Origin of the sequence: Candidatus Poriferisodalis sp. (genome assembly GCF_965208895.1) — a bacterium.
Taxonomy (GTDB): domain Bacteria; phylum Actinomycetota; class Acidimicrobiia; order Acidimicrobiales; family Poriferisodalaceae; genus Poriferisodalis.
In genome coordinates this window covers 2518813-2575902 of sequence record NZ_OZ242363.1, presented here as the reverse complement: position 1 = coordinate 2575902, position 57090 = coordinate 2518813, and the positions used below count along the sequence as shown (strand labels likewise).

The 57090-nt window shown below is 66.0% G+C and carries 47 protein-coding genes and 4 tRNA genes (2 of these 51 cut by a window edge); 19 read left to right on the top strand and 32 right to left on the bottom strand.

Annotated features, from left to right (window positions below):
- Together ACOGJB_RS11600 and ACOGJB_RS11595 are read right to left on the bottom strand one after the other, a co-directional pair.
- On the bottom strand, positions 1-652 hold the 5' portion of the coding sequence (locus tag ACOGJB_RS11600) for a hypothetical protein (RefSeq protein WP_419837290.1). It extends 32 nt beyond the left edge of the window; the window shows 652 of its 684 coding nt (coding positions 1-652); its start codon is at positions 650-652; the stop codon falls past the left edge of the window.
- Positions 649-1074: a RusA family crossover junction endodeoxyribonuclease gene (locus ACOGJB_RS11595; protein ID WP_419837289.1), complete on the bottom strand. Its 426-nt coding sequence runs from the start codon at positions 1072-1074 to the stop codon at positions 649-651. The genes ACOGJB_RS11600 and ACOGJB_RS11595 overlap by 4 nt, the downstream gene beginning before the upstream one ends.
- Before the next feature lie 98 nt (positions 1075-1172).
- On the opposite strand from ACOGJB_RS11595, the gene ACOGJB_RS11590 reads away from it, so the two are divergent.
- The 3 genes from ACOGJB_RS11590 to ACOGJB_RS11580 all read left to right on the top strand — a co-directional run bounded on the left by ACOGJB_RS11590 (position 1173) and on the right by ACOGJB_RS11580 (position 1901).
- Positions 1173-1249, top strand: a tRNA-Ala gene (locus ACOGJB_RS11590).
- A 47-nt stretch (positions 1250-1296) separates the two neighbouring features.
- Positions 1297-1458, top strand: a complete 162-nt coding sequence (locus ACOGJB_RS11585) for a hypothetical protein (RefSeq protein WP_419837288.1) — start codon at positions 1297-1299, stop codon at positions 1456-1458.
- Positions 1459-1484: 26 nt separating this feature from the next.
- Positions 1485-1901, top strand: a complete 417-nt coding sequence (locus ACOGJB_RS11580) for a DUF1801 domain-containing protein (RefSeq protein WP_419837287.1) — start codon at positions 1485-1487, stop codon at positions 1899-1901.
- A 32-nt stretch (positions 1902-1933) separates the two neighbouring features.
- Here ACOGJB_RS11580 and ACOGJB_RS11575 read toward each other — a convergent pair whose 3' ends face one another.
- The 3 genes from ACOGJB_RS11575 to ACOGJB_RS11565 all read right to left on the bottom strand — a co-directional run bounded on the left by ACOGJB_RS11575 (position 1934) and on the right by ACOGJB_RS11565 (position 4700).
- Positions 1934-2692: a hypothetical protein gene (locus tag ACOGJB_RS11575; protein ID WP_419837286.1), complete on the bottom strand. Its 759-nt coding sequence runs from the start codon at positions 2690-2692 to the stop codon at positions 1934-1936.
- Positions 2631-3629 carry a WD40/YVTN/BNR-like repeat-containing protein gene (locus tag ACOGJB_RS11570; RefSeq protein ID WP_419837285.1) on the bottom strand — a complete coding sequence of 333 codons (999 nt, stop codon included), beginning with the start codon at positions 3627-3629 and terminating at the stop codon, positions 2631-2633. The genes ACOGJB_RS11575 and ACOGJB_RS11570 overlap by 62 nt, the downstream gene beginning before the upstream one ends.
- 75 nt (positions 3630-3704) lie before the next feature.
- The gene (locus ACOGJB_RS11565) at positions 3705-4700 is read right to left on the bottom strand and encodes a homocysteine S-methyltransferase family protein (RefSeq protein WP_419837284.1); all 996 of its coding nucleotides are present in this window, start codon (positions 4698-4700) and stop codon (positions 3705-3707) included.
- Positions 4701-4847: 147 nt separating this feature from the next.
- Here ACOGJB_RS11565 and ACOGJB_RS11560 point away from each other — a divergent pair, with 147 nt between their 5' ends.
- Positions 4848-5600 (top strand): enoyl-CoA hydratase/isomerase family protein, encoded by a 753-nt coding sequence (locus ACOGJB_RS11560; RefSeq protein ID WP_419837283.1) that lies wholly within the window; start codon positions 4848-4850, stop codon positions 5598-5600.
- Between the two features lie 97 nt (positions 5601-5697).
- Positions 5698-8250 carry a CoA transferase gene (locus ACOGJB_RS11555; RefSeq protein WP_419837282.1) on the top strand — a complete coding sequence of 851 codons (2553 nt, stop codon included), beginning with the start codon at positions 5698-5700 and terminating at the stop codon, positions 8248-8250.
- 712 nt (positions 8251-8962) lie between these two features.
- Here ACOGJB_RS11555 and ACOGJB_RS11550 read toward each other — a convergent pair.
- The 3 genes from ACOGJB_RS11550 to ACOGJB_RS11540 all read right to left on the bottom strand — a co-directional run bounded on the left by ACOGJB_RS11550 (position 8963) and on the right by ACOGJB_RS11540 (position 12503).
- Positions 8963-10447, bottom strand: a complete 1485-nt coding sequence (locus ACOGJB_RS11550) for a trypsin-like serine protease (RefSeq protein ID WP_419837281.1) — start codon at positions 10445-10447, stop codon at positions 8963-8965.
- Between the two features lie 119 nt (positions 10448-10566).
- Complete coding sequence (locus tag ACOGJB_RS11545) at positions 10567-11337, bottom strand: SDR family NAD(P)-dependent oxidoreductase (protein ID WP_419837280.1); 771 nt, start codon at positions 11335-11337, stop codon at positions 10567-10569.
- Positions 11338-11411: 74 nt separating this feature from the next.
- Complete coding sequence (locus ACOGJB_RS11540) at positions 11412-12503, bottom strand: TIGR03617 family F420-dependent LLM class oxidoreductase (protein ID WP_419837279.1); 1092 nt, start codon at positions 12501-12503, stop codon at positions 11412-11414.
- A 143-nt stretch (positions 12504-12646) separates the two neighbouring features.
- Here ACOGJB_RS11540 and ACOGJB_RS11535 point away from each other — a divergent pair, with 143 nt between their 5' ends.
- Positions 12647-12916: a hypothetical protein gene (locus ACOGJB_RS11535; protein WP_419837278.1), complete on the top strand. Its 270-nt coding sequence runs from the start codon at positions 12647-12649 to the stop codon at positions 12914-12916.
- Between the two features lie 26 nt (positions 12917-12942).
- Positions 12943-14574, top strand: coding sequence for a class I adenylate-forming enzyme family protein (locus ACOGJB_RS11530; RefSeq protein WP_419837277.1), 1632 nt, complete (start codon positions 12943-12945; stop codon positions 14572-14574).
- A 98-nt stretch (positions 14575-14672) separates the two neighbouring features.
- Here the strand turns inward: ACOGJB_RS11530 and ACOGJB_RS11525 are convergent, their stop codons facing one another.
- A complete protein-coding gene (locus ACOGJB_RS11525) occupies positions 14673-18161 on the bottom strand; it encodes a hypothetical protein (protein WP_419837276.1) in 3489 nt (1162 codons plus the stop codon).
- 191 nt (positions 18162-18352) lie between these two features.
- Positions 18353-19657 carry an acyl-CoA dehydrogenase family protein gene (locus ACOGJB_RS11520; RefSeq protein ID WP_419837275.1) on the bottom strand — a complete coding sequence of 435 codons (1305 nt, stop codon included), beginning with the start codon at positions 19655-19657 and terminating at the stop codon, positions 18353-18355.
- A gap of 164 nt (positions 19658-19821) precedes the next feature.
- Here ACOGJB_RS11520 and ACOGJB_RS11515 point away from each other — a divergent pair, with 164 nt between their 5' ends.
- Positions 19822-20208: a DUF3499 family protein gene (locus tag ACOGJB_RS11515; RefSeq protein WP_419837274.1), complete on the top strand. Its 387-nt coding sequence runs from the start codon at positions 19822-19824 to the stop codon at positions 20206-20208.
- On the opposite strand, the gene ACOGJB_RS11510 is transcribed toward ACOGJB_RS11515, so the two are convergent.
- Positions 20205-20468, bottom strand: a complete 264-nt coding sequence (locus tag ACOGJB_RS11510) for a hypothetical protein (protein WP_419837273.1) — start codon at positions 20466-20468, stop codon at positions 20205-20207. The two genes, ACOGJB_RS11515 and ACOGJB_RS11510, sit on opposite strands and share 4 nt — an antisense overlap.
- Before the next feature lie 65 nt (positions 20469-20533).
- Between ACOGJB_RS11510 and ACOGJB_RS11505 the strand changes: the two genes are divergently transcribed.
- On the top strand, positions 20534-20791 hold the full coding sequence (locus ACOGJB_RS11505; RefSeq protein ID WP_419837272.1) for a hypothetical protein: 258 nt from the start codon (positions 20534-20536) through the stop codon (positions 20789-20791).
- A gap of 80 nt (positions 20792-20871) precedes the next feature.
- Here ACOGJB_RS11505 and ACOGJB_RS11500 read toward each other — a convergent pair whose 3' ends face one another.
- The 9 genes from ACOGJB_RS11500 to ACOGJB_RS11460 form a co-directional block, all read right to left on the bottom strand.
- Complete coding sequence (locus tag ACOGJB_RS11500; protein WP_419837271.1) at positions 20872-21300, bottom strand: hypothetical protein; 429 nt, start codon at positions 21298-21300, stop codon at positions 20872-20874.
- A 533-nt stretch (positions 21301-21833) separates the two neighbouring features.
- Complete coding sequence (locus tag ACOGJB_RS11495; protein ID WP_419837270.1) at positions 21834-25484, bottom strand: Calx-beta domain-containing protein; 3651 nt, start codon at positions 25482-25484, stop codon at positions 21834-21836.
- Between the two features lie 162 nt (positions 25485-25646).
- A complete protein-coding gene (locus ACOGJB_RS11490) occupies positions 25647-25913 on the bottom strand; it encodes a cell division protein CrgA (RefSeq protein WP_419837269.1) in 267 nt (88 codons plus the stop codon).
- Between the two features lie 28 nt (positions 25914-25941).
- Complete coding sequence (gene pknB / locus ACOGJB_RS11485; protein WP_419837268.1) at positions 25942-28251, bottom strand: Stk1 family PASTA domain-containing Ser/Thr kinase; 2310 nt, start codon at positions 28249-28251, stop codon at positions 25942-25944.
- Positions 28252-28307: 56 nt separating this feature from the next.
- Positions 28308-29573 carry a penicillin-binding transpeptidase domain-containing protein gene (locus tag ACOGJB_RS11480; protein WP_419837267.1) on the bottom strand — a complete coding sequence of 422 codons (1266 nt, stop codon included), beginning with the start codon at positions 29571-29573 and terminating at the stop codon, positions 28308-28310.
- Positions 29570-31009, bottom strand: coding sequence for an FtsW/RodA/SpoVE family cell cycle protein (locus tag ACOGJB_RS11475; protein WP_419837266.1), 1440 nt, complete (start codon positions 31007-31009; stop codon positions 29570-29572). The genes ACOGJB_RS11480 and ACOGJB_RS11475 overlap by 4 nt, the downstream gene beginning before the upstream one ends.
- Positions 31010-31056: 47 nt before the next feature.
- Positions 31057-31896, bottom strand: coding sequence for a PP2C family protein-serine/threonine phosphatase (locus ACOGJB_RS11470; protein WP_419837265.1), 840 nt, complete (start codon positions 31894-31896; stop codon positions 31057-31059).
- A 97-nt stretch (positions 31897-31993) separates the two neighbouring features.
- Positions 31994-32461 carry an FHA domain-containing protein gene (locus tag ACOGJB_RS11465; protein WP_419837264.1) on the bottom strand — a complete coding sequence of 156 codons (468 nt, stop codon included), beginning with the start codon at positions 32459-32461 and terminating at the stop codon, positions 31994-31996.
- Positions 32461-32739, bottom strand: coding sequence for an FHA domain-containing protein (locus ACOGJB_RS11460; protein WP_419837263.1), 279 nt, complete (start codon positions 32737-32739; stop codon positions 32461-32463). The genes ACOGJB_RS11465 and ACOGJB_RS11460 overlap by 1 nt, the downstream gene beginning before the upstream one ends.
- Before the next feature lie 50 nt (positions 32740-32789).
- Here ACOGJB_RS11460 and ACOGJB_RS11455 point away from each other — a divergent pair.
- Positions 32790-32873 (top strand) — tRNA-Leu (locus ACOGJB_RS11455).
- A gap of 49 nt (positions 32874-32922) precedes the next feature.
- On the opposite strand, the gene ACOGJB_RS11450 is transcribed toward ACOGJB_RS11455, so the two are convergent.
- The 4 genes from ACOGJB_RS11450 to ACOGJB_RS11435 all read right to left on the bottom strand — a co-directional run bounded on the left by ACOGJB_RS11450 (position 32923) and on the right by ACOGJB_RS11435 (position 38210).
- Entirely contained in the window at positions 32923-33453 is a 531-nt protein-coding gene (locus ACOGJB_RS11450; protein WP_419837262.1) for a methylated-DNA--[protein]-cysteine S-methyltransferase, read from the bottom strand.
- A gap of 27 nt (positions 33454-33480) precedes the next feature.
- Positions 33481-35025, bottom strand: coding sequence for an AlkA N-terminal domain-containing protein (locus ACOGJB_RS11445; RefSeq protein WP_419837261.1), 1545 nt, complete (start codon positions 35023-35025; stop codon positions 33481-33483).
- A 135-nt stretch (positions 35026-35160) separates the two neighbouring features.
- Positions 35161-36561: a DUF4349 domain-containing protein gene (locus tag ACOGJB_RS11440; RefSeq protein ID WP_419837260.1), complete on the bottom strand. Its 1401-nt coding sequence runs from the start codon at positions 36559-36561 to the stop codon at positions 35161-35163.
- A 476-nt stretch (positions 36562-37037) separates the two neighbouring features.
- Entirely contained in the window at positions 37038-38210 is a 1173-nt protein-coding gene (locus tag ACOGJB_RS11435; RefSeq protein WP_419837259.1) for an acyl-CoA dehydrogenase family protein, read from the bottom strand.
- 90 nt (positions 38211-38300) lie between these two features.
- On the opposite strand from ACOGJB_RS11435, the gene ACOGJB_RS11430 reads away from it, so the two are divergent.
- Positions 38301-39050: an MBL fold metallo-hydrolase gene (locus ACOGJB_RS11430; RefSeq protein ID WP_419837258.1), complete on the top strand. Its 750-nt coding sequence runs from the start codon at positions 38301-38303 to the stop codon at positions 39048-39050.
- Between the two features lie 37 nt (positions 39051-39087).
- Positions 39088-39945, top strand: coding sequence for a sulfurtransferase (locus ACOGJB_RS11425; RefSeq protein WP_419837257.1), 858 nt, complete (start codon positions 39088-39090; stop codon positions 39943-39945).
- Positions 39946-40415: 470 nt separating this feature from the next.
- On the opposite strand, the gene ACOGJB_RS11420 is transcribed toward ACOGJB_RS11425, so the two are convergent.
- From ACOGJB_RS11420 to ACOGJB_RS11405, 4 genes are all read right to left on the bottom strand, one after another.
- Positions 40416-40931: a hypothetical protein gene (locus ACOGJB_RS11420; protein ID WP_419837256.1), complete on the bottom strand. Its 516-nt coding sequence runs from the start codon at positions 40929-40931 to the stop codon at positions 40416-40418.
- Positions 40932-40962: 31 nt separating this feature from the next.
- The gene (locus tag ACOGJB_RS11415) at positions 40963-41883 is read right to left on the bottom strand and encodes a DNA-methyltransferase (RefSeq protein ID WP_419837255.1); all 921 of its coding nucleotides are present in this window, start codon (positions 41881-41883) and stop codon (positions 40963-40965) included.
- Between the two features lie 104 nt (positions 41884-41987).
- Positions 41988-42749, bottom strand: a complete 762-nt coding sequence (locus ACOGJB_RS11410; protein WP_419837254.1) for a nitroreductase family protein — start codon at positions 42747-42749, stop codon at positions 41988-41990.
- A 29-nt stretch (positions 42750-42778) separates the two neighbouring features.
- Complete coding sequence (locus tag ACOGJB_RS11405) at positions 42779-44467, bottom strand: chloride channel protein (RefSeq protein ID WP_419837253.1); 1689 nt, start codon at positions 44465-44467, stop codon at positions 42779-42781.
- Positions 44468-44612: 145 nt separating this feature from the next.
- Here ACOGJB_RS11405 and ACOGJB_RS11400 point away from each other — a divergent pair, with 145 nt between their 5' ends.
- Positions 44613-45716, top strand: a complete 1104-nt coding sequence (locus ACOGJB_RS11400; protein ID WP_419837252.1) for an LLM class flavin-dependent oxidoreductase — start codon at positions 44613-44615, stop codon at positions 45714-45716.
- Positions 45717-46078: 362 nt separating this feature from the next.
- The gene (locus ACOGJB_RS11395; protein ID WP_419837251.1) at positions 46079-49570 is read left to right on the top strand and encodes a hypothetical protein; all 3492 of its coding nucleotides are present in this window, start codon (positions 46079-46081) and stop codon (positions 49568-49570) included.
- A gap of 50 nt (positions 49571-49620) precedes the next feature.
- On the opposite strand, the gene ACOGJB_RS11390 is transcribed toward ACOGJB_RS11395, so the two are convergent.
- Positions 49621-49711, bottom strand: a tRNA-Ser gene (locus tag ACOGJB_RS11390).
- 116 nt (positions 49712-49827) lie between these two features.
- Between ACOGJB_RS11390 and ACOGJB_RS11385 the strand changes: the two genes are divergently transcribed.
- From ACOGJB_RS11385 to ACOGJB_RS11370, 4 genes are all read left to right on the top strand, one after another.
- Positions 49828-49912: transfer RNA gene (locus ACOGJB_RS11385), tRNA-Ser, on the top strand.
- A 412-nt stretch (positions 49913-50324) separates the two neighbouring features.
- Positions 50325-50726 (top strand): hypothetical protein, encoded by a 402-nt coding sequence (locus ACOGJB_RS11380; RefSeq protein WP_419837250.1) that lies wholly within the window; start codon positions 50325-50327, stop codon positions 50724-50726.
- 83 nt (positions 50727-50809) lie between these two features.
- Positions 50810-51646, top strand: a complete 837-nt coding sequence (locus ACOGJB_RS11375; RefSeq protein ID WP_419837249.1) for a hypothetical protein — start codon at positions 50810-50812, stop codon at positions 51644-51646.
- Between the two features lie 167 nt (positions 51647-51813).
- Complete coding sequence (locus ACOGJB_RS11370) at positions 51814-53292, top strand: NAD(P)/FAD-dependent oxidoreductase (RefSeq protein ID WP_419837248.1); 1479 nt, start codon at positions 51814-51816, stop codon at positions 53290-53292.
- 352 nt (positions 53293-53644) lie between these two features.
- On the opposite strand, the gene pheA is transcribed toward ACOGJB_RS11370, so the two are convergent.
- The 3 genes from pheA to ACOGJB_RS11355 are packed head-to-tail and all read right to left on the bottom strand — an operon-like array spanning position 53645 to position 56255.
- A complete protein-coding gene (pheA, locus tag ACOGJB_RS11365) occupies positions 53645-54622 on the bottom strand; it encodes a prephenate dehydratase (RefSeq protein ID WP_419837247.1) in 978 nt (325 codons plus the stop codon).
- A 29-nt stretch (positions 54623-54651) separates the two neighbouring features.
- Complete coding sequence (locus ACOGJB_RS11360; protein ID WP_419837246.1) at positions 54652-55443, bottom strand: nucleotidyl transferase AbiEii/AbiGii toxin family protein; 792 nt, start codon at positions 55441-55443, stop codon at positions 54652-54654.
- The gene (locus ACOGJB_RS11355; RefSeq protein ID WP_419837245.1) at positions 55440-56255 is read right to left on the bottom strand and encodes a type IV toxin-antitoxin system AbiEi family antitoxin domain-containing protein; all 816 of its coding nucleotides are present in this window, start codon (positions 56253-56255) and stop codon (positions 55440-55442) included. The genes ACOGJB_RS11360 and ACOGJB_RS11355 overlap by 4 nt, the downstream gene beginning before the upstream one ends.
- 142 nt (positions 56256-56397) lie before the next feature.
- Here ACOGJB_RS11355 and larB point away from each other — a divergent pair, with 142 nt between their 5' ends.
- Positions 56398-57090, top strand: partial view of a nickel pincer cofactor biosynthesis protein LarB gene (gene larB / locus ACOGJB_RS11350; RefSeq protein ID WP_419837244.1) — the 5' portion only. Its footprint extends 126 nt past the window's final position; only the first 693 of its 819 coding nucleotides appear in the window; its start codon is at positions 56398-56400; the stop codon falls past the right edge of the window.

The following is a 57090-nucleotide window of genomic DNA, read 5'->3' as shown; positions in this document are numbered from 1 at the left end:
CATCAACGACATGATGGACGAACTCAAAGAGTCCGAGGACGGCAGTGTCTTGGACGTCGGCGTGACTCATTCCGTGTGCCACGGCGTTCCGAAGCGGCAGCAGCTGCTTGAGGTAATCGCCGTCGTCGTGAGAAATCACGCCGTGCATCGTCGCCGAGTCGATCAGCAGGCTGGAGGGGGGCACTTCAGCCCGACGGCCCGTCTCCTCCTGCAACAGGGTGCGGATCACTGCCTCACAGGCTGACCATGCGATGAGGAGCGATGACTCCAGATTTCCTGCTTCTCGGAGGTGCTGGGCGTGGCTCAAGCGATGCAGGGCTTCACTGATGCCCAGCGGCTGTGAATCGTCCGGAGCAGCGAGTTGGTGCGCCTCTGGGATCAAGACGAGATCGAGTTGCCACCCAGGCTCCGACTCGACGACGCGGGCCAGTTCGGCGATCGCTGCGTCCTTCTGCAGCGTCATCCTCCGCTTCACTTCGATCACCCGGTTGTCGTCGCCCTTGGTCGCCACGATGTCAGGTCGGAAGCCGGGCAGAAACTTGAGCCGGGTCCCCAGACTGACGTCGAAGCCCCGTTCGCGGTATTCCTTCGCCGTCTTTTCCAGCCAATACGTCTCGAGGCCCGCACTCGGAACGTCCTGCTTCGCAGTCATCGCGCAAACAGCTCTCTCGCGTCAGCAGCCGCCACCAGTACGTGCAGGAACGGGGTAGTCCTGGTCACGTGGGGGTGCAAGACAGCCGTCGCGCCGTCCCACCGGAGATCGTCATGCAGGTTGCGTCGGTGGCACTCAACATCGATCACCTGCTTGTCGTCGATGTACACAAGTCCTTTGAGCGCGTCCAGAATCGGCTTCGGCACGTTGTCGACATCGAGCGACTCTCGCCGGTCGGCCCATGGATCTGAGCAAAAGTAGTTGATCGTGACCGCAACATCGCCCGCGATGGCGCTCGGAGAGCTCCATGGCGCCGAGGCCGCCTGGCTGACCCGTGCCTGCCAAGCGCGACGACGCGATGCCTTCTTCGCCTGCTGGCTCACGGGCGACCCGTCGACGATGAACTCCAATGGAAGGGACACTGCTTCGAAGCTAACCGACTGGAATCGAGCGGTCGCCTGAATTTCAGGCTCAGTTGTCTGGCACACCGAGCGGTACCCTCACAGCGCTTCGACTCGTTGGGGCTGTAGCTCAGATGGCAAGAGCACCTGCTTTGCAAGCAGGGGGTCACGGGTTCGAGTCCCGTCAGCTCCACCAAGTTTCTGCGGTCCCACCAGTTCGCTGCTCGATGGAAGGAGCACGACGTGCGCGTAGATAGAGGCCTCGGTCTCGGCGTCGCCATTGGAGCTGGAGGTGGAGTAGGCCTCGGCGCGCTCATCGGCAACATGGGCATTGGCGTAGCGGCAGGCATTGCCGTGGGCATTGCTGTCGCTGCCGATTTGGGCCGCCGGCGTCGCGACGGCTGACGCTCAGCCGGCCGCTCTCGTCCACCATGGTTTCTTCGGAATCGCCGAAGCTGCTTGCCGGCGGCAATCCGCAGATCCCCAACGGCGACGGCGATGCCCCGGTGCAGGCGTACATCGCGGCGATGCCGAATTGGAAGGGCGTCATTGCTCGCCAGCTGGATGACCTGATCGAGCGTGTTGTGCCCGACGTGCGCAAGGCGGTGCGGTGGAATTCGCCCTTCTATGGCGTTTCCGGGCGCGGCTGGTTTGCGAGCTGCCATGCGTTCACCCGCTACGTCAAGGTGACGTTTCTGAACGGCGCACTGCTGTCTCCCGAACCGCCTGGCTCGGGCAAGGACCCTGATGCGCGTTGGGTCGACATAGCCGAGGGCCAGTTTGACGCCGCGCAGATGGAACTGTGGATCCGGCAGGCGTCAGCCCAGGACGGCTGGCACGGGTTCTGATCGCCGACGGGGTGCGATCTCGCGGCTGCCGGTCAGCACAGTTCGAAACCGGCCACCGGGCGTGTGGGGCGGCGATCGACCACGCGTGCGCAGAAGGCCCGAGCCTCGTCGATGCGCCCGCTGCGGACGTAAGCGGCCAGCAGCGTGTTGGTCATCAGGTCGCGCTGGGCTCGGCTGCCGCCGATGCGCACGACTTGAGGGATCAGCGGCTCGAGAACGTCGATGACCGCCGACCACTTCTCGTCGACGAACGCGGCATAGGCCCGCGCCAGCTCTGCTCCGGTCGTACCTGCGGGCAGGCGGCTTGCTTCGCCGAGTTCGGTCAGCAGCGAGATGGTGGTTTGCAGCTGCTCGGTTTCGCCCAGTGCGGCGTAGAGGAGGCCGACATGGGCATCGACGAACACCATCGGCTGGGGGAAGTTCTTCTCGTAGAACTCGCGCACCGACTCCCACGAGTCTCGGTTGCGCGGGTTGCCCGCCAGCTCTGTGCGCCACATGAACGACGAGGAATCGGAGAACACGGTGATCGGCGGGCTGGTCGTCGTGCCGGGCAGGCAATTCTGGCTGAAGGCTTCCCACGCGGCGTCGCAGCGCTGGACCGCGAGCAGCGCCAGCGCGTAGTGCCACCAGATGTGGCAGTGCAGCACGCTCGCCCGGTCGGAGCTGGGCAGCCAGCCATCGAGGAGATCGACGCGTTGCGCCCCCGGCGTTCTGCGTGTCCGCGGCTCGTCAGACCACCGCCAGCGACCAGACGAGAGGTAACCCGGACCCGAGCTCGATCCACTGGGCATCTTCGGACACCTGCCACACCTCGCCGGTGTCGGTGCCGACGAGGACGCCGCCCACGTTGGCCGGGTCGGCGATCAGGCCGTGAAAATTGACGGGCGAGGGCGAATGGGCATCGTCGCAGAGCGACCGCCACGACCGGCCGTGGTCGTCCGACCGGTACAGGGCTGCGTTGGCCCCGCCATCGTCTTTGTAGTGCGAGAACGCGGTGGGGGCGCTGGCGACGGTGACGCTGTAGGGGTCGCGGCGGTCGATGCACAGCGGGCGCGAGTAGCGCGGCACGACGCCCTTCCAGGCGTAGTCCCATGTCTCGCCGTAGTCGTCGGAGCGGAACACGCCGGCGTTGCCTTCAAGTTCTTCGGCGACACCGTCGAAGCGGCCGTAGCCGGTGCTGATGAACAGCACTCCGGGCTCGGCGGGGTGGGCGAACATCATGTGGATGTCGGGATTGCCACCTGGCAGATCGACCGTCCAGCTCTCGCCGCCGTCGGTGGTGCGGGCTATTCCGCCGACCTCGACGCCGATCCAGATGCGGTCGGGATCGTCTTCGTCGATGACCAGGGCTCGGGCGCGACCAGGTTGGGGAGGCTCGATGGGCACACACCACTGCGCCGCCTCAGGAAGGCTGGCGAACGAAGAAATCTCCGCCCACGTCGCCCCCTCGTCGTCGCTGCGGAACAAGGCGGCCGGCTCGGTGCTGGCGTAGAGCCGCCCACCGGGCGCGGCGCGAATCTGCCACACGTCGCAGCCCTCGAGCTGCGGTCCAGACCACGTGCGACCGCCGTCGAGACTGGTGTACAGACCCCCGGCCGCACCAGCGAGCACGCGATCGTCAAGGTTGACGAGGTCGCGGACGTGGCGAGCGTCGAGTGTCTGTGTGGCTCCTGCGTCGTCGATGACGAAGACACCTCGGGTGGTACCCGCGAGCAGCTGACCGTTCATGGGATCACCCTAGATCGCACGTGGAAACCACGAGTTCGGACACGGTCAGCCCGTCACAACTGCATCCGGTCGGCGTCAGCCGCCGCTGCGGCGTCGGCGGGGGCGGCGGCGAACCAGGCGTTCATCGAGGGCTGTCTTCGGGTTGAGGACCACCTCGACGGACGGCGGCGGTTCATCGCCTGCGAGCACCGAGACGATCCGCTCGGTGTGCGCCGGTGAACTGCCGCAGCAGCTGCCGATCACATCGACGCCCGCTATGTGCGCGCGGTGTGCGTGCGCGGCGAGCAACTCGGGTGTGCCGTCGTAGACCAGTCCGTCGCCGTGCCAGTGGGGCACCCCCGCGTTCGGCTTGGATACCGTCAGCGTGCCGCTGCCGACGTTGGCAATGACGATGACAGCCGCCTCGGTGTCGGGCACGTTATTCCCGCAGTTGGCGCCGAGGGCAGCGAGCTCCAGCGCCCCCAGCCGTTCAACGAGTTCCCTGCCGGTGACGCCCATCATCGTGCGGCCGGCAGTGTCGAAGCTCATGGTGGCGGCGATCGGCAGGTCGCACGCCGAGCGTGCCCCTCGAACGGCAGCCTCGACCTCGTCGAGAGCGCTCATCGTCTCGATCCACAGCAGATCGACCCCGCCTGCGGCCAGCGCAGCGGCCTGCTCGGCGAATGCGGTTTCGCACGTATCCGCCTCCATGGTGCCGAGCGGTGCGAGCAGCTCGCCGGTGGGCCCCATGGATCCGGCTACGAGCACTGGCCGCCCTGACCGCTCCGTCTCCGCGTCGGCTTCGAGCCGGCCGATCTGCGCGGCAGCTTGGTTCAGCTCACCTACCCGGTGTTCGAAGCCGTGCAGCGACTGACGGAAGCAGTTGCCGCCGAAGCTGTTGGTCACGATCAGGTCTGCGCCGGCCTGCAGGTAGCCCCGGTGGACGGCGCGTATCTCGTCGGGGTGGCTGAGATTCCATTCCTCCGGCGACCAGCCCGCCGACAGCCCGGCGGCGAACAGCTGCGTGCCCATTGCGCCGTCGGCCACGACGTAGCCCTTGGACATCACCAGGTCGCGCAGCGTCGCTGTCATCAATGGGGCCCTTCATCGGCTGGCACGGCCAACGTACCGCGGCCGCGTTTCAGCGCAGAACGATTTTCTCGGACGTTTGTCGCCCTGCGGCGGCACCCGCGGGCGCATCGTGCAAGCATTCGGCCAACAAGCTGAGAGGGGCTGGCCATGGACGAGGTGACCTACGAAGTCGACGGGCACGTGGCGACGATCACGTTGAACCGGCCGGACAAGCTCAATGCGATGACCGATGAGATGTACCACGGCATCGGAGAATCGCTCGTCGCCTCCGATGCCGACCCCGCGGTGCGGTGCACGATCGTCACCGGCACCGGCCGGGCGTTCACTTCGGGCCACGACCTCGGCGAGTTTGCGGATCGGGAAGCCTGGATGCCGTGGCGTCCAAACCGGTTCGACATCGGGCTGGAAACCGCCAAGCCCACGATCGCGGCCATTCAGGGCTATTGCCTGGCGGGCGGGCTGGAACTGGCGTTGTTCTGCGACATCCGGGTGTGCGATGACACCGCGCAGTTCGGCTGCCCGGAAGTGCGCTGGGCGATCCTGCACGGCTACGGCGCGCTGCGTCTGCCGGGCTTGATCGGCTCGTCGGACGCAATGCGGTTGCTGCTGACCGGTTCGTTCATCGATGCCGCCGAGGCGTTGCGCGTCGGGCTCGTCAGCGAGAAGACCGCGCCCGAAAACCTGCAGGCAACCGCCCGGGGCATCGCCGATCAGATCGCCGCGAACGGCCCCGCCGCCATCCGGATGACCAAGGAACTGGCATTGCGGGGCCGCGAGATGTCACTGGCCGACGGCCTGCGGCTGTACCAGGAGTACACCCGGTCGGCCTTCGCCTCCCCCGACGCCAAGGAGGGCTTGCGGGCATTCGCCGAACGCCGCGACCCCGATTACCGCAGCTAACTCGACGGCGAATCCGTCGCGGCTCACAGCAGAAGCGGGAACCAAGCGGCGTGGGTACGATCCGGGCCCGCTGGGCTGGCGGCGACTCAGGGGTGATGTGCGAGGCGTTCGGGTACTGGATCTGAGCGACGGGCGAGCGGGTGCCTACTGCGCTCGGCTGCTCGCGATGACCGGCGCCGAGGTCGTGGTGGGCGAGCCGCCAGAGGGCTCCCGTCTGCGGCAGTCACGTGTGCTCGACAGCGGCGACGGCCGCGTTTCTGTGGCATGGGAGTACTTGCGCGCCAACATGACGAGCGTTCTGCGAGACCCTGGTGCATCGCTGGCGGAATTGGCTGCGGGCTTCGATGTCTTGGTGCTGGATTGCCAGGGCGATCTGGCTTCGACGCAAGCGGAGGTCACCGGTGCGCGCGAGGCGCACCCCCAGCTCGTGGCAGCCGCCATTACGCCGTACGGGTTCACGGGGCCGAAGTCGGCGTGGCGGGCTGGCCCGCTCGAGCATTGGGCGCTCGGCGGGCATATGAGCCTCAACGGCGAGCCAGACCGGCACCCGCTGCCGGGCGGCGGCCCATGGCTCACACACCTGGTCGGGGCGACTGCGGCGATCGGCATCGGGGCTGCGCTGGTCAACGCCGCGACGACTGGCCGCGGCGACCTCGTGGAGGTGTCCGCACTGGAGGCGCTCGCCAACGCTCACCAATGGAGCTTCAGCCTCTACACCCACAACGGCGTCACCAAGCGGCGGTGGGGAAACCGTTTCGGCGAGCAGCACCATCCGCTGGCGCTCTATGAGTGCATAGACGGCTGGGTTTGCATCGCGGCCGTTTCGGTCCACCAGTGGGAAGGCTTCTGCATCGCCATGGACCAGGTCGAGTTGCTGGCCCGCGACGACCTCTATGTGCCCGCCGTGCGTTTCGACCACGCCGACGAGCTGGACGAGAGCATCTCTGCCTGGGCTGCCACCAAGACCGTCGATGAGGCGGTCACTGCGCTGCAGGACAACCAGGTCCCCTCCGGACCGGTGGCCAGTCTCGACGACATGCTCGTCAGCCCGCAGCTCGCCGCACGCGGCTACTGGGTGAACCTGGATGCCCTGCCGGCCGACGCTGCGCCGGCCGACTCAGCGGCTGGGGCACCGGTGTCGGATGGCTCTTCGTTGAGCGACGAGATGACAGTCGTCACAGCACGACCGCGGGTGCCGGGTCCGCCGGCTCGTATTGACGGCGCGACACCGCAGTTTCGCCGCGCACCAGCGCTCGGCACCGACGCCCTAGTGTCCGCCACCCTGACGGCCGACGCCGCGGTGGGCGATGCCGCGACCACCCGAGGCAGAGAACCGATCTGGCCCGACGGCGCCAAGCCGCTTGCGGGCGTACGAGTCGTGGAGTTCACGATTGCATGGGCAGGTCCGCTGGTATGCCGGATGCTCGGCGATCTCGGCGCCGACGTCGTCAAGATCGAGCACCCCACCGCACGCGGTCTCGCCATGCCGCCCGCCGAGAAGATCGTCGCCGAACGGGGGAGCTGGGAATGGGGGCAGCTGCCCGGCCCTCTGTCGCGCAACGGCATCTTCCTGAACAACGACCCCGGCGACGACTGGTTCAACCGGCTCGGTCACTGGAACAAGATGAACCGCTCGAAGCGGGGCCTCTGCTTGGACCTGAAGGCTCCCGGCGGCCGTGAGGCGCTGAGCCGGCTGGTCGCAACGGCCGACATCGTCGTTAACAACTACAGCCCACGCGGCGTCCGCTCCGCCGGTATCACGCCCGCCGAGCTGCGCGAGATGAACCCCGCCATCGTGACGCTCGACATGTCCGGCTTCGGCGCCACCGGTCCCGACGCCGAACGCATCAGCTGGGGCCCGGTGCTCGACGCCGCTTCGGGCTTGGCCTCCACCACTGGCTACCCCGACTCGGGCCCCTACAAGCAAGGCATCGCCTTCCCCGACGTCGTCGGCGGCCTGCACGGAACGGTTGTCGCCCTGGCAGCCCTGTGGCAGCACTGGCGCACCAGCAATCCGGTTTCGGTCGACCTCTCGCAGCTCGAAACAGCGATCGCCGTAGCAGGCGACCAGTTCGCCGAAGCATCCATGCGCCACCCCGGCGCCCCACCACCGCCACGCCGCGGAGCACGCTCGCCAGACGCAGCCCCGGCGGGCGTCTACCGGTGCCTTGGCGATGACGCCTGGCTGGCACTCACCGTCACCGACGACGAGGCATGGAAGGCACTCGTCGGGGCGCTCGACGACCCAACATGCAAGCCCCACTGGGCAACCGCGGCAGCTCGCCAAGCCGATCACGACACCATCGACACCATGATCGAACGCTGGACGCTGACGCGGGACAAGCACGATGCCGCCGCCGAGTTGCAGGCAGCCGGGATCAGCGCTTCAGCTGTGATGACAGTCGCCGACATCGTCAACGATGACCACAGCATCGCCCGAAACCTGATGGTCGATCACGCCCGCCCTGGCGAACAACCGCAGCTGTTCCCCGGTCTGCCCTTCCGCTTCGAATCAACCCCCGCCGCCGTCAGCCCAGCCCCAAAGCTCGGCCAGCACAACGAAGCGATCCTGACCGAACTCGGCTACACCTTCACCGAGATCACCGCGCTCTACGACACCAACACCATCGCCCAAGCCCCATCAGATTGAGGGCACGCGCCGCCTCCGCAACGGGGCCCTCGTAGTTGATCTCGACGACGCGGTCCCAGAAGTCGTCATCGGTGGTGACGAAGGGACGCAGTTCGTCCCATCAAGTTTATTCGAAAACTCGGTGGCCATTGTTCGATGTAGTCGACGCGCCAAGACCAGTCTGCGTCGCATTCCTCACGATGGTCGTCAACTGACCACCCGGTGATTACTACTTGATCCCCGACCCTCACACGCTCACTGGTGCCGACCCAGAGTGACTGGGAATCCTCGTCATACATTGTTGGCAGCCATGCGATCGCATACTCGGTCCCTCGGATTTCTTCCGCATACTCGGTCCCTCGGATTTCTTCCTCTGCTCGGAGAGACGCAGAAGGCCGAAAGATCGGCTTGAGCCGCGGCAGCAGCAACATGATGCGCTCGCTACTGCCGCCCTCGATCACGAGTACGCACGATCCCTCAACTCTGAGTATTCCGTCACGCAATATGAGACCTTCGATCAGACCGGAGCTGCGGAGCGGGTAATCCCACATGCCCTTGAACTCAGGCGCGAAGGCTGTGTGAGGCCGTTCGGGTATGTCAGGTATGCCGACATGATCACATCCTGCTAGCAGCGTCCCCGCGATGAGCAATGCGAGCGTTGAGCATGCTGCACCCGCCGCCGCCAGTCGAGTCGGACGTTCGCTCGCGCCACGGTGTTCTGCCATTTCACGCCCTACTGAACCGTGACGTTGCCTGCACTCAGGATGTCGATGTTGAGCAGCGATTTGACTTCGTCGATGGCCGAGAAGTACGAGGCGACTACAGGCACATCGCAGCGCTCGTTGTCGGGAGTCTTGTTTAGGTGGGTGCCGCCCTTGTGGATGCCGTAGGCCGTTCCGAGATTGAACCATGGCCCTCCACTGTCTCCTCTACATGTGTAGAGCGACGGTCCTTCGACCTTGACGAAAACACTGCTGCAGGCAATCTTGCGTCCCGTCGCGCTGCCGGATTTGCAGGCCCCGTCGTTGGTCGGGCGGTAGCTGATGTCGGTGACGGTGCCGCAGGTCGTGCCGGTGTTCTTGCCTGTGTGGCAGGCATAGCTTTCATGCATGCTGCTGCGCGTGGTGTCGCCGCTGAGATCGCAAACTCCGTACTGCGAGCCGCTGGTGTTGCAGACGTAGTCGTCCAGGAGTAGATGGTTCGATCCGGTGGGGATCTGATGAATCTGCGCATCTGCTCGACGGCTCTCGTAGCCCTTGACCCAAGGTAGCGACACGCCTCGCATCGATAGTACTTCGGGACAGTGTCCGGCTGTCAAGATGCCGTACACGCGGGTGTCGCGGGTGACTGCGGCGAAGCCTGACGTGCAGCTGCTCATGCCTCGTCCGCCGTCGAATTCCGCATCGTCTTGTGTGCCTCGGCCATCAACGACATCGAATGCGACATCAATGTGGCTATCGAGATCTTGGGTCAGTCGCGCGATAGCGGTGGCAAGCCGTGTATCCGAAGCGCTGTTCTCGTTAGCGCGTCCGATGGGTCCCGGATTCGATGAGTCGTCCGGAACGCCAAGGCCGTCTGACGGTGGCGGTGCGTCGGCGCCGAGAGCGGGGTCGATCCCGATGTAGATGCCGTTGCTGCGAAGACTGATGCCGGTGAAGGTGACGATCGAGGACAGCTCGTCGAGCCAGTCCGAGCCAGAGGGCGCCTGCCCAGTGTTGCCCACTGCGCCCACAGTGGTAATGCCGCTGCCGTCCCCGAATCGATCTTGTGCGGCCAGAAGTGCTGTGTGACTGTGTGCGGCGCCGGTGCGGATCTGCAGGTCGGTGTGGGCATCGGCGATGGCTGCGGCTGCCTCGCTGGGCGGCTGGCCGCCGGTGAGCCACACCCAAGCAGTCATCGGACCCTGGTGGTCGATGCCCCATCCCGCCAATCGAGGCGCTTCGGCTGTACGCAGCGCTGCCATGAGTTCCTGCAGCCGGGGAATGCGTTCGAGACGTCGCTGTGCTTCCGCGGCGGTGACTGAGTAGTCGGACGCGTAAGAGGCCACGACTGGATTGGTCGCGGCCTCTGTGTCAGGCGTGGTCTCAGCGTGAGCGGTTGCCGACAGCAGCACACCGAGCGCCGCTGCGGCAACCAGCACGGCGAGCAATCGCCGTGCGCTCCGACCTCGTGGGTCTCCTCGAGCCGCTTGGGGGTAGTGAGGTTCTTGGTGGCGCATGGTGCTCTCCTTTCGAGCCGCAGGCTCCGGCGAGACGGCCCGCCATGAGCCTTCCGTTGACACTGGCCTACCACATGCTCACAGGACCCAATGACGCGCACTTGGTCGTTCGGGAGCGATCAGGCCATCGTGAGACCGCCGCTGACAGACAAGGTCTGCCCAGTGATGTAGCCAGCCTCCTCGCTGCACAAGAACACAACAGCGGCAGCCACCTCGTGCGGCTGCCCGATGCGCTTCATCGGCACGGCCCGAGCCATCGCCCCGATGATCTTGTCGCTCGTGTCGGTCGCCGCAGCGATCTCTTCCAGCAGCGGAGTGTCGGTCGGTCCAGGACACACCACGTTCGCAGTGATGCCCCGCCGCGCTACCTCGCGGGCGATGGTCTTGGTGAAGGCAATGACGCCGCCCTTGGCGCCGGCGTAAACGGCTTCGCCCGAGGAACCGACCCGGCCGGCGTCGGAGCCGATGTTCACGATGCGCCCGAAGCCGGCCTCAGCCATGGCTCCCAGGCAACCCTGCGTCGTCCGCAGCGGGCCCTTGTAGTTGATCTCGATGACGCGGTCCCAGAAGTCCTCATCGGTGGTCACGAAGGGTCGCAGCTCGTCCCAGCCTGCGCAGTTGACGAGCACTTCGACCGGCCCCAGTTCGTCGACCACCGAACCGAGACCGGCGGCAACGGCATCGGCGTCGGACACATCCATCTCGACGGCGATCGCCGTGCCGCCCGCCGCGTTGATGGCGGCTGCCGTGTCGGTGGCCTCGGGCACTCGCAAGTCGGCTACCGCGACCCGGCGGCCGTCTCGAGCCAGTCCCAGGCAGATCTCGCGGCCGATGCCCCGGCCGCCGCCGGTCACCAAGGCCACCCGGTCTGCGTTGCCGTCATCGCTCACGTCGTCTCCATTCGTCGATTGCTGCGATTGCAAGCTGCGGGGCGCTGCTGCCCAGTGCCCCGGTGCGAGCCTGCTCAGGCGCGGGTGGCTTGGGCCACGTCGCCCCACTTGTGGACCATGTCGGGGTCCTTGCGGATCTGCTCCTCGGCCAGGTACATGACCACCCGGGCGGCGGTGCCCGCGTAACGGTCTTTCAGCCGGTCTGCCATCTCGTCCCATGGCCCGACGACAGCGAAGTGCTCGAGCATGTCGTCGGTGATGGTGTCGGCCATGCCAGCGATGTCGCCGGTGCTCATGAGTTGGCGCAGCTTCTCAGTGACACCCTCGTAGCCCAGATCTGTGAATTGGAACGCATAATTCGGTGTGGTGCCGTAGAACGCGATCTGCGTCTTGGCCCGCCAGATCAACGGCGCCAGCTCGTCGGGTGTGTCGCCGGGTGCGGCGAATACCGGCACGATCAGGTCGATGTCGGCGACGTCACGACCGGCTCGCTCCGCACCCCGGGCCACCTCAGGCAGCAGCCGTTCGCGGATGTAGTGCATCGTGTGCATCGGGTGGACGTGCACGCCGTCGGCAACCTCGCCGGCCACCCCGTTCATGATGGGACCGACAGATGAGATATCGACCTTCACGTCGCCGTGGTCGTGCGCGCGCGGCGCCCATTGTGCCGGCAGCAGGCTCAGGTTGAAGAACTCGCCTTCGTAGCTGAGCTTCTCTTCCCGCCGGAAGGCCCGCAGGCACGCCTGCACCGCCCCGACGTAGTCGCGCATGCGCGCCGCCGGGCGATCGAATTCGACCCCATAGCGCCGCACGATGTGACCCTTCACCTGGCTGCCGAGGCCCAGCCGGAAACGGCCATTGGTCTCGCCGGCGAGTTCCCAGGCGATCTGGGCCGACACCATCGGGCTGCGAGGGAAGGCCACCGCGATGCCGGTCGTGAACGTGAGGCTGGGGGCCGCCATGGCGGCTGCGGCGAGCTGCATCCACGGCACCTGCCCGGTCTCGGTGTAGAGCATCCCCGAGAAGCCGGCGCCCTCGACCTTGCGGGCCAGGTCGGCAGCATCGCTCCAGGTCGACGAGCCGGTCATCAGATCGAATTCCACGATGTGCCTCCGTGAGTCGGTGAGTGCTTCGTCGGCCATCGCGGCCTGCCGGAGACTGCTCAACGTAGCCCCCTTCGGTGCCGAGGCTGCGACGCCGTCGGCTTCCGAGGGTCATCCCCGGCAGCGGTAGAATGGGAGTACGCCATCGGAAGGGCGGCGTGCAGCCCCTTCCTCCAATCGGAATACCCCGAGACGGAGGACATATCATGGGGCCTAACGAGAGCCAGCGCTTGGCGTTGATGAACAGCTTGAACAGCGTGTTGGGGGAGCAGGAGGCAGCGACACTCATGGACTCGCTTCCCCCGTACGAATGGCCTGAGGTTGCAACCAAGGCTGATCTTGGGCAACTCGAGGCATCGCTGCGCGCCGAGATGGCGCTGCTGTTCGCGAAACAGACACGGACCTTGATGCTGGCGATGACGGGCTTTGCGATGAGCACTTGGCTGGCGCTGCTGGTCCCTGTGCTAGTCGCCTGAAGTCACCGCTGACCTACGCTGCGGCGATGGCTGAGGGTGTGAAGTACGACTGGCTGCTGCTGGGCGATGCCGTCGATCGCGCGGCACGCATGTGGGGCGACCGTCCGGCGGTGGTCTTCGGCGACCAGCGCTGGAGCTACAGCGATTTCGCTGCCGAGGTGGACCGCGTCGCCAAGGGGCTGATGGCGCTGGGTGCACAGCGAGGCGATCATGTGGCCGTGTGGATGACGAACCTGCCCGAGTGGCTGTGGTTGCAGTACGCCATCCCGAAGGTGGGCGGCTGCATCGTGCCGCTGAATACCCGGTACCGGACCGACGACGTGGCCTACACCGTGGCGCAGTCGGAGAGCCGGTTCATGATCTCGATCGACCAGTCGGGGCCGATCGACTACCGAGCGATGCTCTGCGAGGCTCATCCCGACATCGTTGCTGCGGGGCACCTCGAGCGGGTCGTGTTCACCGGTGCGGACCGTGACGACGCGCTCGCCGATGCGATGAGCTGGGAAGATCTGCTGGCGGCGGGCCAGCGTGTCACCGACACTGAACTGGCCGAGCGCGCTGCCAGCGTGACGGTCGACGACCGCATGATGCTGGCGTACACGTCGGGCACGACCGGTCACCCCAAGGGCGTTGTGCACACTCACCGCCCGCTGCGCAACAGCCGCGAACGGTCGATGCTGCTGGGGCACACCGCCAACGACATCCACATGAGCTACCTGCCGCTGTTCCACCTGTTCGGCTTCGGCGAGGTGTCGATCCAAGCGGTGCTCACCGGTGGCTGCCAGGTGCTGTTCGACGTCTTCGACCCCGCAGCAGTTCTGGCAGAAGTGGAGTCCCAAGGCGGCACGGTCCTGCACGGTTTCGACTCCCACTGGGGCGACCTGCTGCGCGCCCAGGACGAGCACCCCCGCGACAGGTCCAGCCTGCGCATGGGAACCCTGGCGGCGGGTATGGAGTCGTCTACGCCTATCGCAAGGCGAGCCCAGGAAGTGTTCTGCCCCACCATCTCGGGCTGGGGCATGAGCGAGTCGTGGGCGTTTGTGAGCTGCAGCCACCCCACCCATTCCGTCGAGCAGCGCACCGAAGCCTCCGGCTACCCCATGGACGGCATCGAGTACCAGATCCGAGACCTCGAGACCGGCGCCGAGTGCCTGCCTGACGCCCCGGGAGCACTGTTTGTGCGCGGCTACACCGTGATGGAGGGCTACTGGCGCCGCCCCGAAGCCACCGCCGAAGTGCTCGGCGATGACGGCTGGCTCGACACCGGCGACATAGCAAGGATGCGCCCCGACGGTCACGCCGTCTTCATCGGCCGCCACAAAGACATGCTGAAAGTGGGCGGCGAGAATGTGTCTCCCGCTGAACTAGAGGGCTACCTGCTCGAAGCCGACGGCGTCGAACAGATAGCAGTAGTCGGCTACCCCGACCCGCGCCTCGTAGAAGTCCCGGTCGCCTTCGTCCAGCTCACCCCCTCAGCCCCACCAGACATCACCGAGGATTCGCTCATCGAGCGCTGCCAAGGCCGCATAGCCAGTTTCAAGATCCCCCGAAAAGTGATCTTCGTAGAGGAAATGCCCACCACCCCCTCCGGCAAGATCCGCAAGGTGGAACTCAGAGACTGGGCGCTGAGAGATTTAGGCGACCCCGCCCACGCCTAAGGGCCCATGTCCCTGCTCATCGTTGCCAAATGAATCCACTCGTCTATGAACGCGAGACGCCCGACGACCGGTAGACGCTCTCCCACCCGCACGCTGGCTCAGCCGGTGATGGTGGCTTTGGCTGTGGCTGAGTAGTTGGCGGCGCCGATGGTGTACACGACGTGGAACGTGACCGATGTGTTGACGCCGGCGGTGGGCACGGTGACGGTCGCTTCGGTGTCGCCGCTGGCGATGCCGATAGTGCGGACGGATGTGATGTCTGCGCCGTAGGCGACGAAGTAGTAGACGGTGACAGCGCCCGCAGAGCGGCAGCTGAGGCTGATCACGAACTCCAGGTCGTCGCCTCGCTGTGCTGCGGCGTCGGCGACGGACACCCGCGGTTTGCCCGTGCAGGCCGCCGCGGCGGGTTCGGGGGGCGGGTCGTCGTCGTCGAGGATCTGCGCGGTCTGCGTCGCCTGAGCGCCGATCTCATAGCCGCTGCCTGCTGCGATGGTGGCGGTGATCGTCCCGTCGGGTTCGTCGGTGCTGTCGTCGACGGTGGAGACAGTGAGGGTCGCCGCGGTGGCGCCTTGGGGGATCGTCACCGTCTGTGTGCCTGTCGAGGCACCCCAGTCGCCGGTCGCGCTGACCGCCACGTTCACGTCGAGATCGGCCGCTGCCGGCGCCGAAGCGGTGACGGTGAAGGCTGCGGCGGTTCCTTCGGTGCCGCCCGACGCTGCGGTGATGTCGATCTGCGGCGGCGGTTCGTCGCTGTCGACGATCACCACGGTGGTCGAACCGTCCGCGCGCTCGACGCCGTCGGGACCCCACGAGATGCCCATATTCACGCCGTCGGTGCTGCCGTTCAGCGTCGCCGCCCGGCTGCCGGTGCCATAGGACACGGTGATCTCGTGATCGGCCCAGTCGCTGTCAGCCACAGCAGTCAACGCCAACTCGACGCGTTGGTCGCCCGGGCCGAAGGTCACCTCGAAGTCGTTCGCGAACGCCGCGTCGGGATCGTTGAGGTCGCGCATCGTCCATTGGGCGCCTTCGTCGCCGCCGGTCACGCTCAACGGCACCGTGAGCGTCTCCCACGACCGCAGCGTGCGCGTCAGCCCGATGTTGAGCCCGGCCTGGTTGCCGTAGCCGGCGCCGTTCTCGTCGATCGAGGTCGCGAAGAAGATCATGTACACCGTCAACGGATCCACATCGTCATCAGCCACCCCCACCGCAGCCGAGCCGTGGACAGCGGAGACCGTGTAGCCCGAGTCCGCGCCGGGCGCGTCCAACGTCACCGACACCGAGCCGTCGGCCTCGTCCACGCTGTCATCGACGGTGGGCACCGTCAGCGTCGCTGTCGCGGCGCCAGCGGCGAAGCTGACTGTCTGCGGGCCGGCTGCGGCGCCCCAGTCGCCCTGCGACGACACCGTCACAGACACATCGAGACCAGCGGTCGGCGGCGGATCCGCGGTCAGCGTGAACACCGCGTCGCCTCCCTCGGTCACATCCGGACCGGCGGCGATGCTCACCACCGGCACCGTCACCGGCACAGCATCGCCCTCGTCGGGCACGGGGGCGTCCTGAGGCACCGGAGCGTCCTGGGGCGTGGAACCGTCACCTGGTGAGGGCGCATCGTCCGCTGCCGGCGCCTGCGCGGCTTCGAGCGCTGTCAGCTCGGTTACTACTTCGTCCCATACCGGGCTGCTGTGGGTGTCGGCCATCTGCTGAGCCTGCTCCGCAGTCATCGCGCCCCCGGCGACGCCAGCAGCGTCGAGCGCGCCGAACGCGGCCAGCACCCGCTGCCAGCGATTCACATGCGCCGAGCCGTGATGGGTCTGCGAAGCCAGATACTCCACCTTCGCCACCACAGCAGGATCGACCGCGTAACCCTGCGGCGCCGCATCACTCGCATCCCCATCAGCGTCAGCGACTGGCTCGTCCGCAGCGCCGCCGTCCGCGTCAGTGTCGTCGCTGTCACCATCACCGTCGTCGCTGACGGGCACGACCACGATCGTGATCCCCCCCGACCGCTGCGCCACCGGATCCAGCGGACAGTACGGCTCACCGTCAGCGGTGTCGATCCCCGGCTTGTCCGCGCAGTACTTCAGCACCGGATACTGCGACGACGAACCGAAATCCCACGGATCATCACCCGCACCGCCGAAATCGCCGTCAGCACCCACATCGACGTTCCAGTCCGCGTAGATGCCCGAATAACCCGTCGGCGCCTGCAACTGCGCCGTCGTGTAACCCACTGCGAACTCCGGGCTGCCGGATTGACCAGAAGCCTCCACGTCCCAATAATTCGAACCCTCACCAGGCTGAGCCGGCGAGCTGATGTACATGCCGGCCAGCCCGCCCACCTCGTTCGCCCCCGGCGGCGCGGTGACATTTCCGATTGCGTAGTTGGCGCGCGGCCACGAGTTCAAGACGGGGTTGCTCGTCATCCCGAGCAGGGCACCGACTGCGGTCACATGCACCCCGTCGTGTGTGCAATTTGTTGCAGAGGTTCCCGTCACTGAACCGGTGGCATAGGTCGCCCTGATGTGACCGTCGGGATGGCGACCGGCGAGTCCTCCCCCGTGGCATGACGCCGTCACGTCGCCGGTGGCGTAGCTCGCAGCAGCACCCGAATAGTTGAGGACCCCGAGCAGACCGCCGACCAAGCTCCAGCCCGTCACGTCGCCGGTGGCGAAGCTCTCGATGACGAACGCATGTCTCCAGCTCAACCCGATCAGGCCGCCTACTTTGTGGCCTCCGGCCACATCGACATCGGACCACACGCCGCTGACCCGGGCACGCTCCACCGAGCCTGCCAGCGCCCCCGCCTCGGTCGAGCCGCTCACCCCGCTGTCAGGGTTGGGGGCGCTCAGCCCCACATTGCGCACATGCGCCCCGGGGCCGACATAGCCGAACAGCCCCACAAACCAGCGGCCCGGATCGTCGATGAACAAGTTCGCAATCGTGCGGCCGTTGCCCTCGAACACCGCAGTGAACATCCGAGCACGCGGATTCGGCCGGTCCCCCAAGTAGCTGGTCCCCACCTGGTCATGGAGACGACTACGGGCTTCGAAGCCGTAGACCGCCTCTCCGCCCATCAACGGAACCCAGCCCTTGCCGCCGTTCCAGAAGTCGTCGCCCGCATCAGCCTGGCCGTTGGCGTTGGTGTCGAAGTCCAAGTCGGCGACGAGCTCATAGCCCGAACAGCCATCAGACGTGCAGCCCATTCCCGCCATCGCATCAGGGAACGCCGCCGCATGCTTCGCAGCCCCGTCGGGATCATGGCCGGTGCGGCCGTCACGATCAGGCGGGTACACATCAGCGGCGCCGTCACCGTCGAGATCCCACCGGATCGCGTTCAACTGCGCCAAGCTCGAAACCTCGATCAAACCGTCATCATCGACGTCGTAATCCACCGCCGGAGGAGGATTCTGCGCCCACGCCGGACCCGCCGACACCGGCACCACCAGCCCCGCCGCCAACACCGCAACCACAGCCGCAGCCGCCCAACGCCGCCAAGCCCTCGACCGCCGCGGCACCGCCCGATGACCATCCCCAGCAGAACCCGAACCGCTGCCCCGGCCCCGATCAGTCCCTCCTGCCGCCATGACCACCGTCCTTTGGCGCTGCTGTGTCGCATCGGGCCGGACCGCGCCACGATCCCGTCCCGATCACCGAACACTAGATTAGCAAACACCGGTGTACGCGCCTCACGCGAGCGCGGATCTGCCAGCGCTGTCTCGGCGCATATCTGCCACAATTACGCCGACGGCACAAACACGCCGACCGGCGCCGGCCCTCAGGGGCCAGAGAAGGCCATGGCCGGAGCGACCGGCCCGTCGAGCGTGTGGTCGACAGCAAGCCCCATGGACCGCTCACTCTCGCGAGTCTTGACCTCAGCGCGAGCCACAACATGGTGATGCACCTCATCGGGACCGTCAGCGAGCCGGAGTGTGCGCTGCGCATGCCACATGTCAGCCAGCGGGAACCACTGCGAAACCCCAGCTGCACCGTGCATCTGGATCGCCTCGTTGATGATGTCGCAGCACTTCTCGGGCACCATTGCCTTGACAGCGCTCACCCAGACTCGCGCCTCGGCGTTGCCGAGCGTGTCCATGGCCTGGGCCGCCCGCAGCACCATCAGCCGCATGGCCTCGACCTCGATGCGTGACCGCGACACGACCTCCATGTTCTTGCCCAGGTTGATGAGCTTCTTGCCGAAGCCCTCCCGGCTCAGTCCCCGGTCGACCATCATCTCGATGGCCTTCTCGGCGGCGCCGATCGAGCGCATGCAGTGGTGGATGCGGCCAGGGCCCAGCCGCAGCTGAGAGATCTCGAAGCCGCGGCCTTCGCCGAGCAGGATGTTGTCGCGAGGCACCCGCACATCCTCAAAGGTGATGTGCATGTGGCCGTGCGGGGCGTCGTCGGCGCCGAAGACGTGCATCGGGCCCAAGATGTTCACGCCGGGCGCGTCGATCGGCACGAGGATCTGCGACTGCTGTTTGTAGGTGTCCGCGTCGGGGTTGGTGCGCACCATGGTGATCATGATCTTGCAGCGGGGGTCACCGGCACCGGAGATGTAGAACTTCTCGCCGTTGATCAGCCACTCGTCGCCGTCGAGCTCGGCGTTGGTCTGCACCTGCTTGGCGTCCGAGCTCATCACGGCCGGCTCGGTCATGGCATAAGCAGAGCGGATCTTGCCCTCGAGCAGCGGCTCGAGCCATTGCTGCTTCTGCTCGGGCGTGCCGACGCGCTCGAGCACTTCCATGTTGCCGGTGTCGGGCGCGGAACAGTTCAGGCACTCCGAGGCCAGTCGGTTCTTGCCCAGCTCGTTGGCGATGTAGGCGTAGTCGAGGTTGCTCAGGCCCTCGCCGGTGTCCGCGTCAGGCAGGAAGAAGTTCCACAATCCCTGCTCGCGCGCCTTGTTCTTGGCGCCCTCCAGCAGCTCGAGCTGGCCGGGTGCCCAGCTCCAGCGGTCTTCGCGGTTCTCTCCCATCCGGTGGAATTCCTCGGTGATGGGGTCGACTTCGTCGCGGATGAACGCCTTGACCGCTTCATACAGCGGCTCGACCGCGGCGGACATCCGCAGATCGAAATCGTCCATGCTCGCTGACTTCAATGCTCCGCCAACCACTGCGGCTCCCCTCGTGTGCTCGCCGTCAGCAGGTCTGCTTCTGGCGCAGAGCACCCTACCGAGATCGCCCGTTCGGCACCGGGCCGGCGGCCTATCCCCAACCGGTCCCAAGCGCGCCGGTACCTTCGACTGCCATGTTGCAGTGTGTTCGAGGGATGTGCACCGAGTTGGCCACCGATGGGCTTGGCTATGACGTGCTTCAGACAAGGGCGTGGCTGTACGACCTAGATGCCGCCACGATGGCCGGCACGTCTCGTCAGCGCGACATGATCATGCCGTTGTGCCGGCGCCATGCCGATCGGATCAAGGTGCCGGTCGGGTGGGAGCTCGCGGACCAACGGGTTCACGAGCCGGAACCGGTGACGGCCCCGCCGGCGCCGAGTGCCGAAGCCTCGGAGGGCGTTGAACCGCTGTTCAAGCCCCGGTCCCGTCCCGAGCCAACCGAAATGCCAGAACCCGACCCCGAGCCGGCACCGTCGTCGCTGCTCGAACGGGCCTTCCGCGCCTCGCCCTCGCGTTAGAGCAGGCTGGCTCCCCGAACGGCGGTGAGCACCAGCCGTCCGCGAGGGTTCAGGCTCGCCCGGTAGCGAACCCCATGGGCGTCCACCAACACCAGCTCATTGCCTTCGCTGCCAACCCGGAGCTCCACACCGAGTTCCGCAGACAGCTCGGCTCGGCTGGCCTCCAGCGCAGCCCGCATGGCACTGCGCCGCTGCGCCTCATACAGATCCATGTCGTACTCGACAAAGTCTCCAGGCTCAGTCCCAGTAGGCCGCACCATCAAACAATGTCACAAGCACCCGAGCCCCGACGGCGAGAGGAGCGGGCAGCGTTAGCGTGGTCCATGTGAGCCTGTGGCTGGCCGTGCCGCTCTCGCTGGTCTTCATCTACATCGTGTACCGGCTTGGCCTGCGCATGATGGCCACATTCTCGCGGCCGATCCCCCCGCCGCCCCCGCCAGGAGAACTGCGACGGGTGCGCCTCACCTACCGGTGCAGCCTCTGCGGCACTGAGATGCGCATGACACGCTCGCCGGTGCAGAACCCTGAGCCGCCCCGTTGCTGCAGTGAGGACATGGACCTCGTAGCCAACGCAGACGAGTAGCTGCACCGTTGCTCACAGGTTTTCCACAGCTTGGGGGAAACTACATCTATGACATTTGTGCTTCCAAGAGCGGCGCGGAGTCATTCAGATATCGAATTGCCGGCTTGGGCCACGTGACCGAGCAGGCTGCCGTCTGAAATGCATGTGAACTTGATTCGTGACTTGGGTCCGTACACGACAAAATGGTGTCGATCATTTGTCAGTTCACCGCGGAACACCACGGCGTCGCCTGAACGCACGAAGTCCCCAGACTCCGTCACCAAGATGCCGGACCGAGGCCGGTACCCGACAAAACGGGCGGGAAACCGAATCAGATATCGACGCCCGCCGATGACTGCGTATGCGCAGCGATCTTTGATGTGCAGTACACCGTCATGAAACATCTTGCTGTCAGAAGGCAGTCCACCACGGGAACCGACGAAGTGGTCGTACCCGGAACTCTGCAAATACTCGTCCCTGAGGCTCCAAACCAAGGGGTACGGATAGTCGAGATAAGTGTGATGTGTCATCCGTGTACACGATGGAAATAGGTGCCGCAGCTCAGCGAGAAAGGCCATATGGTCAGCATTGCTGGTCCATAGACGACTGTACGATACGCCAGCACCCTCAATCACATCGCCAGATTGCAGCCACCTCCCCTCAAAGTCAAGAATGCCGGTGTCGGGATCATACGATACGGCTCCACGCGGCAGCCTCCAAAGGTAACGCTCCCCGCCATGTACCAGATAGGGGCACCGACCCTCGATCTCTAAGACCGCCAGCCCAGGAATAAAGTCCACCGTATGCCTCGTATACTTCGGATCGTTAATGGGGGAATACATGCCGACGAATGGATCTGACTGCGTCAAGTAACCGGCACCCATGCCGACAAATGGACCATCAACAGCCGCCGCCGGGACCTCCGAGGCAGACACAGGTACATCCGACACTGGCACGCCAGTGGAGTGTGCTCCTGTGCAGGCGACCACAAGGGCGGCAAGCATCACCGCTGTTGATCCTCGGACCAGGAAGCTCGACGGCATCGTTGCCGCATTTCCGTTCATCACTGAATCTGCTGATCAGCGGTGAGCAGCCGGAGACCTAGTTTACTCAGCGCCTTCTCGATCGGCAGGAATGTTGCAAATACGGTTTCGTGGGCACCCGGTATCTGCTTGACATCGAACATGCACTGGCCGGTGGAAGCATCGCGCGATGAGTCCTTTGAACCTCCCCTGTGTATTCCGTATGCGACGGGTCCTTTCACCCACGGTCCACCACTGTCCCCTTTGGCAGTACAAAGAGCCGGTCCTTCGACTCTTGCGTAGTCGGCGCCGCAGCTCTTGTCCCCGTGGCTGCAATTTGTACGGCTGCCGTCTGGGTCGAAGGAGATGTCGGTGATAGTGCCGCAGGAGTAGCCGGTGACATGGCCGTAGTGGCACACGTAATCGCCCATCATGTCGTCGGTGGTGAACTTGATGTCGTCATCGGCGACCGTGCTGTGTACCTCGCAGGTAGTGGCGAACGTTCGGTTGCCTCGTCTGGTGTTGCACATGTATCGGTTAGTGAGGCGTATGTCGTTGCCGGTCGGAATGGAGTGCCATTGGACGTCGAGGTTGTCGGGCCATTCGGCCACGAGCGGCAGCTCGATGCCGTTGAATTTGCTGAAAGTGTCAGTCGCTGCCTTTTCCGGCTGGCAGTGCCCGGAGGTGAGGACTCCATATTTAGCTTCACGGCGCAGAGGTGGGTGTGCTGGTTGATACACCGCAAAGCCGACGGTGCAGAGCGCTATCTTGTTGTCTCCTATTGGCGTGCGAAGCTGCCCGCCGGCGACGAATCTGTTGACGTCGGTGATGCGCATCACGATGCTGTCGTCCTCAGCGGGCGCGAGCAGTGCGTGCCCGGCAAGGTCCAGACCGACAGCGATCGTCTCGCGTCCGGTCCCTTCGTACTTGTCGTCGTCGATAACGGTGACGAACAGGCGGCTGCGCGTCTTGCCCGCAGGGAGTTGCAGCTTCGCAGTTCCGTTGCGCAGACCCGTCACTGTGTAGTCCGCATCGGCGTCGGCGGTGCCGCTGAAGGTGAGCGCGACCTCGGTGTCAGTCTTCAGCGGCTCGGAGAGAGTGACAGAGACGGTGACATTCGTTCCTTCACGGAGCACCGCTCGTGCCGACGACAGCTGCGCCGTCGGCGCTTCGCCTGTGTCGAAGATCGTGAACAGCACAGTGCCCGGCCTGCCTCGTACGACCCTGTCCGGGAGGCTGCCGAGCTTGACGGCGAACTTCTCGGGACCCTCGGTGTCGGAATCGTCGACCGCGACCGCTGCCTTGGCCGACCCCGAAGTGGTGCCCGCACGGATCACAACCCGCAGCGACTTGGCCTGGAAGTCACTGCCAATGACCGCCCCGCGGGATTCGAGCACCAGCGGGATCTCGACATCGTGAGGCAGCGGCCTCGACAGCGAGACCTTCACCACTGCTTTGCCCTGCTTCTCAGAGATGACCCGCCCCGACACTGCCTCGAGCGTCGCCTTTGCATGGTCGTCGTCGATGATTGTCACCGTCACGTGGTTTGTTGCGCCTCGCGCCCATTTCAGATTGTCGGCGATTGCCACGGTGAACGTCTCGTCGGTTTCCATCAGGTCGTCGTCGATCGTGTGGATCCGACGCGTCGCGCTGGTCCTGCCCGGCGGCACGTCCACTGCCGCAGTTCGCCGATAATCGCGGCCGCCCTCAGCGGTGCCGTCGAGAAAACTCAGCTTCACCGCAGTCGGCTTGCTCTGCGCTTTGCTCAACGTGACCGTCACATCAACAGACCCGCCCTCGGCCACCTGCGCACGAGCGACGCTCAGACTCGCCGACGGTGCAGCACCAGTGTCTACGGCGACAACCGAGCGCGGGCTGCGCGGTTCATATATGACGCCGTAGTCCTCGACCGGTTTGAGTGCGCCGTCCGGCGTCTCGTACAGCAGGTCGAACAACTGCCCGACCGCGTAGATGTCATGAGTCGTATCAGCGTCGGAACGCGCTTCGAGCACGATGCTGGGCACCGGAGCGGACTCGGGCACCTCATGCTCGTCTTCTGGATCGTAGGGTTTGAGTACGATTATTAGATCTTTGTCGAACCGGATGCCGTTCACCTCGCGGGTCCCGAAATCGACTGGGATACGGATTTGGCTCGTACGAGAATAGTATCCGTCCAATAAGACCCGAAACGCCGCGTCTGTGTGCATCGTGGGCACCAAGATCAGTGCACTGCCTGTCGAGATGAATGCCGAGGTTTCGACAGCAATCTTGATCACGTGACTGCGGCTGCCTTCCACTGCCACCAAGTCGGAGACACCGAACGAAAAATAGGCGATGTCATCGTCGACGATCTTTGCCTCCACTGTCGACGATGGCCCGGCTATGTAGCCTGCGGGCAATGTGCCGAGCGCGACTTTGAATTGCTCGTCCGGCTCGGTGAGATGATCGTCGCTGATCGCGATGCCCACTGCCGCAGAAGACTCGCCCGCAGGCACCGCCCATCGGTACTGAAGCGCATCAAGGTCATGGCCGTGCCAACCCCAGAAATCGTTTTCATCGGTCGACACATGCGAGACCGTCAACGTGCCTGACACGGCAACATCGGGCGCCTCCGTCAGCGACACCACAAGCTGCAACAGGCTCTCACCCTCATCCACCGCAACGATCCTGTCTTGACCGGACGCAACACTCAACGACACCTCCGGGATGCCTCGCACACTCCTTTGCGCGTCATCCGCCGCCCGCTCCGACTCAGAATCGCCACCCTCAGCATCAGCGCTGTCCGACAATGCACCCACAGCACGGCTGCCTTCTCCTGCGGCTTTCTCGCCCGCAACGCCACGACCGTCCACGACGACCGTGCGCACTGCCACAAGCGTCCCCAGCACACCCGCAGCTGCCGCTGCAGCCGCTTCGAACAGAACCTGACCACCCAACTCCTCCGGGCTGCCACCCGACCAGCCGGGCAGCCGCGCTAGATCGCCGGGAGCGACCAGCCCAGGATCGATCCCCACCTGCACTGCGTTCGCGGCCATGTCGATGCCCGTGAACGACACCATCTGCTTCACCCACGCCGACTCCGCAGCCACAGCCGAATCAAAACCCGAGAACAGGCCCCGCTGCGCCGCCCGCAACTCTTCATAGGTGTGGACTGCGCCCGTGTGTACCCACACATCGCGATGAGCACCCTCCAGTTCCGCCGCGGCAGCCGACGGCAGCCCATCACCCGCCAGCAGCACCCAGCCCCCGAACATGCCCACATGATCGAAGCCCCACCCGGCCACCCGACCAGTCGAGGCTTCGCGAATAGCCCGCAGCACAGGTTTCAGCTCATCGATGCGCGCCAACCGCCTCGAAGCCTCCGCCACCGACACCCCGTAATCACGCGCATACTGCTCCTCGATGGCGGCCAGACCGCCGACTGTCTCGACAACGTCGACATCACCGGCACCCTCAGCCGTATCTGTACCCGAAACGGGCTCGTCGGACGGACTCGTGGCGGACCACGCGAACTCCTGGCCCTGCATCTGCCCGGCACTTGGGACAAAATCACCAATAGCACGATGTCGGGCCGAACCATCACCCATCCCGGCGGTGGCTGCGGCAGGACTCCCGATCACCGACACCGCCGCCACGAACGCCGCCAGCACATACCTGACCCGACGTCGGCCCCAACCCACAAGATCCGACATCCGAGTCCCCTCTCGCCCCAACACCCCGCGCGCAGGAGATTAGCGACCATATGTCGGCCGCTGCCCAAATCGCGGTCGGCCCTCTGATTCGGACGGCGGTTTCCCGACAGGCTTTCGGGCGAACGCCGTTGACGCGAAGCGGCAGCTCGACGTTCGCAAGAATCAGCGCCAGCGAGTGGCGAGCAGGATGCCTGCCAGCACGATGGCCAAGCCGACGGCGATCCATGCGCTCGCCGGACTGCCCGGCAACCAGCTCATGTAGTTCGACACGATCACTGCGGTGCCGATGCCGAGCAGTGCCGCGATCAGCCAGCCGAACCACGAGGCGCTCTGTTCGCCCTGGCCGCCTGCGCTCTGCTGCTGCGCCGGCGCGTTCTGCGGTCGGGTGCCTTTGGGCGTGATGCGGCTGGTCTTGCGGGGCCGGGCCATGACTGGCCAAGCTAACGGGTGCGTCAACCTAACTGTTGGGGTCGGCCTCGTCGCTTTCCTCGCCCGGTTCGGCTTCGCCGATGACCAGGGTGATCGTGTCGTAGTTGAGCCGGATGTCGGTGCCTGGCGCCGGGTCGAGAGAGATGACCTGCCCGTGGGCGGGGTCGCCCTCGGCAACCGACTGCGTGCGCCGTGCGACCTCGAAGCCCAGCTCGGTCAAGGCTTCGGCTACCCCGTCGGGATCGAACGTCTCCAGTGCCTGCAGGCTGGGAACCGTCGCCACTTCGGGCGGCTTGAACATCTGGAGGACGATCTCGGACCCGGCGATGAGCACCGTTCCGGGCTCAGGACTGATGCCACGCACGACGTTCGTGTTGACGTCGAGATTGGACACCTCGCGCGCTGTGCGCTTGACGGTGAACCCGAGTGCCACCAGCTCGGCTTCGATCCGGTCGGCGAGCGTCGTGCCGAAGTCTGCCAAGGCCGGCACGACGAGTTCCTCGGGGCCGTCTGAGACGACCAGCGTGATGACGCTGCCCCGCTCCGCCGGCTGGGCAGCCTCGGGGCTGCTGCGTATCACGGTTCCTTCGCTGAATTCGGTGGAGAACTCCCGCTCGACCCGGTCGACGAGTCCGAGGCGGGCCAGCGTCACCCGGGCGTCGTCCACCGTTTGCCCAACCAGGCGGGGCACCTCAACCTCGCCGCGGCCTGCAGAGACGGTCAGCGTCACGACCGTGCCTGCGGGGCGCTGTTCGGTGCTGGGGATGCTCTGCTCGGTCACGAGCCCGATCGCGAGGTTGTCGTTACGCACGTCGATGCGCTCGACGCTGAAGCCGGCGGTGACCAGCATCGTCTCGGCCTCTTCGTAGGTTCGCCCGACCACGTTGGGCAGCAGCACCAGGGTGCGCGGTGCGGCCGCGAACAAGGTGATCGGGTTGTCTGGGTTATTGGGCTCGGCGAGCAGCAGCCCGGCGCGGGGATTCTGCTGGAACACGACGTTCTCGTCGACGTCGTCGCGTTCGGAGAATTCGATGCTGACGTGATCGAAGCCGACATCGCCGAGTTCGCGCTCGGCTTCGGAGAAGTGCAAGCCCACCACGTTGGGCACTCGCAGCCGCACGTCAGAGGTGGGATCGGGCTGGGCCACGACGCTCGGCTCGCCCCGGTCGTTGACCAGCAGGAACACCAGCCCCGCGATGACCAACAGCAAGATGACGAGCAGCGTGATCCACATCGGCGTGCGGTCCGGCGGCTCGACTGAGCTAGGCGGCGGCGCCTGCGGGTATTGCGGGGGGTACTGCGGGCCGCCGTATTCCCCTGCGCCGCCTCCGCGGCCATAGGGGGGTGTGGGCGGGGCAACAGGCGGTTGGGGATAGGCGGGCGCCGAAGCCCCACCCGGCGGTGTGGCCTGCCCCCCAGCAGGCGCTTGCGGTGTGCCCGCAGCCGGGCCGGCGCTCACTGCCGGGAAGTACGCCGTGACGTCGGTTGCCGCGGCATGGGTCGGCTGGCCCGCCCTGAAGCGCAGAAGATCGTTGCGCAGCTCGGCGGCCGAGCCGTAACGCGCGGCGGGATCCTTGGCAAGCCCCCGCAGGCAGATTGCCTCGAGTTCGTGGGGGACGTCGGCGTTGTAGCGCGACGGGGGGATCGGCGCTTCTTGGACGTGCTTGTAGGCAATGGCGACGGGACTGTCGCCGGTGAACGGCGGCCCTGCTGCGAGCACCTCGTAGAGCACGACTGACAGCGAGTACACGTCGCTGCGCGGGTCGGCATCGTGCCCTTGAGCCTGCTCGGGCGACAGATACGTGGCCGTGCCCATCACCGATCCGGTGCGTGTCAGATCGTCGGTGCCGCCGCCGAGCGCACGTGCGATGCCGAAGTCGGCCACCTTGACCTGGCCGGAATGGGTGATCATGACGTTGCCCGGCTTGATGTCGCGGTGTACCACGCCGTTGCTGTGAGCGAATGCAAGCGCAGCCGCGATGTCGATGGCGATGTCTGCGGCACGATCGGGATGCAACGGGCCGTCGCTGCGGATGACCTCCGCCAGGCTTCGACCCTCGACGTACTCCATCACGATGTAATACGTGCCGTCGTGGTTGCCCCAGTCGTACACGCCGACCACGTTCGGCTGGCTCAAGTTCGCAGCGGCTTGAGCCTCTCGGCGGAACCGCTCGACAAATGACGAGTCGTTCGCGAATTCGGGATACAGCACCTTGACGGCGACGGGCCGGTCGAGGAGGCGATCGCGGCCCAGGAACACTTCGGACATTCCGCCCCGTGCGATACGGCTGAACAGTTCGTAGCGACCGCCGAAGATTGGGTTGTCGGTGTCTGCCATGAGCACGGGGGGTGATCGGGCCGTCGGGCCGGTGGGGTGACTGCGAAGTCGTCGGGCTAGGGGCGGTCGGGATCTGAGACTGCTCGCAGCGCAAGCGTGGCTTCCGCTGCGGTCGCAGCGATCATCGCTGCCAAGGTACCGCCGCCTTGCGGCTCGGCGACGTCAAGGGTGGTGTCGGGTTCGATTACCACAGCCACGACGACCGTGGGCGCGTCCGGCGGGGCAACCAGCACCGCCCAGCTCCCGGTTCGCGTGCCGCCAGCGGCAGGATCGCTCAGCAGGCCTGCAGCGATCGCTGCGGGGATCTCGACGCCGTCGGCTGGAGCGAGGCTGATCGAGGCCTGCCGCGCCTGCGCAGCCATGCGAGCCAGCAGCTCGGACGCATCGTCAGTCTCAAAGAGTCGGCCTGCGGCTTGCGGCATCGTGGCCGGCAGAGCGCCGGTACCCGCTGGCTCGCCACCGTCGGGGTGCATCGTCGTCCGCACGCCCACGCTGTGCACTACGTAGGGGCGCATGCGAACCCCGCCATTCGCGACCGAGGCGGCTGCCATTGCCAGCTGCAGCGGTGTCAGCGGCACGCCCGCGCTGGCAGCCACGGCGTCGGGTTCGCCGGGAAGGTCTATTCCGGTGCGCCCCGATGCTCGGCTCGCACCAGCCAGCAAGTCCGCGCTGGCCGCATCGGAGGTCGTCGCGCCGGCTAGGCCGTAGTGACGCCGGTACGCACTCGCCGGCGGCATCCCGCTGTTCGTCGTCGGCGAATCGGGCGCCCACGTTTCCACCTTGTTGGGATCGAAGCTCGGGCGAGACCACAGGGCCAAGATCTCGCCTGTCGTCGGCACCACGACGACAACCGACCCGTCCCAGTCTCCGAGGGCGGCGCGTGCGGTGAGCTGAACGCCGTGATGCAGCGTGAGGTTCAGATCGCCGACGCGGTGAGCGTCACGGAACAGGTCCGCCAACTCGTCGATGGCGATGTCGGTGGCGCTGCCTGACAATTCGGCGTTGTAATGGCGCTCGAGGCCGCCCACGACGCCCGGGGTCAGCGCGAAATACCCCGCCGTGTGTGCATAGAGCGGCCCGTGCGGGTACGTCCGCGTCGGCCGCGGTTCAGCCTCGGTGGGGATGAGGGCAGGGGCGATCGTCTCGCCGTCAGCGCTCACGATCGCCCCGCGTGGCGCACCGAACGCCGTCACCGCGCGCTGGTTGAGCTCGTGGCGTCGCAGTTGCTCGGCCGAGAAGTATCCCAAGTTGGTCAGCTGAACCATCAGCACCGCGAAGGCGACGGCAAGCCCGACGGTCAGTCGCGTGATGCGCCGGTTCATGGCTCACCGAGCGGGAGTTGCTGGGGTTCGCCCTGCACAAAGGTGCCAGTGGACCGGCGCCGCCCCGCCCTCGGCGATGGCACATGTAGCTCCCCAGTAGGAGCGTCGCGCGCACCCGGTGGAGTCATGCGCAACTGCGTCGGCGCTCCGACAGACGCGACGCTCGGGCCCCCCGGCTGCCCTCCGCTGGCATCTGAGACTGCGAGTATCAGCGCGACTGCGATGCAGTTGCCGATCAACGCGACCGGTCCGTGGGCCACGAAAGGCAACGCGCCCACGGTGTGCGGCAGGATCCGCAGCACCCCCGCGAGAGCCACGAGTGCCTGCCCTCCGACGATGAACGCTGCGCTCCCCGCCAGCAACCGGTGCGTGCCGCGTGCGCGCTGCGCGATGCCTGCACCTATGCCGACGAACAGCAGGTAGGCCGCGATCAGTGCCGCGCCGCCCAGGATCCCGAGTTCTTCGGCAATGACGGCATAGATGAAGTCGCTGTGCGGTTCATGCAGCAGTTGCGGGGCCCCGAGCCCCGGTCCGACGCCGCTGATGCCGCCCGCGCTGATTCCGAACGAGGCATCGACGACGGCGGTGCCTCGCACCCCGATCCAGGGGTTCAGCCAGTAGCGCACCTGAGCGGACAGCGGGTCGTACACGGTTGCGAGCACGACGACCCCGACCGAGTACGTGGCGAGCACCCCGCCCAGCGCGCGCGTGCGCGTCGGGCGAGGCGCGGTCGCCAGCATGCGGTCGTTTGTGTCGCTGTCGTCGAGCCACAGCGGCAGCCAGGCGGCCCCGAATATCACGACGGAACTCGCGAGGTCTCGCTGGACGATCAGCAGTATCCAAGCGAAGATCGCTGCCGCACTCGCGCCCGCTGCATGACGAAGTGGCACGATCCGGGGGCTCAGCCAGCGAGGCGCGGTCGTGGTGAGCCCGCAGGCCGCCAAGATCACCGCGATCTTGGCGAATTCATACGGCTGGACGCTGAGCGGACCCAGGTTCAGCCATTGATGCGGCATCTCGTACGCGCCGCCGGCGACGTTCGTCCCCGCCCCGAAGCTGCCCAGCGCTGCGAACACCACCGCGCAGAACCCGAACGTGCCGGGCCTTCGCAAGAGCCCCTCTCCCCGACGCATCGCGGCCAAGGTCACTGCGAAGGCTGCGAATCCGAGCAGCACTGCCACGGCTTGCTCGGATGCCAGCGATGGCTCTGTCCGGGTCACGAAGACCCAGCCGATGCCGATCAGCAACGCGACAATGCCGAAGAGGATCTCGTTGCTGCCCGGCGCCCATCGCCTGATTGCGACCCAAGCTCCGGCACCGGCGACAAGGACGATGCCAAGCCAGCCGGCCTCGCTCCATATCGACTCTGCGTAATCATTGCGAGTCACTCCGATGCCGGCGACCGCGAACGCAGCGCAGACCACAACGCTCGCCATTGCTGCGAGTGCAATCTCGGTGCGGCGACGAGAGCGCAGCGGCAGGCTCAACGCGAGCGGGAACGCCGCCAGCCGCGTCGCCTCGGCGCGCGCTGGGAGCTGCCGTCGGGCGGTGGGGCGTCGGCCTCCGCCTCGGTGGTCTCGACCGAGATTCCCTCGATGTCGACGTCGACGACCAGTGCCGTGGAGTTGTCACGCCCGCCGCGGTCGTTGGCCTGCCGCACGAGGGCGCGTGCCACATCGGAGGGATGCTCATCGATGTCGAGCAGTTCGGAGATGTCCGAGGAGTCCAACTCGTTGGTGACGCCGTCGGTGCACAGCAGGAAGCGGTCGTTGCCGGTGAGCTCGAGGATCCAGTCGTCGACCGCCACTTCGGGCTCCACGCCGATGGCTCGTGTCAGTGTGTTGCGGCGGGGATGGTCGGCGGCTTGTTCCACAGTGAGGTCGCCGGCTCGGATCATCTCGGCCACGAAGTTGTGGTCGATCGTGAGCTGGGTGAGCTCGCCCCCTTGGTAGCGATAGACCCGCGAGTCGCCGACGTTGACCAGGCACCACACTCGGTTGTCGTCCTGCTGCACCACGGCGATCGCGCACAGCGTGGTGCCCATGCCGGTGAGATCTGCATGGACGGTCGAGCGGTGGTGCACGACTTGGTTGGCGTGACGCACAGCCGCCAGCAGTTCCGACGGCGTGGAAGGCGAGTTCGCCGCGACGGTCTTCACCGCGAGGCTCGACGCGACGCTGCCGCCGAGATGCCCGCCGATGCCGTCGGCCACCACGAACAGACCGATGTCCGCGTACATGGCGTCTTGGTTCTCGGGGCGGCGCAGACCCCGGTCTGACGCTCCGCCCCAGCGAATGCGCATCTGGCGGGCGGGGGCGCTCATAGCGGCCCAGTCTCGCGGCTTCGCGGTACGGCGGCACCACCAGCCTCCGCTCGGGATGGCGGTCGGCCGCGCAGCGGGCCCGCGCCGCGCGCCGCGCTCATGTGCTGACCTCGAAGACGGTGGAGCCGACCTGCACGAAGTCGCCGACGCGCACAACGGTCGCGTTGGCGACCTTCTGGCGATTCAGATACGTCCCGTTCGTGGAGCCCAGATCCTCGAGCAAGTGCTGGCTGCCGTGGCGGTGCAGGCGGGCATGGGCTTGTGAGGAGTAGCTGTCGTCGATGATCACGTCGCATTCGGGGCCACGGCCGATCGTCAGCGCTTCGGCGAGCAGATGGCGTTCTCCCTGGGCGCTCAAGGGCGATCGGACGACGAGAGCGAGCGGCTGCGGGGACGTGTTGCCGTTGGGTGACCGGTCGCCTCGCAGGGCGCGCAACGATCTCCAGCTCAAGTGATTGCGCGGCGTGGTGACACCGGCCCACACGGCGCGCATCACCCTGAAGAAGAACAGGTACAGCAGGACGAGCACGCACACTGCGAGCAGCCGCACGAGCTGCTCGGACATCAGTCCATCTCCAGCCGCAGATCGTGCGTGCCGATGGTCACGACGTCACCGTGTGACAGGCGCTCGCTCGTGACCTCGATCCCATTCAGCAGCGTGCCGTTGACGCTGGCAAGGTCCACCAGCAAAAGGCCGTCTGGGTCGGAGCTGATCTGCGCGTGCCGTCGTGAGACCTTCGGCCCGTCGAGCACGATCTCGCAGTCGTCGCGCCGCCCGATGACCGTCGACGATCCCAGTCTGTGGCACTGTCCGTCGCTGCCGACCAAGCTGGCGCCACCCACGACGGCCCAGTGTAGGAGCGCGGCTTCGCGGGCTAGTCTATTCGCCCCACGCGCGAGTGGCGGAATTGGCAGACGCGCAGGCTTCAGGTGCCTGTGCCCGCAAGGGTGTGAGGGTTCAAGTCCCTCCTCGCGCACTGCGGCGACGAGTCTGCGGCAGCGGGCGGAACCGCCAACGGGCCTCGTTCATTCGAGCGCGCCCTCGTGCTCCAACAGCTGGGTCTTGAGATCGAGCCCGCCGCCGAAGCCGGTGAGCGAGCCGTCGGCGCCGATGACCCGGTGGCACGGCAGCACGACCGGCACCGGATTGCGGCCGTTGGCCTGCCCGACGGCACGGACCGCTTTGGGCCGTCCGATCAGCGCCGCTTGCTCGCCGTAGCTGCGGGTGCTGCCGTAGGGGATGTCGCCGAGTGCTCGCCAGGCCGTCACCTGAAACGGGGTGCCGCGCAGGTCCAGCGGCAGGTCGAAACTGGTGCGGTCGCCGTCGAAGTACTCGGCGAGCTGCCTCGCTGCCTGGCGCAGTATCGGATGGCCTGGGTCTTCTGTCATCTCCTCAGGCAGCTTGACGGAGGTCTCCTCACCACGCCACGACACCGCCCGCAGCCCCTCGTCGGTTGCGACCAGGCCCAATGGCCCGATGGGACTGTCGATGGCCGTGTGCCAGTGCGCGTCCGCGCTCGTGGGGTCGGCGTCGGTGGGGGGGTTCGGTGGGCTCATGAGGTGCTTTCTGTATCGGGATCGAAATCAGCGGGTGGCCGAGGCTTGGCGGGCCGCCGCGTGCCACAGGTGCTGCGCAGCCCATGCTCGGTAGGGACGCCACGGCTCGGCCAGCGCCTCGAGTTCGCTGGCACTGACCGGGTGCCCGACGAGCTGCTCGACGGCCCGGCGCAGGCCGAGGTCTGACGCCGGGAACGCATCGTCGTGGCCGTAGACCCGCATTGCGATGAGATGCGCGGTCCACGGGCCGATGCCAGGCAGTTCGCACAGCTGGGCCACCACGGCTTCGAGGTTGTCGGCTGCGCACAGGTCCACCTCGCCGCTGGCCACTGCCCGGGCGACGCCCACGACGGTGTCGATGCGCCGTTGGGTGAACCCCAGCCCGGCGAGCCCGGACGGTCCAGCGCCAGCGAGCGTGGCTGCGTCGGGGAACAAGCGCGACAGCGGGACAGGGCCGCCTTCGCAGCACTCCGAGAGCGCATCGATGGGTGTGCCAAGGCGCTGTGCGATCCGGCCGGCCATCGTGGATGCCGCCGCGAGCGAGATTTGTTGATTGACGACGATGCGGATAGCAGTCTCGAAGCGGTCCCACGATCGTGGCACTCGCAGGCCCGGTGCCTCACCGACGAGCGGTCCGATGAGCGGGTCATCAGCGAGCGCGGCTGTTGGGGGTGCAGGGTCGGCGTCAGTGCCGAGCAGTGCGCGGCAGCGGCTGACCGCATCGATGATCGAGTCGTACGTCGGCAGATGCAGCCGTAACTGCAATCGTCGGGTCGCCTCGTCGGGCCAGTTGGACCCAGAGACTGCTTTAGTGGGCCAGTGCGCTCCGACGGCGGTGTCTGCGGGCAGCATCACTTCTGCAATGCCCGGGTGCCCGCATGCGGCAAAGCTGCGGACGTACCTGGGCCCGGTGGAATCGAACCCTTTGAGATCAGATGCAGTGGGGTAGGCGGTCACAGCTTCGACACCGGGAATGACACGGGCGGCCTGGTGGGAAGTGAACGCCTCGAAGTCATATGGCGCGAGATACGGGATGCCCAGCACAAGGCCGCCGTCAAGGCGTGGACCTTCACCCCGCCGTCGCTTCGAACGCAGCTCAGTCGGCGTGAAGCAGAAAACCGACGTGATCGCCCGGTGCAGCTGGCGGGGCCCGGTGAACCCTGCGGCGCAGGCGATCTGGGCGAACGTCAGATCGGTGTCGTCGATCAGGGAGCGCGCAAAGTGCGCTCGGCGTGACCGGGCGATGGTCGTGGGCGTCGCGCCGACATGGAGCTCGAACAGCCGCCGGAGCTGGCGGGCGCTGTAGCCCACGTGAGCCGCGAGTGCCTCCTCGTCGTGATCGTCCAGGAAGCCGTCATTGATCCGCAGCAAGGCCGCCTGGACCGGTGCTGGAACGTCGAGATCAGCCAGCGAGCCGGCGCGGCGTTCAGGATGGCAGTGCAGGCAGGGGCGGAAGCCGTTCACCTCGGCGGCCACCGGGTTGGAATAGTGCGTCACGTTGTGAGGCAACGGTTGCGCCGAGCAGTCCGCCCGGCAGTAGATGCCCGTCGTGCGCACCGCCGAGACCTGCATGGGGCGAGTCTGGCAGGGCTTAATCGGACATAAACGGACATGCCACTGTCTGTCCGTATTTGTCCGGTACAGCTGTCGGCACTTCTTCACCAGGAGTCCTGGTGATGCGCACCGACGCGAGGGTGCCGTGGCAGATCAGCTCTCGTTGGAGACACCCGCTGTGGCGGATCGCCGGGCTCGGCGGCGGCGCAGCCACCACAACGCCACTGCCAATGCGATCACGATGACCGGCAGGAACGGCAGCAGGGCGCCGATGACGAGCAGCACGCCGTTGCCGACCGCGACCAGAGCGTTCCACCCACCGCTCAGCGCGTCGCCGAAGCCGGGGGGCGTGTCCTCTTCTTCGACCGTCAGGAACAGCGCGGTGGAGCGGGCCAGCCGGGCCAGTTCGGTGCCCGTCTCGGTGACTGGCACGGCGCTCAGACGAACGTCGATTTCCAGGCCGCGGGTTGCCACTCGACCACCGACGCGTCCGTTGTCGACCTGCTCGCTGTACTTCGCGATCCGCCGCTGCCCTGGTTCGATACGCGAGATGTCGGCGCCGTCATCGGCGCCGGGCACCTGAAGCTGCTCCATCCGGAAACGCAGGGCATTGGAGTTGAGCGCGACTTGGGTCAGCGTGGTCTCGCCTTCGTTCTCGAGCTCGAAGCAGAAGCCGACCTCGCCGTCCGGTGGCACGACGACGTCGGTGAACCCGAGGCAAGGGTCTTCGTCGCCAGTCGCTATCCAAGCGCGCAAGGCGACGGCGGTGGGCGGCACCGCCTCCACGGATTCCGTGATCGACAGGGTGATCGTGGACAAGTCCACCCGGTTTCGCAGCGAGCGCAGCTGCCCTCGCAGGCGTTCGAGGTTCGTCTCGCGGTTCGCGAGCTCGCGCTCCAGCTCGGCCACACCCTCCACTTCGGTTGCCTGCGACAGGAACTCACGCAGCCTGTTCACGCTGATCTCCGCAGTCGAGATGCGGCTGTTCAGGTCCACGACGATGTCGGTGACGTCTTCAGCGTTCACCGACTGCTCGACCAGTTCGCCCACGTTGGACAATCGCTCCAACGCAGTCGCGAATTGCTCAGGACGGACCTTGAACGTCAGCGTGGTGCGCGCGCGGCTTCGGGTGCTCGTCTCCTGGGAGAAGGCAAACCCGCCAAGTCCTTCGATGATGGAGTTGGCTCTGGCGGCTGCAGCGGCCACGTCGGCGGTCTCCACCGCGATCCACGCCGTACGGATGATGTCCCGGCCGAAGTCTGCGGGTGTCGCGGCCACGCCGGTCGCCAAGGCGCTCGTGTCGGAGCCGTCCGACATCTCTGCGTCGTCCATCTCGCCGGCAACCGCCATCTCTTCGTCGAAGGCCTGCTCTTCGCTCATGTCAGCGTCGAGTTCGCGCGAATTGGTGCTTGCACTGTCTGAGGCCGCGGACGCAACGAGTGCCCGCTCGTTGCTGCCGCCGAAGCTGTCTGCAGCGGCATCGTCATCGTCGCCGGCACTGCACGCCGCTGCGACGAGCAGCAGCGCCACCATTGCGGCGGCGGTTCGTCTCAAGGGGCGATGCGAGGTCTTCGGTCGATGCGACGCGAGTCGCGGTCGGCCTGCTTGTGCTGCAGTTGCGGTGGAACCTGTTGCGCTCATAGCGATCTCCTTGGCGGAGCAGCACGCCGGAGGTGCTTGTCTGGAACGGTCATGGCGTTCCCTCCTGGGGTTGGCCGAGCATTGCCCGGCACTACCCGAATGACGCCCATGCTCGCGTCAACGTTCCCACAGCGCCATTGCAGTTGCGTGTCGGTCGGCCGGCCACGTCGGCTCTCCATTGCCATCCGAAGCTGAGCCGTCCCTTGCGGCCCGTGAGCCTGCAACCGCGGACGACATCGACGCAGTCCGCTGGGCCACTGTCCAACGGCCGCGGCCCCTGTGGTTCGCGCGCCTGCACCTGGTCAACACGCCGGCCCAGGGCGAGAGATGAGAGCTTCTGCTGCGCGAATGTTGCCCAGTGCGCGCATCCCCTCCGACCGCCGGAGCGGTCAGCGGAAGGCGGGGATGTTGGTGATCTGCTGGCCGAGGATCAGCCCGTGGATCTCCTCGGTGCCCTCGTAGGTCATGACCGATTCCATGTTGGCTGCGTGGCGCATGGGCGCATACTCCGTCGAGACCCCGTTGGCGCCCATCATCGCCCGGGCCGTTCGGGCGGTGTCGATGGCGACCCGGCAGTTGTGCCGCTTGGCCATCGAGATGTGGTGCGGCCGCAGCCGGTGCTGCTCTTTGAGCTGGCCGAGCCGCATGGCCTGCAGGTTGGCGTTGGTGATGTCGGTGAGCATGTCGGCGAACTTGATCTGGCTGATCTGGAAGCTGGCCAGCGGCTTGCCGAACTGCGGGCGTTCGAGCTGGTAGGCGAGCGCCGTCTCGTAGCAGCAGCGCGCCACGCCCACCGCCCCGAACGCAATGCCGAAGCGGGCTTCGGACAGGCAGCTCAGCGGTGCACCGATGCTGAGCGCGTCGGGCAGCCGCATCGACTCGGGCACTTCGACGTCGTCCATATAGAACTCGCCGGTCACCGAGGCTCGCAGCGAGAGCTTGTTCTGGATCTTGCGAGCCTCGAATCCGGGGGAGTCGGTCGGCACCAGGAAGCCCCGGAAGCCGTCGTCGGTGTTGGCCCAGACGATGGCCAGGTCCGCCAGCCCGGCGTTGGTGATCCACCGCTTGGCGCCGTTGAGGACCCACGTATCGCCCCGCCGGACCGCCCGAGTGGTCATCGAGACCGGATCGGAGCCGTGGTCGGGCTCGGTCAGCCCGAAACAGCCGATGATCTCGCCCGCAGCCATGCGCGGCAGCCACATCTCCTTCTGCTCAGTTGAGCCGTAGCGCCAGATGGGGAACATGCACAGCGAGCCCTGCACCGACACAAAGCTGCGCAGCCCGCTGTCGCCGGCTTCGAGTTCCCGGCAGGCCACGCCGTAGGCCATCGCCGAGGCACCCGCGCAGCCGAAACCGTCGAGGTGCATGCCGAGCAGGCCCATGTCGGCAATCGTGGGCACCAGCTCCATCGGGAACGTGCCTGCCTCGAAGTGGTCGCCCACGATCGGGTCCCACTCCTTGGCCACGAAAGCGGCGACAGTGTCGCGGATCATGACCTCTTCATCAGAAAGAAACTCGTCCATCTCGTAGAAGTCCGACAGCGGGGCAGGCGTTTGACTCATGGGCGCATACTGCCGCGCTCGACGCTGGCAGGCCAACCCTCTGTCGCGGGCGCGCTCATCGGCGTCGTCCATTAGTTACTGTGCGCTGCCATGGCTGATGACCCCCAGGCGACGAAGCCGCCCGACGAGAGCAGGCTGTATTTCCGCCAGCTGCTATCGGGGCAGGACTTCGCCACCAGCGATCCGATTGCCCGCCAGATGGTGAACTTCGCGTACCTCATCGGCGACCGGGAGACCCGCGAGGCAGTCGTGGTGGACCCGGCCTACGACGTCGACGACCTCTTGGACATCCTGGCCGAAGACGAGATGCAGCTCACCGGCGTGCTGGCCACGCACTTCCACGCCGATCACATCGGCGGGAACATGATGGGCTACAGCATCGAGGGCGTAGCCCAGCTGCTCGAACGCCAGGGCACCAAGATCCACCTGCAGGTGCCTGAGGCCGAGCTAGTGCAAAAGACCACAGGCATCTCGATGAGCGACATGGAACTGCACGCTCCCGGCGATGTCGTGTCAGTCGGCGCCGTCGACATCGAGCTGCTGCACACGCCCGGCCATACGCCTGGCAGCCAGTGCTTTCTGGTGGGCGGGGCGCTGGTTGCGGGCGACACGCTGTTCCTCGACGGCTGCGGCCGGATGGACCTGCCCGGCAGCGATTCGGCTGCGATGTACCGCTCGCTGCATGGCACGCTGGCCAAGGTCCCCGACTCCACCGTGCTGTTCCCCGGACACCGGTACTCATTCGAGCCCAGCGCCACGATGGGCCAAACCCGCCAGATGAACTACGTCTTCAAGCCGACCAGCGAGCAGCAGTGGCTGATGATGTTCGGCCAGGGCTGAGCGCGATGTCCTGCGCCGAGGGTGCGATGGTGACGCAGTGGCTGATGATGTTCGGCGAGGGCTGATGGCCCTGCTCCCGCCTGTTGTGGGCGCCACCGAGATCGCCGGTCGCGACGACATCGTGCTGTACGACGTGCGCTGGTACCTCGACGGCCGGTCCGGCTACGACGCGTACCTGGACGGCCACATTGCCGGAGCGATCTGGGTCAACCTCGACGAGCATCTGTCTGCTCATGGCGCTCCCGGGTTGGGCCGGCACCCACTGCCGAGTGCCGAGAGCTTTGCGGCATCCCTGGGAAGCCTCGGCATCAGTCCCGATGACCCGGTGGTGGCTTACGACGACCTGAACGGCACTGCTGCTGGGCGCATGGTGTGGATGCTGCGAGTGCTGGGTCACGATGCGGCGCTGCTCGACGGGGGACTGGGATCGTGGACCGGCGCTGTCGAGACAGCGCCGAATGTGCGGGCACCTTGCGATTGCCCAGTGCGGGCCTGGCCGGACGGGGCGTTCGTCGATATCGACCAAGCGGCTGGCGCAGGTGCCGATCCGGAAACCGTGCTGATCGACGCCCGGGGCGGCGACCGTTACCGCGGCGAAACCGAGCCCGTCGATCCGCGCCCCGGCCACATCCCCGGCGCAGTCAATGTGCCGATGACCGACAACCTCGGCCCCGACGGCCGATTCGCTAACCCGCAGGCGCTGCGAGCCCGCTATGAATCCGAGGGCGTGGAAGACGCTGGCGCCGCCAACAACGCGGTCGTGTACTGCGGCTCAGGCGTCAGCGCCTGCATGGACGCGCTCGCCATGGAGCACGCCGGCTTGGGCCGCCCTCGCGTGTACATCGGCTCATGGTCACAGTGGAGCCACACCGACCGCCCGGCTGAGACCGCCTGACCCGTTCGGCGCAGTCGGTGTTGGGGCGTCACCAATCAGCCTGCAGCGATTCTCTTGGGGACTACGTCGGTGAGTGACCACGAGGCCGACTGTGACTCGTGTGTGGAGCGTATGGATTGGGGCCGTGCAGTGCCTGCTCATTCTTCGATCCGATGTACGGTGCACGGCATGAGCGAATCACAGCACCAGTCCAGTTGGCCCACGTTCCCCGCTCCAATGGCTGCTGTCATAGCAAGCCGACACCTGCCGGCAGTTCGTCGAGACAAGGCGGCTGCCGGAGAGCCGCTAATGACCGACGAATGGATCAAGGCATACAAGGAGCTTCACGAGGCAATTCTTGAGACAATTGCCTAGAGTCTGAATGTTGTCAGCCCTCCGATGTTCAGTTGACATCGGAGGACCGGAGTGTATCAAGTGTCCTCGGCAACATCTTACTGTTGGACTGTTTGTAAACAGTCCCTAGTTCGGCGCTATTCGGCACGGCCCTTGATCAACTCCTCAACTTGCGCAAGGGAACCGCCGTAGGGCTGGAGCCAGTTGGGTGGAGATGCGGCCGGGAATGACAGCCATTTCGTGTCGCGACCTGAGCTTCCGCCATGTTGTGGCCTCAATGCAGGAGGTTTGTCGATCATGAGTACCGATTTCGGGATGAACCATGCGTGTACTTCGAAGGGTGACACGCCCAAGCAGAAGCAGTATTCGTAGTTCTGATCGCGTATCTGTTGAAACGTATAGCCAAGCTTGTCGGTCCACAGTCTCGAGTATTTGATCTCGACTCGAAGGCCTGAGATGAGTAGATCGGCCTCGGTATCGGGTGATCTGGCAGTGTGAAAGCCTCTCGCATCACACCAGCGCCGCACGAGTTTCTCACCGATGGCACCAACCTGACGAGACGGACGACTCTTGATCCATTGGAAAGGGCTCTCAGCCCACATTTCAGCGTCATCGACGTACTCGCCCTCAAGGGATGCCGAGATTCTTGACATCAATCGATAGTTGGAATCAGTGATATTTCTTTCAGGCAACTGCCTGTTCCTTGTCCGCGCCACTTGTGTCGACATCGCCGGCGAGCAACCGGTATTCAATAGAGGACAGCAGCCCACCGTCGCCCAGCCGACTCTGCATGACATCATATGACTCAGGATTGTCGTCGATCATGACGAACCGACGTCCGAGTTGGGCCGCCACCGCGCCAGTCGTACCACTTCCAGCGAAGAAATCGAGCACCCAATCCTCCGTTCGAGTGCTCGCCTGCACGATACGTCTCAGAATGCCCTCAGGCTTTTGGGTCGGATAGCCAGTTTTTTCTTTGCCGGTCGGCGACACAATGGTATGCCACCACACGTCGGTAGGCAATTTGCCGCGAGCGGCCTTCTCGGGAGTAACAAGTCCGGGTGCCATATAAGGTTCCCGGTCTACAGCAGCGTTGTCGTAGTGGTAACGGTCCGGATTCTTCACGTAGACTAGGATGTTGTCGTGCTTTGCGGGCCAGCGACTGCGCGCTCTACCACCGTAGTCGTAAGCCCAGATGATTTCGTTGAGGAAACAATCTCGACCGAACATTGCATCGAGCACAACCTTGGCGTAATGAACTTCTCGGTAGTCAAGATGCAAGTACAGCGTGCCGTCCTCAGTCAGCAAACGCCATGCGTGCTGAAGCCGCGGTTCCAAGAAAGACCAATAATCACCGAACGAGTCGTCGTATGCAGATAGCGACCCTTTCACCGTCTCGTAAGTTGCCCCTTGGAACCCCACACGATCGCCGTTGGCGCTGCGTCGCGTTTGCAGTGTCTGCCTGACTTGTCGGCGTCCGGTATTGAACGGTGGATCGATGTAGATCAGCGTCATCGACTCGTCGGGCAGCTGCGGAAGCGCTGACATGTTGTCGGCCAACAGGACCAAGTTCGGGCCGTCGCTTCGCCAAAGTGTGGGACTCATGGTGCGACCGTACTTGCCAAGTAGACACTGACAGCGGCAGTGCATGCGCTTTGGGCGCGGAAACGGACGGGTTCGTGGAAGCGCCGCATCTGAGGGCTGCTATCTCAGGTCGGTGAGCCGGGTGGCGGGCCTGCAGAGGTGAAACGAGTGTCTGGCGGGTCGACCGCCCAAGGCGCGTCCTGCTCCCAGCGATCCTCGTAGACGACCTCGCGCAACGGCCGGCGCCGTACCGGTCCGTGGCGCCCTGCCGGCCGCCCGAGCGGGATCGTTGCGTGGATGGCAACGCCGTCGGGAATGCCAACCAGATCGCGCAGCTCGTCTTCGACATCGCGGTGCCAGCCGGTGATGACGCCGCCGTATCCCAGCGCCCGGGCTGCCAGCAACAGGTTCTGCACCGCCGGGAACACCGATGCGCCCTCGGTGAAGGTGGGCTTGCGGTAGCGCACCAGGCACGCCAAGATCACCACGGGCGTGTGCTCGAAGTGATCAACGAAGTGTTGCATGGTCCGGGCCATGCGAGCCTTCGGCGAGTCGTCGGCCGCTCCGGAGCCTTCGGTGTAGCCGTCGCCGGAACGCTTGGCGTTCCAGCCGTCGCGGAAGCACTCACCCAGCAGCGCCTTGGCTTGCCTGGCGACGGGCCCATCGCGCAGCACGACAAAGCGGAACATCTGCCGGTTCGAACCGCTTGGGGCGCGCCCGGCATGCCACATGATCGTCGCCAAGTCCTCGTCGGGAATCGGGTCGGGCAGGTAGCGGCGTATGGCGCGGGTAGTCGCCAGTCCTTCCAGCAACCCGATCGCCCCGCTGCTGGGCTCAGCGGCCGTCTCGCCGCCAGCTCCCGTTCCCGCCTCCGCTTCACTCATCATCGGCCCTGCCCTGCTCTGTTCTGGCGAGCTCACCGGCCGCCCTGCGTTTCATTGCCCTGCGTCTCGTTGAGGAAGTCGACCAGCTTGACAATTGCATTTTCGGTGACGACGCCCGCGATCCGACCGCCGCTGTCGATCACGGGATACATCTCGATGTCTGCGTCTGCCATTGCTTCGGTGACCTCGCGCAGCGTCCACGACGGGCGTGCGGGGGTGATGTCGGTCGCCATCACCTCGCCGCAGGTCACCGACATCCAGTCGTTGCGATCCACATCGCGGGTGTCGCTGAGCCGGATCACCCCCAGAAAATCGCGCTCTGGCCCCACGACGACGGCTTCGAGTTGCTTGCGGGGCAGCGCGATGCCCCACACGAAATCAGCCAGCGGTGCGTCGGCATTCACTGTGGGCACATCGGTGGACATCGCGGAGTTGACCGGCATCTCCAGGCGCCGCTCGAGGTGCCCCGTGCGACTGTCGCGCTGGTACTGCGACACCGACGAACCGCCGATGAGCACCTGCGACACGGCCACGGCCACTAAGGCCGGCACCACAAACGCGGGCGCACCGGTGGATTCGGCGACGAACATCACCGCCGCCAGCGGGGTGCGGTAACCCGCTGCCAGGAACGCTGCCACCCCGATGAACGGGAAGAACGCCAGCGACTCGGGACCCAGCTCGATCCAGCCGCCCACCAGGCGACCCACGATCAGCCCGAAGACGGCGAGCGGGATGAACACGCCGCCCACGCCTCCGCTCGCGAGCACGGTCGACGTCGCCACAACGCGGATCGCCAGCAGCGCTCCTAAGAACACCAGCGACTGTTCGGGCTCGATCGACCAGTCCACCAGTTGACCCTCCGCAGTCGGCCCCAACGACAAGGGCTCGTCGAAGAGGATCTCGCTCAGCGCGGCCAAGCCCGACAGAATCGCGCCGCCGCAGAGCGCCACCAGCCACCAGGGCCGGTCAGACTCCTGAATCCTCTTGGCATGTTTCAGGATCTGGCAGAACACTTTTGCTGCGAGCCCGCACAGAGCCCCCACGACTGCTGCGCCCAGCAGTTCCCGGCGGCCGAAACCGACCCTCACCAATTCGGTGCCGATCTCGAACGGCCGGTCATGGAAGTCGGTGACCAGCACGTACACGACGTAGCTCGAAGCGCTCGAGAGCAAGGCGGGCAGCAATGCGCGGCGACCCAGGTCGCTCTTGTAGGGGGCTTCGAGCGCGAACAGCACCCCGGTGGCCGGTGCCTGGAAGATGGCGCTCACGCCCGCGGCGGCGCCGGCCACGAGCAGCGCATACCCCTCCCGGTTGCGGAACAGCCGCCGCGTGACACGCTGTATGGCATTCCCGGCGGTGGCACCGGCGTAGATGGAGGGGCCCTCGAGGCCGACCGCACCACCGGATCCGACGGTGACGATGCCGGCGGCCAGCCGGAACGGCAGGTCGCGGAAGCGCATGGGATGTGTGCGGTCGTGAAACGCTCGGATGTACTCCTCGGAGGTGGACGGCGAGAGCCGGCGGCCCGCGTCGGCCCAGCGCAGCATGATGACCGCTCCCCACAGTCCCAGAGCTGGTGCGATCACCCGCTGCCAAGGAGGCAGGTGCAGCACCTGTGCCAGCAGCACCTTCTCGGCGAGCAGCGCCACCATTGCGACGATGAATCCGGTGGCGACGCCCACGGCGATATACGTCGCGAAGCGAAGCAGCCGGTTTCTCATGCGGGTCTAGGTCCTCGTCACCAAATGTTCGCATCAACGGTACGCCTCGTAAGGCGCGGTGCGGGCAGCGTGTCGAGCCTCGGCGCATTTCAGAGCCGTTTACTAGCGTTCGTTGATCTGAGCACGGCGACGACAGGAGACGACCATGGAACTCTGGAAGCACGCCTTTCCGACACCGCTGCAGATTCGGGATGTGGCTGCCGAGGCTGAAGAGGCGGGCTGGCACGGATTGGCGGTGGTCGACTCTCAGAACCTCACCGGCGATGCGTACGTTGCGCTCGCCCTTGCCGCAACGGTGACCGAGCGAATCGAGCTCGGCATCGCCGTCGGGAATTCCGTCACCCGCGTCGCGGCCGTGAATGCTTGCGCTGTGCTGAGCGTGGACCAGGCGTCGGGCGGGCGCATGGTGTTCGGCATCGGCCGGGGCGATTCGTGCTTGGTGCATCTCGGGCGGGCACCGGGGCGTCTGAAGCACTTCGAACGTCATCTCAAGCAATTGCAGGCGTATCTCAGCGGCGGCGAGGTGCCGTTCGACGAGATCGACATCCCGCTCGAGGTCGCTCCTGCGGCCGATGCACTGGAGCTGGCGGAGGGCCCGGGGACCAGCCGCATCGCGTGGGGCACGCTGTCTTTCGATGACGCCGCCATCGGCCCCCGCAAGGTGCCTGTCGAGGTAGCCGCCACCGGGCCGCGGGTGATCGGCATCTCCGCGGTCCATGCCGACCGGGTGATGTTCGCCCTCGGTGCCGACCCCGAGCGTCTCGCGTGGGGCATCGAGGTCGCGAAGGCGGCCCGGCGCGATGCCGGGCTCGATCCCGATGGCGTCAAGTTCGGTGCGTACGTGAACATGGGATGCGCCCGCGACCTCGACGCTGCACGCGATCTGATCAGGGGTCCGATGTCGGTGTTCGCCCGCTTCCAGCTGATGCAGGGCGGCACGCCGATCGGGCCGACGTCGGACGAGACGGCCGACACGCTGCGCAAGCTGCACGAGGCCTATGACATGGGCACGCATTCGCGGAATCAGTCGCCGCAGGCAGCAACGCTCACCGACGAGTTCATGGACCGGTTCGGCGTGGTCGGCCCACCTGATCGGTGCATCGAGAAGCTGGAGGAGCTGCGTTCGCTGGGCATCGACAAGGTCCTGCTCGCCGCCCAGTTCAACGAGAACACCTACGACACTCCCGAGGGCATCGCTGCACGCCAGCTCGTGGAGAGCGAAGTGCTGCCCGCGGTGCAGGCCGCCTAATGCGGTGTTCATCAACGTTTGCGCGGGTTGGTCATGCGGTCTTGGGGGTGGCGGGCCGTCTCCGTCGTGCGAGGTTTTCGGCGCGGACTTGGTTGCCCGTGTGACGCCCCGCAGATCGTCGTCGTCGCCGACTGAGTAGCGACCGTGGAACTGGCGCACCCCGTGACGCTCGTGACCCTTCGACGACACCCGCTGGGTCTGCTCGCGGCTTGAAGCGCCCGTCTGCGCCGTGGCGCTGCTGTTGTGGCGTGTCGAGGGGCGTCGCGTACACCGGTGTTTGCTTGCCTAGTGTTAGGTGATCGTGACGGGATCGTGGCGCGGTCCCGTCCGATGCGACACAGCAGCGCCAAGGGACGGTGGTCATGGTGGCAGGAGGGACTGATCGGGGCCGGGGCAGCGGTTCGGGTTCTGCTGGGGATGGCCGTCGGGCGGTGCCGCGGCGGTCGAGGGCTTGGCGGCGTTGGGCGGCTGCTGCTGTGGTTTCGGTGTTGGCGGCTGGGCTGGTGGTGCCGGTGTCGGCTGGTCCGGCGTGGGCGCAAGATCCCCCTTCGGCGGTGGATTACGACGCGGACGATGACGGGTTGATCGAGGTTTCGGGCTTGGCGCAGTTGAACGCGATCCGGTGGGATCTCGACGGCGACGGTGCCGCTGATGTGTATCCGCCTGATCAACACGGCCGCACCGGTCATGACCCCGACGGGGCCGCGAAGCATGCGGCAGCGTTCCCCGATGCGGCGGCGGGGATGGGCTGCCCGTCTGATGGTTGTTCGGGCTATGAGCTCGTCGCCGACTTGGACTTCGACACGAACGCGAACGGGCAGGCCGACGCAGGCGACGCCTTCTGGAACGGCGGCAAGGGCTGGTTTCCGTTGATGGGTGGGGAGGCGATCCGCGACGAAGGCGCGGATGAGCGCTTCGCCGACCATGTAAGGACCAGCTACTTGGGGGACCGGCCGAATCCTCGTGCTCGCATGTTCACCGGGGTGTTCGAGGGCAACGGCCGCACGATTGCGAACCTGTTCATCGACGACCCTGATCGTCGGTACGTGGGGCTGTTCGGCTATGTCGGCCCAGGGGCGCATGTGCGCAATGTCGGCCTGCCCGCCCTCAACCCTGACAGCGGGGTGCGAGGCAACCAGCGTGTGGGGGCGCTGGCAGGCTCGGTGGAGCGGGCCCACCTCAGCGGTGCCTGGTCCGATGTCGACGTGACCGGCACCGGGTCCAATGTTGGGGGCCTGGTCGGGTCGAGTTGGAACGACAGCTTTGTGATCGAGAGTTACGCCACCGGCGACGTGTCGGGCGAGGCGCTGGTGGGCGGATTGGTCGGCATGCTCAACGGCTCCGGTGCTGTTGCGAGCTACGCCACCGGCAGCGTGACGGCACGCTGTAAAGGGGGTGGGTTCATCGGGCAGCGGGTCGTCGGCCACGTCCGGGCGGCCTATGCGACCGGTTCGGTGACCGCCGTCGGAACCTCCGTATGCATGGCACGCGGAGCGTTAGTGAAGTCTGTCGGCGGCCTGCTCGGAACGATGTGGTACCCCTTGCCGGTCGACTGGCCGCGTGCCAGCTATGCAACCGGACGGGTTTCGGCGCCGCAGGGAGCCAACGGCGTCGGCGGGCTGGGTGGCCGGATCAACAACTCGAAAGTCCCGCCTGCAGAAGGCTCGAATTACTGGGATACCGAGGCCACGGGTCAGGCCACCAGCCCGGGGTTCGGGACGGGTTACACGACTGCGCAGTTGCAGGCGCCGACGGGTTATGCGGGCATCTACGCGGACTGGAATGTCGATGTGGGTGCTGACGGCGATTTCGGCGGCGCGGGTGATGATCCGTGGGATTTCGGGTCGTCGTCGCAGTATCCGGTGCTGAAGTATTGCGCGGACAAGCCGGGGATCGACACTGCTGACGGTGAGCCGTACTGTCCGCTGGATCCGGTGGCGCAGCGGTCGGGGGGGATCACGATCGTGGTGGTGCCCGTCAGCGACGACGGTGACGGTGACAGCGACGACACTGACGCGGACGGCGGCGCTGCGGACGAGCCAGTCGCTGACGCTGATGGGGATGCGAGTGATGCGGCGCCGCAGGGTTACGCGGTCGATCCTGCTGTGGTGGCGAAGGTGGAGTATCTGGCTTCGCAGACCCATCACGGCTCGGCGCATGTGAATCGCTGGCAGCGGGTGCTGGCCGCGTTCGGGGTGCTCGACGCGGCTGGCGTCGCCGGGGGCGCGATGACAGCGGAGCAGGCTCAGCAGATGGCCGACACCCACAGCAGCCCGGTATGGGACGAGGTCGTAGCCGAGCTGACGGCGCTGGAGGCCGCGAAGGCCCCGGCAGCGGACGATGCGCCCTCACCAGGTGACGGTTCCACGCCCCAGGACGCTCCGGTGCCTCAGGACGCCCCCGTGCCAGACGAGGGCGATTCTGCGCCGGTGACGGTGCCGGTGGTGAGCATCGCCGCCGGTCCGGATGTGACCGAGGGAGGCGACGCGGTGTTCACGCTGACCGCGGATCCGCCGCCGACCGCTGGTCTCGATGTGTCTGTGACGGTGTCGTCGCAGGGCGACTGGGGCGCCGCAGCCGGCCCGCAGACAGTCAGCTTCGCCGCTGGCGCCGCGACAGCGACGCTGACGGTGCCCACCGTCGATGACAGCGTGGACGAGGCCGACGGCTCGGTGTCGGTGACGTTGGACGCGCCCGGCGCGGACTCGGGCTACACGGTCTCCGCTGTCCACGGCTCGGCTGCGGTGGGGGTGGCTGATGACGATGTGGATCCGTTGACGGTGTACATGATCTTCTTCGCGACCTCGATCGACGAGAACGGCGCCGGCTACGGCAACCAGGCCGGGCTCAACATCGGGCTGACGCGCACGCTGCGGTCGTGGGAGACGCTCACGGTGCCGTTGAGCGTGACCGGCGGCGACGAAGGCGCCCAATGGACGATGCGCGACCTCAACGATCCCGACGCGGCGTTCGCGAACGACTTCGAGGTGACCTTCGGCCCGGGCGACCAACGCGTCGAGTTGGCGTTGACTGCTGTGGCTGACAGCGACTGGGCCGATCACGAGATCACCGTGTCCTATGGCACCGGCAGCCGGGCGGCGACGCTGAACGGCAGCACCGACGGCGTGAATATGGGCATCTCGTGGGGTCCCGACGGCGTCGAGCGCGCGGACGGTTCGACCACCGTGGTGATCGTCGACAGCGACGAACCGCCGCCGCAGATCGACATCACCGCAGCGTCGGGCGGCACCGAAGGAACCGCCGCAGCCTTCACCGTCACCGCTTCGGCGCCGGCAGCGGCCGATCTCGACGTGAACGTGGCGGTCAGCGCGACCGGCGACTGGGGCGCCACGACAGGCACACAGACGGTGACGATCCCCCAAGGCGCCACCGCGGCGCCCCTCACCGTCGCCACCGCCGACGACAGCATCGACGAGCCCGACGGATCGATCACCGCCACCATCGCTGCGGGCAGCGGCTACACCATCGGACAGCAGCCGACACAGACCGCGCAGATCCTCGACGACGACGACCCGCCGCCCGAACCCGCCGTCGCGGCATGCACCGGCAAACCGAGGGTGTCCGTCGCCGACGCCGCAGCACGACGAGGCGACGACCTGGAGTTCGTGATCAGCCTCAGCTGCCGCTCCACCGGCGCTGTCACCGTCTATTATTTCGTCGCCTACGGTGCCGACTTCGACAGCGTCCGCACCGTCGGCATCGCCAGCGGCGACACCGACGCGACCGTCAACGTGCCCACCGCCGGGGTCAACACGTCGGTCACGTTCCACGTCGTGTACACCATCGGCGCCGCGAACTACTCAGCCACAGCCACCGCCACCATCACCGGCTAACGCAGTGTCCGGCCCTGTCGATGGCCCTGTTCTCGAGGGCACCACGGATGCGGAGAGGGTGGGATTCGAACCCACGAACCACCTTGCGGCAGTTACTTCCTTAGCAGGGAAGCGCCTTCAACCTGACTCGGCCACCTCTCCATGCACGACCAGCCCGAAGGCGGCGGCCGCGCCGACTCAAGATAGCCCCACGCAGCGGGCTTCTGCGATCCCCTTGCCTGTCGATCCCGCAGATGCGCGCCGCTAGGTTGGCCTGCGGAGGGGTGGCAGAGTGGACGATTGCGACGGTCTTGAAAACCGTTGAGGCGCAAGCCTCCGGGGGTTCGAATCCCCCTCCCTCCGCAACACGCTGAGCTTTCTCAGGCCAGGGAGCCGGTGGCTGTTTCCACTGCGGGCACCAAGGCCTCGGCGGTGAGCAGGTGATTGGCTGCGGCGAGCCCGGGTGAGAGCCAGCGGTCGGGGTGCATCTGGCTTGAGCGGAAAATTCTGGCGACGGGACGCCACCTACGCTTTAGCGTCAGCCGCTCATGGCAAGCGATCGGCCTCGACACCCGAACCGGGACTACGAGCGGCTATTCCGGCGAGCGGAAGACCGCGGTTGGCGCATCAAGAAAACTAAGAGACACTTTGCTTTGTACTGTCCGGCTGAGTGCGGCAAGCACATCGTGGCCGTGTCCGCTACGCCGTCAGACCATCGCAGCCTTCGAAACACAAGAGCCCAAATGAGGAACTGCAAGACGACCGAGGAGTGGGGATGAGCGGATCACGCACCGAGGCAACCTGCAAGATCGGCATCGTGCACGAGGACGAAAGCGGTGCGAGGCCGTTGACCTACGACGAAGTGTGCACATTCGTGAGCGATCTCATGGAGCACCTGCTCGGTGACGACCGCGTCATTGACCCTGTGGTTTCCGGGGATGCAGAAGACGGCGAGATCGAGATCACGTTCGAGCTGCTGCGTCCAGTAGCGACTTCCGAAACCGATATCGAAGTCTTCGACATCGTTCACGACGCCGGGGCGGCGCTGGGTGCGCAGTGGCGCAAACTGTCGGGTGCGGCCGCTGGCCGTCGCACCGCGATGTCGACTCGGTCGACGACGATGCTGACACGGCACAGCCAACAGGTGCAGGACGCTCGCGAATCGGTGCCCGCCTAAGCCCGAGCGGACGTCGAATCGGCGCGGGATGACGAGTTTGTCCGGCTACCGGCTGAATCCTTGCTGGACCCCTTGGCGGCGACATGCCTGCCGATCAGCGGGCACGGCTCGCCGCCGCAGACAAGGGCGGTTATGTGCTGGGCGGCAACGCAACGGTTCCCGACTCGAGGGTTGCCGGTCGCGAGATGAAGCGCCTCGGTGGCGCTACTCGCTGGGAGACTGCGCAGCTCGTTGGGCGACGCGCCACCGGCGCCAGCACTACAGGCACCAGCGCCTCATCGGCTGCGCGCCTCGAACAGCACGCTCGTGTCGACAATCAACACGAAGGCTCAGTCGAGGCCGAGCGAACGCTTGGAGGGCTGAACTCGGCGTTGATCAAATTCCTCGCTGATCGCCTGATGCTCTCCGAGGAGTTCGTCTGCCAGTCGCTCGCGGGCGCGATGTATGTCGAAGGGCTCGCGAACGGGCTCATCGGCTCCGCCTATGAACGCCTCGAGGGCTCGCCGCCGGTCCGCTCGATCGACGAGCTCGCAGATGAACTCAGAGGCTGTGACACCGCGCTCGCCTGCGCGTTCTGCGACGACGGCCGCAACGTCGTCGGGCAGGTGAACAACCGTGGCCATAGGCCGCAGCGTACCTATCGGCCACGGCAGGTCTCAACGGATTTCAGCGTGGCGATGGCCGAGGCGTGGTTGCTGGCAGACGCCGACGGTTGCGCTCATCATTTTGGAGTCAGCCGGACGATTGCTCCGTGTGATGTCGAGTTGCTCTGCGACCCAGAGCGGCCGCTCGCCAATCTCTGTCGCCGCTCGGGCATGCCCGGTGTTCGAGAAGGAATGCTGCCCCGACAGGGAAGCCGCCGCAGTGCCGGTGAAAGCTACAGGCAGCTCGCGGGCACAATAGATCACAATAGATATTGAACAGCTCACCAACGGTGGTCCGGTTCAGGTGACCATCTTGGACGCACCCCGCCGTCACCACCTTGCGGACCGGCTCGCCGTTCCGTTGATCCGGCGGACCTTGGGCGCCGATTATCGACTCCCGTCCGCAGAGGATCCGACTTGAAGTTGCAGAAAAAGGAAGAGACATGACCAGAGCAATCCCCAATTCCGAAATCCCCAATCCGACAGGGCACAACCAGTGGTACCCATTTGCCAACCGGCCCTTGCCGCCTGAGGTCGACGGGCAGGCCGCCAATCCGGCCGTCGTGCCGGTGTTCGACGCTGTGCCGCTGCCGAGCCACGCTCGGTTCGTGGTGGTCGGCGCCGGCGTGCACGGGCTGTCGAGCGCCTACCACCTGGCCATGTACCTCGAGCGCACCGGCAAGGGCTCGGGCAGCGACGTGGTGCTGATCGACAAGCAGGGCCCCGGCGCTGGTGCCACCGGGCTGGCTTGCGGCTGCGTCCGAAACATGTACATGACTGGGCCGCTGCACGCGATCCTGCGAGCCAGCGTGGAGGTGTGGGAATCCGACCCGGTGAACTTCGGCTTCCAGCAGGTCGGCTACGTCTCGGTCGGCGAGGCGAACCAGATCGATGACTACCTGAAGCTCCAGGCGTCCCAGGCTGCGAGCGGCTATCCCTCCGACGTCTTCACCGGTGCGGAGGCCCGTGCCTTCCTCACCAACCTGTGGCCCGACTTCAAGACCGAGAACTGCGACGTGGTGCTGCACGAGCATCGCTCTGGGTACGCAGGCACACACATGGCGGTGTGGGGCCTCGACCAGAAGTGCCGGCAGTGGGGCGTGCAGCGCGTGTACGGCGTCACCGTGACCGGCTACGAGTTCGACAATTCAGGCTCGGTCACCGCGGTCGAGACCACCCAGGGTTCGATCGCCTGCGAGCAGGTCGTTGTGGGTGCAGGGGCGTGGACGCCGACCCACTGGGAGTGGCTGGGTGGCCCGAGCCACCTCGACGTCGTGTACCCCGACGGCCACGTCGAATCCCAGATGGACATGTGGACCTACTGGCGATTGCTGGAGGGCGAGGTCTTGCTGCCCCCTGGCGTCGACTTTCGCACCGCGCAGCACAAGGACTCGCCGGTGCTGCACGTGGAGCTCATGAACACGCCCGTGTACTCGCCCGACGGCCGGTTCCTCAAGGACCACTTCTACACCTACACGCGTTACGCCGCGGAGCGGGTGGGCGCCCCCGGCCTGCAGGGAGGGACGATCCCGATCAAGATCGGGCCGCGGGCCGCAGTGGAGCCTTACGGCCACCTGAACGACGAGTACCAGGCCGAGGAGTGGTTCGCCGACTACTACTGCGCAACGCTGGGCATGCTCTTCAAGCGCCTCGAAGACCTGCGGCCGTACTTCAAGGAGCGTCGCAATGGCGGCATCGGGGCCTTCACCCCCGACAACGTGCCGGTGTTCGACTACGTGGCCGACAACGCCTGGGTGATCGCGGATTCCAACCACGGGTTCAAGATGATCGGCGTGGGCAAGCTGACCGCCGAGATGATGGTGCACGGCGACAAGCCCGACGAGCTCAAGCCGTTCACGCTCGACCGCTACCGCACCGGCGGCACCTTCGGCGACCGCAACTCCAACTGCCCCTGGGTGTAGCCCACCCCAACCTCGCGAGTTCGGCGCGAACTTTCAGCGCTCGTCGTCCAGGCGAGCGGCAGGCCGTTCGTTTCGACGTGCCACGATCCGGGTCAATCCGCAGGTCTGCTGCCCACACCTGCGCCCCGTACTCCTTCGCCAGGAAGATGGAGCTGAGAGCTTTGCCGCAACCCAGGTCCAGGACGCGCATCTCCGAATCGAGTTCCATGCACCCGGCCAAGGACTCCGTCAGCCACAGCGCGTTCGGCCCCATCATGTTGTCCAGCACCCAGTCCGCGTCGTAGTTCGCCGACAGCGGGAACTCAGCTGGCCGGAAGAGATCCCCTCGCCCTTCAGTCACAACCGGCGGTGGTCAAACGATGAGGCGGCGGAGTGACTTCAGCCAGTCGTCTGATGAGGCCCAGGCTTCCTCGCTGACGCGCTCGCGGCCCGAGGAGTTGCCGTTCGCGGCGGGGAACGAGCCGAGAAACTTGACGTCGCGCTGCTTCATCTTGAGCGCGCGCAGGCAGTCCGCCACCACTTCGTCGGAGATGTGGCCCTCGAAGTCGACCAAAAAGCAGTACTCGCCGAGGCCGCGCCGGGTCGGGCGCGATTCCAGCCGGGACAGGTCCAGCCGGCGCGCCTCGAACTCCATGAGGATCCCGAGCAGGCTGCCCGGCTCGTTCTGCTGCTGGAACACCACGATGCTGGTCTTGTCGTTGCCGCTGGCAGGTGGCACCTGACCATTTGCGAGCAGCAGGAAGCGGGTCTGATTGTCGCGGTGGTCCTCGATCGATTCTGTGACGGTTTCGAGGCCGTAGATCTCCGCGGCAGCGGGGCTGGCGATCGCGGCCACGCCAGCCAACTGCTCTTCGCCGATGCGCCGGGCTGCGAGGGCCGTCGAAGTGGCCGCTTCGATCTCAGCATCGGGCAGCTGACCGTGCAGGAACGCCCGGCACTGGGCGATGGCCACGGGGAACGACATCACCGTGTGGATCGCCGAGAGGTCGTCTGCGGTGGCTGTACCGGGAAGCGCCATCAGGTCGAGCTGGACGTTCACCACGACCTCGCGCTGGATCAGGAAGTCGAAGTCGAACGCGAGCGCGTCCTGGGTGACGTTGACGGCACCTTCGATGGCGTTCTCGACCGGCACGAAGCCGTAGTCGACGGCCCCGTCGTCGAGCGCAGAGAGCACCTCGGGGACCGAGATGAGCGGTGTGAGATCGCACTGCCAGAGGTCGGGCTGCGTGGCCAGCGCGGCTTCGGTGAACGTGCCGTGCGGACCCATGTAGCCGATCCGCGTCGAGGGAGGCACGCTCGGAATGCCCGATGAAGGGCCGACGGTAGCCATCGGGGCAGGATACGGCCAGCGCCTGACGCTCATGACCCGTCGAGAGCCTCGATCGCGTGGATGACGGCTTCCGCCACAGCATGTCCTGCGTCGATGGAATAGCCCGCTGGCCACTCGGCAACCAAGGGAGCGAGATCCGCTACGAATTCCGGATTCTCAATCTTTTGGTCGAGATTGTCTATGGCCAGGGCCACTGTCCAGCCGTCCGGACGGTATGTGGCAAAGCAGGCCGCAATCTCCGCAGGATCGATTCCGAGATGGTTGACGGCGAGCCAGAGATCGAAGAGGTCACGGCCTTTTCTGCGCTGATACAGCGCCCGGATTTTCGTCGCGATCAATTCAGGCGCACAGAACGTGGGTATTTCCGCGACTCCCCGAAACCATGGGCTGTCAACGACGTACTCCTTGGTGACGGCCGGCCTCGCTGGTGAGCCCTCGAACGTATTGATTTCAACCTTGATGTGGAAGGGGCCGCCACTCTCGAAGCGTGCACGAAGCCGTACTTTGTGATGCATGCCGATGGCGGTGCGTACGTCATCGAATCCGACGGACTCAGCGATCTCCCGAACGCCATTCAGAATGCCGCCAACGCCGCCTGTGCTCGGACGGACGTAGTCAAGGTCTTCGCTGTAGCGCCACGGCCGATCGAACCAGAGCTTGTGCAGGCAGGTCCCACCTCGGAAGACCAGTCCACTGCCCAGCAGTGGGTGTTGCGCGATCTCGACGATCAGTCGGGAGAGTATGAGATCCTGCTCGACGTTCTCGGCGCTGACCCACGGGACCTGCGTTCTCCAGCGGGCAATGTCGGCTTGCGGAATCACAGATCGTGCTCCACCTCGGTATTGAGCACGACGCGCCAACGGTCATCACGTTCGCCCACCCAGTCCGCTCCGGGGGCCAAGGGTGCCCATTCGGAACGCACCACTTGAGACAGCTCTTCGAGCACTGCGGTGGCCGAGTCTTCGACGCCCATCTCCGCCGCCATCAGCTGCAACAGATAGCCCGCGCGTTGGACGGCTGCGGTCGGGAATCCGGACGCTGCAGCGGGCAAGGCATCCAAATCGAGCAGACGAGAGATGAGGAGATCACCGATGACGGTCGCGACGTTCGAGATGCCCCCACCTCGTTCCGGCGAGTCCGCGAGGTCCAACACAGTCGTGGCTGATGTGGAGATCGAGACGCGTCCAGTCGCTGTGTTGGTCAGTTGTGTCGCGCGTTGGGCGGTGGCTGCGCGCTGGATGAAGCTGATGTGGCTGCCGCCGATTTGCCGGTCTCGTAGGCGTGCGGTCGTCACTACTTGAAGGATCATTGGAGGGTGGTGGGCGGCACCGTGCAGGGCAGCGGCGGAGAGGAAGCCCACGTAGTACGGGTGACCGAGGTGGTTCATGAGCGGGTGGATGTAGTGCAGCGGTGGCGGCGCACCTGCATCTCGATATTCGGGCGGTACCGGCACCCAGCCGGTCTTGGTGACCGAAATCACCTTGTGCGCTTGGCGAGCGCGGTTGAGACTTGCCGATACGCCACGAGATTGAACATTCAGCAAGTTGGCTGCTTCTTGGGAAGTAATGAAGTGACGCCCCTGCCCAATCAGCCAGTCGGCGAGATTGCTGGGGGTCACAGTCCGCGGATTCACAGGGTTCAAAGTATCAAAACCAAGCAATTTGTAAAGGTTTGATACGTGAAATCTGCGCTGGCCGAGAAAATCACAACGTCCGTGAGCCCTCGATGGTAGGCGAGGGTTCAACCGAACAACCCAGGAGGTAGAACGGCAGGCGATGGACGTACAACAGCTCGCCGATCTGCTGGCCGGAGTGCGTGCCGGGACGGTGCCCGCAGACGAAGCGCTGGCTCGTCTGCGGCGGTTGCCATACGCCGAGGTCGCAGGGGCCCGCATCGATCACCACCGGTCACTGCGGACCGGTCATCCCGAAGCGGTGTACGGGCCAGGCAAGTCGCCCAGCCAGTGCGCCCGGATCGTGGCCGAGATGCTGAGCGGCAGTTCGGGTCCGGTGCTGCTGACGAGGGCCAGTCCCGCTCAAACGGAGGCATCGCTGGCGGCCTGCCCAGGCGGTGCGGTGCACCGACCTGCGGACCGGGAGCCCGAGGCCGCGGACGAAACCGTGAACCCGGTTGATCTCGCGACCGTGGTGTGGCGTGCTGCTGGCGCACGACCGGAACGGGTGGTGGTGGCCTCGGCGGGCACGGCGGACGGTCCGGTGGCCGCCGAAGCCGCAGCGGTACTGAGCGCTTTCGGTGTGAGCGCCGAGCCAGTGACCGATATCGGCCTCGCCGGATTGCATCGGTTCCTGGCCGAGATCGACACGCTGGCATCGGCCGATGTGGTCATCGTGGTGGCAGGCATGGAGGGGGCGCTCGCCACTGCTGTGGCCGGCGTGGTGCCCGCACCGGTCATCGCAGTGCCGACCAGTGCCGGCTACGGAGCGGCGCTCGACGGCGTGACGGCACTG

What these genes read in the sequence shown, in the direction of transcription:
- ACOGJB_RS11580 (WP_419837287.1), top strand. Translation starts at nt 1,485, where the DNA reads ATGGTTTCTTCGGAATCGCCGAAGCTGCTTGCCGGCGGCAATCCGCAG.
- ACOGJB_RS11575 (WP_419837286.1), bottom strand. Translation starts at nt 2,692, where the DNA reads ATGCCCAGTGGATCGAGCTCGGGTCCGGGTTACCTCTCGTCTGGTCGC.
- ACOGJB_RS11570 (WP_419837285.1), bottom strand. Translation starts at nt 3,629, where the DNA reads ATGAACGGTCAGCTGCTCGCGGGTACCACCCGAGGTGTCTTCGTCATC.
- ACOGJB_RS11565 (WP_419837284.1), bottom strand. Translation starts at nt 4,700, where the DNA reads ATGACAGCGACGCTGCGCGACCTGGTGATGTCCAAGGGCTACGTCGTG.
- ACOGJB_RS11560 (WP_419837283.1), top strand. Translation starts at nt 4,848, where the DNA reads ATGGACGAGGTGACCTACGAAGTCGACGGGCACGTGGCGACGATCACG.
- ACOGJB_RS11550 (WP_419837281.1), bottom strand. Translation starts at nt 10,447, where the DNA reads ATGCGCCACCAAGAACCTCACTACCCCCAAGCGGCTCGAGGAGACCCA.
- ACOGJB_RS11535 (WP_419837278.1), top strand. Translation starts at nt 12,647, where the DNA reads ATGGGGCCTAACGAGAGCCAGCGCTTGGCGTTGATGAACAGCTTGAAC.
- ACOGJB_RS11530 (WP_419837277.1), top strand. Translation starts at nt 12,943, where the DNA reads ATGGCTGAGGGTGTGAAGTACGACTGGCTGCTGCTGGGCGATGCCGTC.
- ACOGJB_RS11525 (WP_419837276.1), bottom strand. Translation starts at nt 18,161, where the DNA reads ATGGCGGCAGGAGGGACTGATCGGGGCCGGGGCAGCGGTTCGGGTTCT.
- ACOGJB_RS11520 (WP_419837275.1), bottom strand. Translation starts at nt 19,657, where the DNA reads ATGGACGATTTCGATCTGCGGATGTCCGCCGCGGTCGAGCCGCTGTAT.
- ACOGJB_RS11515 (WP_419837274.1), top strand. Translation starts at nt 19,822, where the DNA reads ATGTTGCAGTGTGTTCGAGGGATGTGCACCGAGTTGGCCACCGATGGG.
- ACOGJB_RS11510 (WP_419837273.1), bottom strand. Translation starts at nt 20,468, where the DNA reads ATGGTGCGGCCTACTGGGACTGAGCCTGGAGACTTTGTCGAGTACGAC.
- ACOGJB_RS11500 (WP_419837271.1), bottom strand. Translation starts at nt 21,300, where the DNA reads ATGACACATCACACTTATCTCGACTATCCGTACCCCTTGGTTTGGAGC.
- ACOGJB_RS11495 (WP_419837270.1), bottom strand. Translation starts at nt 25,484, where the DNA reads ATGTCGGATCTTGTGGGTTGGGGCCGACGTCGGGTCAGGTATGTGCTG.
- ACOGJB_RS11490 (WP_419837269.1), bottom strand. Translation starts at nt 25,913, where the DNA reads ATGGCCCGGCCCCGCAAGACCAGCCGCATCACGCCCAAAGGCACCCGA.
- pknB (WP_419837268.1), bottom strand. Translation starts at nt 28,251, where the DNA reads ATGGCAGACACCGACAACCCAATCTTCGGCGGTCGCTACGAACTGTTC.
- ACOGJB_RS11480 (WP_419837267.1), bottom strand. Translation starts at nt 29,573, where the DNA reads ATGAACCGGCGCATCACGCGACTGACCGTCGGGCTTGCCGTCGCCTTC.
- ACOGJB_RS11475 (WP_419837266.1), bottom strand. Translation starts at nt 31,009, where the DNA reads ATGGCGAGCGTTGTGGTCTGCGCTGCGTTCGCGGTCGCCGGCATCGGA.
- ACOGJB_RS11470 (WP_419837265.1), bottom strand. Translation starts at nt 31,896, where the DNA reads ATGAGCGCCCCCGCCCGCCAGATGCGCATTCGCTGGGGCGGAGCGTCA.
- ACOGJB_RS11465 (WP_419837264.1), bottom strand. Translation starts at nt 32,461, where the DNA reads ATGTCCGAGCAGCTCGTGCGGCTGCTCGCAGTGTGCGTGCTCGTCCTG.
- ACOGJB_RS11450 (WP_419837262.1), bottom strand. Translation starts at nt 33,453, where the DNA reads ATGAGCCCACCGAACCCCCCCACCGACGCCGACCCCACGAGCGCGGAC.
- ACOGJB_RS11445 (WP_419837261.1), bottom strand. Translation starts at nt 35,025, where the DNA reads ATGCAGGTCTCGGCGGTGCGCACGACGGGCATCTACTGCCGGGCGGAC.
- ACOGJB_RS11435 (WP_419837259.1), bottom strand. Translation starts at nt 38,210, where the DNA reads ATGAGTCAAACGCCTGCCCCGCTGTCGGACTTCTACGAGATGGACGAG.
- ACOGJB_RS11430 (WP_419837258.1), top strand. Translation starts at nt 38,301, where the DNA reads ATGGCTGATGACCCCCAGGCGACGAAGCCGCCCGACGAGAGCAGGCTG.
- ACOGJB_RS11420 (WP_419837256.1), bottom strand. Translation starts at nt 40,931, where the DNA reads ATGTCAAGAATCTCGGCATCCCTTGAGGGCGAGTACGTCGATGACGCT.
- ACOGJB_RS11415 (WP_419837255.1), bottom strand. Translation starts at nt 41,883, where the DNA reads ATGAGTCCCACACTTTGGCGAAGCGACGGCCCGAACTTGGTCCTGTTG.
- ACOGJB_RS11410 (WP_419837254.1), bottom strand. Translation starts at nt 42,749, where the DNA reads ATGATGAGTGAAGCGGAGGCGGGAACGGGAGCTGGCGGCGAGACGGCC.
- ACOGJB_RS11405 (WP_419837253.1), bottom strand. Translation starts at nt 44,467, where the DNA reads ATGAGAAACCGGCTGCTTCGCTTCGCGACGTATATCGCCGTGGGCGTC.
- ACOGJB_RS11400 (WP_419837252.1), top strand. Translation starts at nt 44,613, where the DNA reads ATGGAACTCTGGAAGCACGCCTTTCCGACACCGCTGCAGATTCGGGAT.
- ACOGJB_RS11395 (WP_419837251.1), top strand. Translation starts at nt 46,079, where the DNA reads ATGGTGGCAGGAGGGACTGATCGGGGCCGGGGCAGCGGTTCGGGTTCT.
- ACOGJB_RS11380 (WP_419837250.1), top strand. Translation starts at nt 50,325, where the DNA reads ATGAGCGGATCACGCACCGAGGCAACCTGCAAGATCGGCATCGTGCAC.
- ACOGJB_RS11375 (WP_419837249.1), top strand. Translation starts at nt 50,810, where the DNA reads ATGCCTGCCGATCAGCGGGCACGGCTCGCCGCCGCAGACAAGGGCGGT.
- ACOGJB_RS11370 (WP_419837248.1), top strand. Translation starts at nt 51,814, where the DNA reads ATGACCAGAGCAATCCCCAATTCCGAAATCCCCAATCCGACAGGGCAC.
- pheA (WP_419837247.1), bottom strand. Translation starts at nt 54,622, where the DNA reads ATGGCTACCGTCGGCCCTTCATCGGGCATTCCGAGCGTGCCTCCCTCG.